The organism is Pseudomonas sp. TS_SC_3, from assembly GCF_056156225.1.
This window is the reverse complement of the sequence record NZ_CM149586.1, coordinates 3,726,065-3,781,475: the sequence shown is the minus strand read 5'-3', so window position 1 is coordinate 3,781,475 and position 55,411 is coordinate 3,726,065. Positions and strand designations below refer to the sequence as shown.

General features: G+C 60.5%; 58 protein-coding genes (2 of these 58 cut by a window edge). 24 read left to right on the top strand and 34 right to left on the bottom strand.

Annotated elements, in window-relative coordinates; genetic code table 11:
- Positions 1-217 carry the beginning of an ATP-binding cassette domain-containing protein gene (locus AC0J6G_RS17785; protein WP_475250020.1) on the bottom strand. 1,694 nt of this gene lie to the left of the window's left edge, so 217 of the gene's 1,911 nt are visible here — the first part of the coding sequence; its start codon is at positions 215-217; its stop codon lies beyond the left edge, outside the window.
- 50 nt (positions 218-267) lie between these two features.
- Between AC0J6G_RS17785 and AC0J6G_RS17780 the strand changes: the two genes are divergently transcribed.
- Complete coding sequence (locus AC0J6G_RS17780; protein WP_475250018.1) at positions 268-732, top strand: TIGR02444 family protein; 465 nt, start codon at positions 268-270, stop codon at positions 730-732.
- Here AC0J6G_RS17780 and AC0J6G_RS17775 read toward each other — a convergent pair.
- Complete coding sequence (locus AC0J6G_RS17775; RefSeq protein WP_475250016.1) at positions 729-1,553, bottom strand: AlgP family protein; 825 nt, start codon at positions 1,551-1,553, stop codon at positions 729-731. The genes AC0J6G_RS17780 and AC0J6G_RS17775 overlap by 4 nt on opposite strands.
- A gap of 125 nt (positions 1,554-1,678) precedes the next feature.
- Here AC0J6G_RS17775 and AC0J6G_RS17770 point away from each other — a divergent pair, with 125 nt between their 5' ends.
- Positions 1,679-2,323 (top strand): FKBP-type peptidyl-prolyl cis-trans isomerase, encoded by a 645-nt coding sequence (locus AC0J6G_RS17770; protein ID WP_475250014.1) that lies wholly within the window; start codon positions 1,679-1,681, stop codon positions 2,321-2,323.
- A 3-nt stretch (positions 2,324-2,326) separates the two neighbouring features.
- Here AC0J6G_RS17770 and rsd read toward each other — a convergent pair whose 3' ends face one another.
- From rsd to AC0J6G_RS17730, 8 genes are all read right to left on the bottom strand, one after another.
- Positions 2,327-2,794, bottom strand: coding sequence for a sigma D regulator (rsd, locus tag AC0J6G_RS17765; RefSeq protein ID WP_475250012.1), 468 nt, complete (start codon positions 2,792-2,794; stop codon positions 2,327-2,329).
- Between the two features lie 195 nt (positions 2,795-2,989).
- Complete coding sequence (locus AC0J6G_RS17760; protein WP_475250011.1) at positions 2,990-3,532, bottom strand: DUF3833 domain-containing protein; 543 nt, start codon at positions 3,530-3,532, stop codon at positions 2,990-2,992.
- Positions 3,533-3,555: 23 nt separating this feature from the next.
- Positions 3,556-4,806 carry a heme biosynthesis HemY N-terminal domain-containing protein gene (locus AC0J6G_RS17755; protein WP_475250009.1) on the bottom strand — a complete coding sequence of 417 codons (1,251 nt, stop codon included), beginning with the start codon at positions 4,804-4,806 and terminating at the stop codon, positions 3,556-3,558.
- Complete coding sequence (locus tag AC0J6G_RS17750) at positions 4,803-5,981, bottom strand: uroporphyrinogen-III C-methyltransferase (protein WP_475250007.1); 1,179 nt, start codon at positions 5,979-5,981, stop codon at positions 4,803-4,805. The genes AC0J6G_RS17755 and AC0J6G_RS17750 overlap by 4 nt, the downstream gene beginning before the upstream one ends.
- 16 nt (positions 5,982-5,997) lie before the next feature.
- Positions 5,998-6,771: a uroporphyrinogen-III synthase gene (locus AC0J6G_RS17745; protein WP_475250005.1), complete on the bottom strand. Its 774-nt coding sequence runs from the start codon at positions 6,769-6,771 to the stop codon at positions 5,998-6,000.
- Positions 6,768-7,706, bottom strand: coding sequence for a hydroxymethylbilane synthase (gene hemC, locus AC0J6G_RS17740; protein WP_475250003.1), 939 nt, complete (start codon positions 7,704-7,706; stop codon positions 6,768-6,770). Before hemC ends, AC0J6G_RS17745 begins: the two co-directional genes overlap by 4 nt.
- Before the next feature lie 167 nt (positions 7,707-7,873).
- Complete coding sequence (locus AC0J6G_RS17735; protein WP_475250001.1) at positions 7,874-8,620, bottom strand: LytR/AlgR family response regulator transcription factor; 747 nt, start codon at positions 8,618-8,620, stop codon at positions 7,874-7,876.
- The gene (locus AC0J6G_RS17730; RefSeq protein WP_475249999.1) at positions 8,617-9,699 is read right to left on the bottom strand and encodes a sensor histidine kinase; all 1,083 of its coding nucleotides are present in this window, start codon (positions 9,697-9,699) and stop codon (positions 8,617-8,619) included. The genes AC0J6G_RS17735 and AC0J6G_RS17730 overlap by 4 nt, the downstream gene beginning before the upstream one ends.
- A 251-nt stretch (positions 9,700-9,950) precedes the next feature.
- On the opposite strand from AC0J6G_RS17730, the gene argH reads away from it, so the two are divergent.
- The 6 genes from argH to AC0J6G_RS17700 all read left to right on the top strand — a co-directional run bounded on the left by argH (position 9,951) and on the right by AC0J6G_RS17700 (position 16,498).
- A complete protein-coding gene (gene argH, locus AC0J6G_RS17725) occupies positions 9,951-11,345 on the top strand; it encodes an argininosuccinate lyase (RefSeq protein WP_475249997.1) in 1,395 nt (464 codons plus the stop codon).
- 165 nt (positions 11,346-11,510) lie between these two features.
- Positions 11,511-11,990: an N-acetyltransferase family protein gene (locus AC0J6G_RS17720; RefSeq protein WP_475253815.1), complete on the top strand. Its 480-nt coding sequence runs from the start codon at positions 11,511-11,513 to the stop codon at positions 11,988-11,990.
- A gap of 24 nt (positions 11,991-12,014) precedes the next feature.
- The gene (locus tag AC0J6G_RS17715) at positions 12,015-12,281 is read left to right on the top strand and encodes a hypothetical protein (protein ID WP_475249995.1); all 267 of its coding nucleotides are present in this window, start codon (positions 12,015-12,017) and stop codon (positions 12,279-12,281) included.
- Positions 12,282-12,364: 83 nt separating this feature from the next.
- On the top strand, positions 12,365-13,183 hold the full coding sequence (locus AC0J6G_RS17710; RefSeq protein WP_475249994.1) for a substrate-binding periplasmic protein: 819 nt from the start codon (positions 12,365-12,367) through the stop codon (positions 13,181-13,183).
- Entirely contained in the window at positions 13,180-13,434 is a 255-nt protein-coding gene (locus AC0J6G_RS17705) for a TIGR02647 family protein (protein ID WP_475249992.1), read from the top strand. The genes AC0J6G_RS17710 and AC0J6G_RS17705 overlap by 4 nt, the downstream gene beginning before the upstream one ends.
- A gap of 208 nt (positions 13,435-13,642) precedes the next feature.
- Positions 13,643-16,498, top strand: a complete 2,856-nt coding sequence (locus tag AC0J6G_RS17700; RefSeq protein WP_475249990.1) for a class I adenylate cyclase — start codon at positions 13,643-13,645, stop codon at positions 16,496-16,498.
- Positions 16,499-16,507: 9 nt separating this feature from the next.
- Here the strand turns inward: AC0J6G_RS17700 and rnk are convergent, their stop codons facing one another.
- The 3 genes from rnk to cyaY form a co-directional block, all read right to left on the bottom strand.
- Positions 16,508-16,918 (bottom strand): nucleoside diphosphate kinase regulator, encoded by a 411-nt coding sequence (gene rnk, locus AC0J6G_RS17695; RefSeq protein ID WP_475249988.1) that lies wholly within the window; start codon positions 16,916-16,918, stop codon positions 16,508-16,510.
- Between the two features lie 117 nt (positions 16,919-17,035).
- Entirely contained in the window at positions 17,036-17,242 is a 207-nt protein-coding gene (locus AC0J6G_RS17690) for a DUF1289 domain-containing protein (RefSeq protein ID WP_475249986.1), read from the bottom strand.
- Positions 17,223-17,555, bottom strand: a complete 333-nt coding sequence (cyaY, locus tag AC0J6G_RS17685) for an iron donor protein CyaY (RefSeq protein ID WP_475249984.1) — start codon at positions 17,553-17,555, stop codon at positions 17,223-17,225. The genes AC0J6G_RS17690 and cyaY overlap by 20 nt, the downstream gene beginning before the upstream one ends.
- Positions 17,556-17,946: 391 nt before the next feature.
- Between cyaY and lptM the strand changes: the two genes are divergently transcribed.
- Genes lptM through AC0J6G_RS17655 form a run of 6 tightly spaced genes read left to right on the top strand, consistent with a single transcriptional unit; the run spans position 17,947 to position 22,568 of the window.
- The gene (lptM, locus tag AC0J6G_RS17680) at positions 17,947-18,123 is read left to right on the top strand and encodes an LPS translocon maturation chaperone LptM (protein ID WP_475249982.1); all 177 of its coding nucleotides are present in this window, start codon (positions 17,947-17,949) and stop codon (positions 18,121-18,123) included.
- A gap of 9 nt (positions 18,124-18,132) precedes the next feature.
- The gene (gene lysA / locus AC0J6G_RS17675) at positions 18,133-19,386 is read left to right on the top strand and encodes a diaminopimelate decarboxylase (RefSeq protein WP_475249980.1); all 1,254 of its coding nucleotides are present in this window, start codon (positions 18,133-18,135) and stop codon (positions 19,384-19,386) included.
- A 12-nt stretch (positions 19,387-19,398) separates the two neighbouring features.
- A complete protein-coding gene (dapF, locus tag AC0J6G_RS17670) occupies positions 19,399-20,229 on the top strand; it encodes a diaminopimelate epimerase (RefSeq protein WP_475249978.1) in 831 nt (276 codons plus the stop codon).
- A gap of 13 nt (positions 20,230-20,242) precedes the next feature.
- Complete coding sequence (locus tag AC0J6G_RS17665) at positions 20,243-20,941, top strand: DUF484 family protein (protein ID WP_475249976.1); 699 nt, start codon at positions 20,243-20,245, stop codon at positions 20,939-20,941.
- A 38-nt stretch (positions 20,942-20,979) separates the two neighbouring features.
- Positions 20,980-21,876: a tyrosine recombinase XerC gene (gene xerC, locus AC0J6G_RS17660; protein ID WP_475249974.1), complete on the top strand. Its 897-nt coding sequence runs from the start codon at positions 20,980-20,982 to the stop codon at positions 21,874-21,876.
- A complete protein-coding gene (locus AC0J6G_RS17655) occupies positions 21,873-22,568 on the top strand; it encodes an HAD family hydrolase (RefSeq protein ID WP_475249972.1) in 696 nt (231 codons plus the stop codon). Before xerC ends, AC0J6G_RS17655 begins: the two co-directional genes overlap by 4 nt.
- Positions 22,569-22,652: 84 nt before the next feature.
- On the opposite strand, the gene sutA is transcribed toward AC0J6G_RS17655, so the two are convergent.
- From sutA to glnK, 4 genes are all read right to left on the bottom strand, one after another.
- Positions 22,653-22,982, bottom strand: coding sequence for a transcriptional regulator SutA (sutA, locus tag AC0J6G_RS17650; protein ID WP_475249970.1), 330 nt, complete (start codon positions 22,980-22,982; stop codon positions 22,653-22,655).
- Between the two features lie 308 nt (positions 22,983-23,290).
- Positions 23,291-24,541, bottom strand: coding sequence for an ammonium transporter (locus AC0J6G_RS17645; RefSeq protein ID WP_475249968.1), 1,251 nt, complete (start codon positions 24,539-24,541; stop codon positions 23,291-23,293).
- A gap of 78 nt (positions 24,542-24,619) precedes the next feature.
- On the bottom strand, positions 24,620-25,933 hold the full coding sequence (locus AC0J6G_RS17640; RefSeq protein WP_475249966.1) for an ammonium transporter: 1,314 nt from the start codon (positions 25,931-25,933) through the stop codon (positions 24,620-24,622).
- Positions 25,934-25,970: 37 nt separating this feature from the next.
- Positions 25,971-26,309 (bottom strand): P-II family nitrogen regulator, encoded by a 339-nt coding sequence (gene glnK / locus AC0J6G_RS17635; RefSeq protein WP_021700071.1) that lies wholly within the window; start codon positions 26,307-26,309, stop codon positions 25,971-25,973.
- A gap of 425 nt (positions 26,310-26,734) precedes the next feature.
- Here glnK and AC0J6G_RS17630 point away from each other — a divergent pair, with 425 nt between their 5' ends.
- Positions 26,735-27,004: an accessory factor UbiK family protein gene (locus AC0J6G_RS17630; RefSeq protein WP_475249963.1), complete on the top strand. Its 270-nt coding sequence runs from the start codon at positions 26,735-26,737 to the stop codon at positions 27,002-27,004.
- 39 nt (positions 27,005-27,043) lie between these two features.
- Positions 27,044-28,543, top strand: coding sequence for a YifB family Mg chelatase-like AAA ATPase (locus tag AC0J6G_RS17625; RefSeq protein WP_475249961.1), 1,500 nt, complete (start codon positions 27,044-27,046; stop codon positions 28,541-28,543).
- Between the two features lie 66 nt (positions 28,544-28,609).
- Here AC0J6G_RS17625 and AC0J6G_RS17620 read toward each other — a convergent pair whose 3' ends face one another.
- Both AC0J6G_RS17620 and AC0J6G_RS17615 read right to left on the bottom strand, forming a co-directional pair.
- Positions 28,610-29,398: a gamma-glutamyl-gamma-aminobutyrate hydrolase family protein gene (locus AC0J6G_RS17620; protein ID WP_475249959.1), complete on the bottom strand. Its 789-nt coding sequence runs from the start codon at positions 29,396-29,398 to the stop codon at positions 28,610-28,612.
- 340 nt (positions 29,399-29,738) lie between these two features.
- The gene (locus AC0J6G_RS17615; protein WP_475249957.1) at positions 29,739-30,668 is read right to left on the bottom strand and encodes a LysR substrate-binding domain-containing protein; all 930 of its coding nucleotides are present in this window, start codon (positions 30,666-30,668) and stop codon (positions 29,739-29,741) included.
- A gap of 137 nt (positions 30,669-30,805) precedes the next feature.
- Between AC0J6G_RS17615 and AC0J6G_RS17610 the strand changes: the two genes are divergently transcribed.
- Positions 30,806-32,188 carry a NorM family multidrug efflux MATE transporter gene (locus tag AC0J6G_RS17610; RefSeq protein ID WP_475249955.1) on the top strand — a complete coding sequence of 461 codons (1,383 nt, stop codon included), beginning with the start codon at positions 30,806-30,808 and terminating at the stop codon, positions 32,186-32,188.
- Here the strand turns inward: AC0J6G_RS17610 and AC0J6G_RS17605 are convergent.
- The 5 genes from AC0J6G_RS17605 to AC0J6G_RS17585 form a co-directional block, all read right to left on the bottom strand.
- Positions 32,166-33,089 (bottom strand): SdiA-regulated domain-containing protein, encoded by a 924-nt coding sequence (locus tag AC0J6G_RS17605; RefSeq protein WP_475249953.1) that lies wholly within the window; start codon positions 33,087-33,089, stop codon positions 32,166-32,168. The two genes, AC0J6G_RS17610 and AC0J6G_RS17605, sit on opposite strands and share 23 nt — an antisense overlap.
- An 89-nt stretch (positions 33,090-33,178) precedes the next feature.
- Positions 33,179-33,523, bottom strand: a complete 345-nt coding sequence (locus AC0J6G_RS17600; RefSeq protein WP_475249952.1) for a NirD/YgiW/YdeI family stress tolerance protein — start codon at positions 33,521-33,523, stop codon at positions 33,179-33,181.
- 83 nt (positions 33,524-33,606) lie between these two features.
- On the bottom strand, positions 33,607-34,536 hold the full coding sequence (locus tag AC0J6G_RS17595; protein WP_475249950.1) for an SdiA-regulated domain-containing protein: 930 nt from the start codon (positions 34,534-34,536) through the stop codon (positions 33,607-33,609).
- Positions 34,537-34,658: 122 nt separating this feature from the next.
- Entirely contained in the window at positions 34,659-35,324 is a 666-nt protein-coding gene (locus AC0J6G_RS17590; RefSeq protein WP_475249949.1) for a fumarylacetoacetate hydrolase family protein, read from the bottom strand.
- 252 nt (positions 35,325-35,576) lie between these two features.
- On the bottom strand, positions 35,577-36,971 hold the full coding sequence (locus AC0J6G_RS17585; protein ID WP_475249947.1) for an FAD-binding oxidoreductase: 1,395 nt from the start codon (positions 36,969-36,971) through the stop codon (positions 35,577-35,579).
- Positions 36,972-37,156: 185 nt separating this feature from the next.
- On the opposite strand from AC0J6G_RS17585, the gene serA reads away from it, so the two are divergent.
- Positions 37,157-38,386, top strand: a complete 1,230-nt coding sequence (gene serA, locus AC0J6G_RS17580; RefSeq protein ID WP_475249945.1) for a phosphoglycerate dehydrogenase — start codon at positions 37,157-37,159, stop codon at positions 38,384-38,386.
- Positions 38,387-38,561: 175 nt separating this feature from the next.
- Here serA and AC0J6G_RS17575 read toward each other — a convergent pair whose 3' ends face one another.
- Positions 38,562-39,050 (bottom strand): 2-thiouracil desulfurase family protein, encoded by a 489-nt coding sequence (locus tag AC0J6G_RS17575; protein WP_475249933.1) that lies wholly within the window; start codon positions 39,048-39,050, stop codon positions 38,562-38,564.
- A gap of 19 nt (positions 39,051-39,069) precedes the next feature.
- The gene (locus tag AC0J6G_RS17570) at positions 39,070-39,666 is read right to left on the bottom strand and encodes a 2OG-Fe(II) oxygenase (protein ID WP_475253813.1); all 597 of its coding nucleotides are present in this window, start codon (positions 39,664-39,666) and stop codon (positions 39,070-39,072) included.
- Positions 39,667-39,824: 158 nt separating this feature from the next.
- On the opposite strand from AC0J6G_RS17570, the gene AC0J6G_RS17565 reads away from it, so the two are divergent.
- Positions 39,825-40,592 carry a hypothetical protein gene (locus AC0J6G_RS17565; protein WP_475249931.1) on the top strand — a complete coding sequence of 256 codons (768 nt, stop codon included), beginning with the start codon at positions 39,825-39,827 and terminating at the stop codon, positions 40,590-40,592.
- On the opposite strand, the gene bipL is transcribed toward AC0J6G_RS17565, so the two are convergent.
- Complete coding sequence (gene bipL / locus AC0J6G_RS17560) at positions 40,589-41,521, bottom strand: phospholipase BipL (RefSeq protein ID WP_475249929.1); 933 nt, start codon at positions 41,519-41,521, stop codon at positions 40,589-40,591. The genes AC0J6G_RS17565 and bipL overlap by 4 nt on opposite strands.
- Positions 41,522-41,605: 84 nt before the next feature.
- Between bipL and AC0J6G_RS17555 the strand changes: the two genes are divergently transcribed.
- Both AC0J6G_RS17555 and AC0J6G_RS17550 read left to right on the top strand, forming a co-directional pair.
- Complete coding sequence (locus AC0J6G_RS17555) at positions 41,606-42,214, top strand: DUF6436 domain-containing protein (RefSeq protein ID WP_475249927.1); 609 nt, start codon at positions 41,606-41,608, stop codon at positions 42,212-42,214.
- A 274-nt stretch (positions 42,215-42,488) separates the two neighbouring features.
- On the top strand, positions 42,489-43,988 hold the full coding sequence (locus AC0J6G_RS17550; RefSeq protein ID WP_475249925.1) for a methyl-accepting chemotaxis protein: 1,500 nt from the start codon (positions 42,489-42,491) through the stop codon (positions 43,986-43,988).
- On the opposite strand, the gene AC0J6G_RS17545 is transcribed toward AC0J6G_RS17550, so the two are convergent.
- Entirely contained in the window at positions 43,978-45,009 is a 1,032-nt protein-coding gene (locus AC0J6G_RS17545) for an AraC family transcriptional regulator (protein ID WP_475249923.1), read from the bottom strand. The two genes, AC0J6G_RS17550 and AC0J6G_RS17545, sit on opposite strands and share 11 nt — an antisense overlap.
- Positions 45,010-45,117: 108 nt before the next feature.
- On the opposite strand from AC0J6G_RS17545, the gene AC0J6G_RS17540 reads away from it, so the two are divergent.
- The 3 genes from AC0J6G_RS17540 to AC0J6G_RS17530 all read left to right on the top strand — a co-directional run bounded on the left by AC0J6G_RS17540 (position 45,118) and on the right by AC0J6G_RS17530 (position 49,217).
- Entirely contained in the window at positions 45,118-47,493 is a 2,376-nt protein-coding gene (locus tag AC0J6G_RS17540; protein ID WP_475249921.1) for a penicillin acylase family protein, read from the top strand.
- Between the two features lie 286 nt (positions 47,494-47,779).
- Positions 47,780-48,556 (top strand): Crp/Fnr family transcriptional regulator, encoded by a 777-nt coding sequence (locus AC0J6G_RS17535; protein WP_475249919.1) that lies wholly within the window; start codon positions 47,780-47,782, stop codon positions 48,554-48,556.
- 409 nt (positions 48,557-48,965) lie between these two features.
- Positions 48,966-49,217: a TIGR03643 family protein gene (locus tag AC0J6G_RS17530; RefSeq protein WP_475249917.1), complete on the top strand. Its 252-nt coding sequence runs from the start codon at positions 48,966-48,968 to the stop codon at positions 49,215-49,217.
- 127 nt (positions 49,218-49,344) lie between these two features.
- Here AC0J6G_RS17530 and AC0J6G_RS17525 read toward each other — a convergent pair whose 3' ends face one another.
- The 6 genes from AC0J6G_RS17525 to AC0J6G_RS17500 all read right to left on the bottom strand — a co-directional run.
- A complete protein-coding gene (locus AC0J6G_RS17525) occupies positions 49,345-50,238 on the bottom strand; it encodes an ABC transporter permease subunit (protein ID WP_475249915.1) in 894 nt (297 codons plus the stop codon).
- Entirely contained in the window at positions 50,235-51,116 is an 882-nt protein-coding gene (locus tag AC0J6G_RS17520) for an ABC transporter permease subunit (RefSeq protein ID WP_475253811.1), read from the bottom strand. Before AC0J6G_RS17520 ends, AC0J6G_RS17525 begins: the two co-directional genes overlap by 4 nt.
- Before the next feature lie 26 nt (positions 51,117-51,142).
- Positions 51,143-52,285 carry a polyamine ABC transporter ATP-binding protein gene (gene potA / locus AC0J6G_RS17515; protein ID WP_475249913.1) on the bottom strand — a complete coding sequence of 381 codons (1,143 nt, stop codon included), beginning with the start codon at positions 52,283-52,285 and terminating at the stop codon, positions 51,143-51,145.
- 54 nt (positions 52,286-52,339) lie between these two features.
- Complete coding sequence (locus AC0J6G_RS17510; RefSeq protein ID WP_475249911.1) at positions 52,340-53,431, bottom strand: polyamine ABC transporter substrate-binding protein; 1,092 nt, start codon at positions 53,429-53,431, stop codon at positions 52,340-52,342.
- A gap of 66 nt (positions 53,432-53,497) precedes the next feature.
- Positions 53,498-54,595 (bottom strand): extracellular solute-binding protein, encoded by a 1,098-nt coding sequence (locus AC0J6G_RS17505; protein ID WP_475249909.1) that lies wholly within the window; start codon positions 54,593-54,595, stop codon positions 53,498-53,500.
- 157 nt (positions 54,596-54,752) lie between these two features.
- A protein-coding gene (locus tag AC0J6G_RS17500; protein ID WP_475249907.1) for an aspartate aminotransferase family protein crosses the window boundary here: on the bottom strand, positions 54,753-55,411 show its final stretch. It continues 715 nt past the right edge of the window; only the last 659 of its 1,374 coding nucleotides appear in the window; its start codon lies beyond the right edge, outside the window; its stop codon occupies positions 54,753-54,755.

Here is a 55,411-nt window from a genome sequence, read left to right as displayed (position 1 = left end):
TCTCCTGACGCATGTGCGCCACGCGCCAGTCGGCAGGTATCAGGCAGTCGCCTGCGTCCGCAGTCAGCTCACCCCGAAACAGGGCAAACAGGCTGGATTTGCCGGCGCCGTTAGCGCCGATCAGGCCGGCTTTGTGGCCGGGGTGCAGGGTCATCTCGGCGTCTTCTAGCAGACGCTGAGGGCCACGCTGTAAAGTCAGGTTCTGGAGTCGGATCATAATGGCGGCGGAGTCTACCAGAGTCCCTTTAGAGAAACCCGGAAAGCACCATGCCTACTGACCTGTGGCGATTCGCCCAAGACCTGTACCAACAACCCGGCGTTGAGGCCGCTTGCCTGCGCCTGCAAGATGACGGCGCTGACGTATGCCTGCTGCTGTGCGCCGCCTGGCTGGAAACCAGGCAAGTCACGTGCAGCAATGACCGCGCACTAACCTTGCTCAACCTGGCGCACCCCTGGCAACAACAGGTGGTCGTACCGCTGCGCAATCTACGGCAGAGCTGGCGTCAGGCAGCGCAAAGCGATCAAGCCCTGGCAGCCTTACGTGAACAGGTTAAAAAGCTCGAGCTGGGCGCAGAACGCGAGCAGCTGCAACGCCTGGCGGCCTGTACTCAAGAATGGGTGAGCAGCGAGGCAAGCGCCCCTCTGAACTGGCTGGAACGCCTAGCGCCTGAAGCCGCCAACCGCGATGCCCTGCAAACACTGCGCATCGCGGCGGCACAGCTCAGGGTTTAAACAGCGCTGGTTGGCGCGCCAGTGCTGGCGGCCGGTGCAGCTAGGGTTTCTGCGGCAGCGGCCTTGGTAGCAGCTGGCTTGGTAACTGCTTTAGCGGCGGGCTTAGTAGCCGCTTTCTTCACTGCAGGCTTGGCGGCAGGTTGGGCAACCGGCTTGGCCGCTGGCTTGCTAGCGGGTTTAGCCGCCGGCGCCTTTTTCACTGCAGGTTTTGCAGCAGCCTTGGCAGGCGTTGTAACCGGCTTGCTCGCGGCAGGCTTGACCGGGCTGGCCGCTGCGGGCTTCTTTGCGACCGGTTTGGCGGGCGCCTTGGCCGCAGGCTTTGCCGCAGCGGGCGCTTTGCTCGCAGCTTTGGCAGCTGGTTTAGCTGGGGCTTTAGTCGCAGCAGGCTTGACCAGCGCGGCCTTGGCGGTGCGGCTATCCAGGGCCTTGTTGACGGCTTCCTTAACCTTGCCAACGCCTTGCGCTAATTTCAGGCTCTCCTGCGCGTCACGCTTGAGCCCGGCAATGTAGCTGCGGGTCTCGCTTTGACGGTCCTTCAAGGTGTCGAGCAGTTGCTCCAGCTCTGCCACGGCTTCTTTAGCCTTAGCCTGGGCCTTCACTTTGCCGGCCACTGCGGCATCCTGCATTTTGCTGCGGGCGTTGTGCAGTTTCTCCTGGGCCTTGCCGCGCTGTTTTTCCAGCTTGGCGAGCAGCTTTTCGGCATCAATCAAGGCGCGCGAGCAGGCGTCTTCAAGGTGCTCAAGCAAGCTGCTGGAAAGCTGCTGCAACAGATGCAGGGGTGTACTCACGGATTTCTTCTTTGCGTTTTTTTTAGCCGACATGACGCGCCTCCTGGCGGGTGAACATGACGCCATACTAGACCTCCTCCAGCACGCCTTGCCACCTCGCACATTGAGCTTGTGCGCTCGGCTGGCATAATCGGCGCAACTTCGGCCGGAGAACAGCCATGTCACGCCTTACTTTGCTCATGATCTGCCTGCTCACGCCATTGGCTCAGGCAGACCATCACTCACACGATCTTGCCTACAGCCTGGGAGTAAAGCTCGGCGAACGCCTGCGCGACGAGGTGCCTGACTTGCAGCTGCAAGCCCTGCTCGATGGCCTGCGTCAGGCCTACCGCAACGAGCCACTGGCGCTGGACGGTAAGCGCATCGAAAGCCTGCTGGCTGAACATGAAGCGCAACTGGCGAGCGCACCGCAGCGCAGCGAGAAAGCCAAGACGGCGGAGCAACGTTTCCTCGCAACGGAGAAAGCCAAAGCGGGAGTGCGCGTGCTGCAAGACGGCGTACTGATGCAGGAACTGCGCGCCGGCAGCGGCCGCACGCCGGGCCCAAATGCCAGCGTACAGGTGCGTTATGTAGGATTTCTGGCTGATGCTAGCCCGTTCGACGAAAGTCAGACGGCGCAGTGGTTTCGTTTAGACAGCGTAATCACCGGATGGCGTAGCGCGTTACAGCAGATGCCGGTGGGTGCGCAGTGGCGCTTGGTGATTCCATCGGCTCAGGCGTATGGCGAAGAAGGTGCGGGGGATTTAATTCCACCCTACTCGCCCCTGGTGTTCGAGCTTGAGCTGCTCGACACCAAAGAGTAGCCATCAGAGGGCAGCGGCTGCCTGTTCCTGATGAGCGTTGTGCAGAACTTCAATCAAGCAATCCTCCAACTCGAAGCGCTCGTGAAGCAATTGCCCCAGGTGTTTGAGCTCATCAAGCAGCGAAGGGGAATTATGGCAATCGCCTTTATCGCAGCGATCATTAAACGCCAGCACCACCTCGGTAATCGCCTCAATACGAGGGTAAATCTGTGTGGCCAGACCGAGGCCGCGCTGATCGCCAAATGCCTTCGCTTCGCTGGTCAACTGTTCGTAGACCTCGAAGTGGCCCGCCGACACATAGTCGACCAATATTTCGCAAAAGTGCTGCAGGGTCTCGGCGCTCGGCGCATGTGCTGGGCCGTTGAGGCCGGCATAGGCCTCAACCAGTTCCTTGCGCTCTTGCAACCAGCGATCAATCAGCAGGTGAACCCCTCCCCAGCGTTCTTGGGCGTTCTGACAACTCTCGAGCATGATGACCTCTACTTCCCTATTGCTATTAGTGTTGTTCGCCCGCAGTAGGCCAGTTTTTTGTCAGTCCGTGCACGGTTTGCGAAAACAACGGTGAAATGGCAACTTTTCGGCGGTTCTCGAGGTCACATTATGCCCGCCGGTCTAAGCCTTCAAGGCAGCGCTGGAGATAATTTCATACAAGCGTTTAACCGGTAATTACTCAGCCTCTGGCGTGACAACAGGCTTGTAGAAGCTCAGGGTCACCTGACCGAGATCGATGCCCCACTTGGACATACGCGCACGGTTGAGCATGACCTGGCCGTCCATCAAGAACATCCAGTCATCAAAATCAACCACATAGGTTGAATCATCAACCTTCAGGCGCAGCTTGTAACGCCAATGCAGCGCGTTACCGGCGACATGCCCGACCGCCACACCCTCGACATCATCGGCAGTCCCGCGCCAGCTACCATCCGCTTGTTTGGTCAGGGTCCAGACGCGGCGCTCGGTGGTAGCGTCGCTGTAGGTAAAGCGCTCATCAAGGACACCCACATCGCCTTCCCAGGTACCTGTCATGGCCACGTGAAAGCGTTTGACCACCTCCCCGGAGCGGTTCTGAAACATGCCCCAGGCCTGCATCTCACCGTTGAAGTAATCACTCAATTCCAAACGCGGCTGTTCACTGGCGTAATCATTCACCTGCGGACCCGCGCAGCCGGCCAGCATCGTCATCAAGCAAAGCAGTAGCAACGCCCGCATACACACCTCAATAACCGCTTAGGTCAGATCGTCGCCGGCAAGGCCGGCAGGCACAAACGTGAGTCAAGCAAGCGCAGGCCTTCCTGATACAGGCTGTTGCTGCGCTCTAAATCGCCTAACTGCGCCATCAGGCGGGCCAGTTCAGCGCAGGTTTCCGGATGACGCTCAAAGGCCAGGCTACTTTCCAGGTAATCCTGAGCCTTGCCCCACAGCTGGCCATGCACACACAGCCGCCCCAGCGTCAGCAGCAGCCCGGCATCCTGCGGATGTTGTTTTAACCAGCCTTCGGCTGTGTTTAATTGTTTGCCCAGATCACGCCCACGCAGCAAGCCATAAAGACGGATCAGGGCGGTGTCGTAATGCTGTTGCAGGAAATGCCGCAGCAGCTCTTCAGCCTCCGCATCGGCACCCAGCTGGCGCAGTTGTTCGGCATACACCGTGACTAACTCGGGCTGTTGGTGCTGCGCGGCCGGCATCGCCTGCCACGCCTGTTGCAACACAAGCAAAGCAGCCTGCGCATCACCATCGACTGGCTGCCCAGCCTGCAGCAAACGTCCACGCCAGGCCTGACGCTCAAGCTCACTCAGCTCAGCATTACCCAGGGCTTTTTCCTTGCGCAAGTCGGGGAGCAGGCCAAGCAGGGCTGACCAGTCACCGGACTGTAGATAGAGCTGCTGCAACTGACGCAACACCAGATGATGGTGTGGATGACGCGCGCGCATGACCTGCAGCGTCTCCAGCGCATCAACCGTCTGACCCCGCGCCAATTGCAACTCGGCGTGCTGCAAGGCAATCGCCAGCTCCGCTTGCGGCTGACGGTTGAGGGCCTGCTCAAGCAAGCCGTCGCTGTCTTCGTACTGCCCCAACTCGTTCGCTGCACGCGCCGCGCCCAGGTAATAACTCAAGGGCTGCGCTGAGTTATTAGCCGCCTGTTTGAGGTTACGCAGTGCCCGCGCCCAGCGACCTTCAGCCAAGTCAAGAAAACCCTGCTCAGACGCCAGACGCGCCCGACGACGGCTGTGCAGGCGTGACCAAGGGTTGATCAGACCGCCGGACGTTATCAGCAGCCGGATGCTCAGCCGAACCCCGTAAATCAGCAGCCAAATAACCAGCACCAGCGCGACAAAAGCCCACAGGCTGGACTCATAACGAAAGCCCTGGAAAGCAATCAGCACATAACCCTTGTGCTCAGCCAACGGCATACCGAACCAGACAAGACCGGCAACGCCAGCAGCCAGGCCCAGGATCAGCAGCAACCCGTAGATGCGCTTCATTGCAGCGCCTCCTGCAGTGCGGCCTCAGCATCATCCTGTACCGCCGCAGCTGGCCCAGCTTCGGCCTCCTGCTGGCTACGCGCCGCCTGTTTGGCCTGCAGATAGGCTTGCACTGCATTCAGCGCCGGGGTGAGGTCCGGCGGCGTCACCGCAATCGGCTGCTCGGCCAGCTCATCAATGCGCGCACGCAGGGCGCGGCTGTTGGGGTGATCCACATCGAAGTGCGCATCCAGCACGTCACGCGCCTGCTGCAAGGCTTGGCGATACACAGCGCGCTGCCCATGCAACGCGCCCCACTGCGCCTGCTCTAGCGCCAAGCTAAGGGCCAGGCGCACCTGCGTCAGACTTTGGCCGGCGAGCATCGGCCGAATATTACGGTCAGCATTGAAGTCGATGCGGAAATATTCCGACAACGCCTGGAGCGCGCGCTGCCACCATTGCGGCTCAGCCGCGCCCTTGTGGGCCAGTTCACGGAGCACGCCGCCCTCGCCGCTGAACGTCGGCGCTTGAGCATTGAGTTGCGCCACCTGCTCACGCAAGGCGCCGAGTTGCAAAAACAGCCCGGTGCGATCCGGGTTAGCGGTCGAACGCAACGCTTGCAGGCTCTTGGCCAATTGCTCGCGCGCTGCAAACGCCGCGGGATCATCTTGTTCATGAAGAATTTCATCGGCCGCCTGCACCAGCGCGGTGGCGCTGTTGATGTCCTGCAAGGCAGACAGTCGCAGGCTCGCCAGGCGCAGCAGATGCTCGGCCTCGGCCAGGCGCCAGTCCTGACGGCTGGCACCCAGCACGGTTTCCAACCGTTGGTTGAGCAATTGCTGGTCGCCCTGCAGCTGCGTCAGTAGACGGCGACGGGTGTCCAATTCTTCCACGCTTGGCAGCTGATCCAAACGCTGCTCTAGCTTGTCGCCCGCCTGCGCCAAGCGCAGCGCATCATTGCGCGCCTCCTGCAACTGGCTCAGCTGCTGTTGTTCACGGGCCTCAAGCTTCTGCAACTGCCACAGCCCCCAGCCACCAGCACCGGCGCCCGCCGCCGCGACGAGCAATGCCAGTAGCGCCAGGCCATTACCGCGCGCGGCCGGCTTGGCTGCAGACGGTGCCGGTGTACTCGGCAAATCCGCGGCGGCCTCTACTGGCGGCTGTTCGTGCTCTTTCGGAGTAGTTGCTTCGCTCACGTATCCATCCTTTGCGTCAGAGATCGGGGGCAGGTTGCTCATGCAACGCTGCTAGCAATGCCGCAGCACTCGCGCCACGGCAATCCACCACAGCTTGCGCACCCGCCGCACGAGCCATTTCGGCCACTCGTGGGCTGGGTACAAATAAGGGTAGCAGGGCCAATTCTGCCCACGCGTCAGCGGCCAGCTCGCGCAAATGCACAAAGCCCTGCCCACTGCTGACCACCAGCGCGTTCAGGCGTTCAGCATGAACGCGCTCAACCAGCGCCGCAGGCGGATAATCCGGCAGTACGCGGCGATACAGAGGCAGATAGTCCACTTGCGCCCCGTGTGCGCGCAAACGCTCAGCCAGTAATTCTCGGCCACCCTCGCCGCGCAGAATCAGCACCTGTGGGTCAACAGCCGCAGCCAGCGCGTGCTGAAATTGCGGCAAGGCAAGCAGCGCTTCACTGTCATCGCCCTGCTCGGGGTAATGCACTTGCAAGCCATGCTCGCGAAGAATCTGCGCCGTTGCCGCACCGACGCTGAACCAGGGTTGCTCGGCAGGCACGCATTGCTGAGTGTGCTCTAACAGAGCAAGACCCAGGCGTGCTGCCGGCTTGCTCACTACGATCACGGCGCAATAGCGCTGCACGCCGGCAAGCATGGCACGCTGCTCTGCACACACATTCAAGGGTTGAATCGCCAACAACGGCAAGCTGCTGCTGTAGATACCCTGCTGGGCCAACGTGGCGGCCAGTGCAGCCGACTCTTCGGCCGGTCGCGTCAGCAGCAAACGCCAGCTTTTCACTCGGCGGCGGCCTCACCGTATACCGCCTGCAGAATGGCGGCCGCGCCTTGGGCCAGCAGCGCTTCGGCCACTGCGATCCCCAGCAGCTCGGCATCTGCGCTGCTGCCACGCTGTTCAGCACGCAGCAGTTGCGAACCGTCAGGCTGCCCGACCAGGCCACGCAACCACAGCTGCTCGCCCTCCAACAGGGCATAGCAGGCAATCGGCACTTGGCAGCCACCATTGAGGTGTTTGTTCAGGGCGCGCTCGGCGGTTACCCGCAAGGCGGTATCGCGGTGATGCAGGGGCGCCAGCAGGGCATGGATTTCGCTATCAGCCGTGCGGCACTCAATGCCCACCGCGCCCTGACCACCCGCTGGCAGGCTGTCTTCGGCGCTGATCGAGGAGCGGATGCGCTCCTCGAAACCCAGGCGAATCAGGCCGGCTGCGGCAAGGATAATGGCGTCGTAGTCACCGGCATCCAACTTGGCCAGGCGAGTGTTGACGTTGCCGCGCAGGAATTGGATTTTCAGATCCGGCCGGCGCGCCAGCAGTTGCGCCTGACGGCGCAGGCTAGAGGTGCCGACCACACTGCCTGCGGGCAATGCATCGAGGCTGGCATAGGTGTTGGAAACGAAGGCATCGCGCGGGTCTTCACGCTCGCAGATGCAATACAGGCCCAGCCCCTCAGGGAAGTCCATCGGCACATCCTTCATCGAATGCACGGCGATATCGGCCTGATTCTCCAGCAGCGCGGTTTCCAGCTCTTTAACAAAAAGGCCTTTACCGCCGATCTTCGCCAGCGGCGCATCGAGCAGCTTGTCGCCACGGCTGACCATGGGTACCAAGCTGACTTTAAGGCCAGGGTGCGCCTGCTCTAAACGGGCTTTTACGTGTTCGGCCTGCCACAGGGCCAGGGCACTTTTACGGGTGGCAATGCGGATTTCGCGAGACATGGGCAATTCCAGAAAACGAACTGCCGGGGATAATAACAGGCTGGCCCAGATCAAGCCTGCAACCCTAGCAGCTAAAGCCGCTTAGCAACCCGTATCGGATCTTGCGGGCCAGAGTGAGCCTGTTTTCAAGGCAGGACCGCCGACGCGCATCAGATCCAGCCGGAACGTTAAAGGTTGTGCATCAGCTTGCGCACACCGGCCACGTGCCGGCGGCTAACAATCAGCGCCTCGTCGTCCATGCCCTTGAGAAATAGCTGGAAATGCCCAAGTGGCGTGCGCTGCAGGCGCTCGATACGGTCACGCGCAACCAGTGCATTACGATGGATACGCACAAAGCGATCACCAAACTCGTCTTCAAGTGCCTTCAGCGGCTCATCTAAAAGCACCTCACCGCCGGCGTGACGCAGGGTGACGTATTTGTGGTCGGCGATGAAGTAGATCACCTGATCCAGCGGAATTAGCTCGATACCTTTACGAGTACGCGCACTGATATGACTACGCGGGCCACCGCCACTGTCCGCGGCTGGCCGAGTCAGGGCTGCCAGTTGTACCCGATTGGGCCGTTCGGCTTTCTTCAGCGCCGCGCTGAGGTTTTCCAAACGAACCGGCTTGACCAGATAACCGACCGCGCTGACCTGGAAGGCTTCCAGAGCAAATTCATCATGCGCCGTACAGAAAATCACCGCCGGTGGCGCTTCGCGCTCACAGAGTTTGGCCGCCACCTGCAGCCCGTCCAAACCAGGCATGCGGATATCCAGCAGCACCACATCTGGCTTCAAGCTGTCGATCAGGCTCAGGGCCTCTTCGCCGTTGCTGGCAGCCGGTTCAAGCACGCGATAACCATCGAGTTCGCCGACCATACGGCTCAGGCGCTCACGGGCCAGGGGTTCATCATCGACAATCAGGACATTCATAATGCACGGGCTTCCTGCTTGGGTCTCGCACAAGGATAGCGTAGACGCGTGAAATGGCGGCCGTCACGGCGCTCTACGCTCAGACTGGCGCGCGGCCCGAAAAGTGCCACCAGCCGCGCATCGATATTGCTCAGTGCCTGATGGGTACCGTTCGATGGCGGTTGTTCGCTCACCTGCTCGTATGGATTACTCACGCACAACAGAAACACCCCCTCGTGATAACTCGCCTCGACCCGCACCAGACCGCCTTCGATGCGCGGCGCAATACCGTAGATCAAGGCGTTTTCCAGCAGGGGCTGCAGCGTCAGTTGTGGAATCGGCAAGTCATCCGGCACCCCGGCAACCTCCCACTGCAACTGTAGACGCTCGCCGAGCCGATAGCGCTCAATCGACAAATATCGTTGCGCCAGCTCCAGCTCCTCACGCCAGGGCACCAGGCTGCCGGGCTTGGCCAGGCTGGCGCGGAACAGATCGGAGAGGTCCAACACCGCCTGCTCGGCCTTGTACGGGTCGATCACCACCAGGCTGGCAATGCTGTTCAAGCTATTGAAGAGAAAGTGCGGACGAATCCGCGCCTGCAGCGATTCGATGCGCGCACGCAACTCGGCCTGCTCCTGCTTGCGCCACTGGCTCTGCAGGTAGAAATAGCGCAGCAGCAACGCCGACATAATCAGACTAATCAGGGCATGACGCAGGTAAAGATTGACCTCACCTGTACGCGGCAACGGCCCACCCAGCTCGTAGTAATCGGCCACAGCGGTGCAGATCAGACTCAGGGCAACCACAATTGCGCAGCACAAGGCGCCTGCTGTGGCGGCCGGCATACGCGCCATCAGCGGGCGCAAGCGACACAACACAGCGGCCGAGAGCAGCACAATCCACTGTACAAACAGCGACGTCAGTGCCAGGCGCACCCAGTCAAAACCCGGCAGCATCGGCTCGGAGAGCACCAACACCAATACCAGCAACTCGGCCAGCAAGACCATGCTCAGCAGGGCTTCTGGCTCGCACAGTTCAGGCACGAAGAAGTCATCAGCTGGAGGAGGTTGTTTTTCTGACAACAGGCTTTTTATGTTCATCACCGCAGTTTCCGCGTGACCCGCTCCAGCAGCAAGATAGACAGCTGCGACCGGGCAAAATAAAGCACCGAAATGCGCCCATCACCCTAAAACTGTGAACGGCGCGACATTGCTCACGCGCAACCAAGCGGCGCGCCTAACAATCCGACGCGGCGAATTTGCCGGCCAGCCTGTTATTATCGGCGCACTTTTCCGTCTTGCCGGCCGCCCTGCGCGGCCAGCCCGTTTTAGCGCACCAGCGAGCGAAGCCCATGAGCACTGAAAAAACCAACCAATCCTGGGGCGGCCGCTTCAGCGAACCCGTCGATGCCTTTGTTGCCCGCTTTACCGCCTCCGTCGAATTCGACAAGCGCCTGTATCGCCACGACATCATGGGCTCCATCGCCCACGCCACCATGCTGGCCAAGGTCGGCGTACTGACGGACGCTGAACGCGACAGCATCATCGACGGCCTGCAGACCATTCAGGGTGAAATTGAGGCCGGACAGTTCGACTGGCGCGTCGACCTGGAAGACGTGCACATGAACATCGAAGCGCGCCTGACCGACCGCATCGGCGTTACTGGTAAAAAGCTGCACACCGGCCGTAGCCGCAACGACCAGGTGGCCACCGATATCCGCCTGTGGCTGCGCGACGAAATCGACCTGATCCTCGCCGAGATCACCCGCCTGCAACAGGGTTTGCTGGAACAAGCCGAGCGTGAGGCGGAAACCATCATGCCCGGCTTTACCCACCTACAAACCGCCCAGCCAGTGACCTTCGGCCATCATCTGCTCGCTTGGTTCGAAATGCTCAGTCGCGACTACGAGCGTCTGGTCGATTGCCGCAAGCGCGCCAACCGCATGCCGCTGGGCAGCGCCGCACTGGCCGGCACCACCTACCCGATTCAGCGCGAGATCACCGCACAACTGCTGGGTTTTGACGCCGTGGGCGGCAACTCGCTGGACGGCGTATCGGATCGCGACTTCGCCATCGAATTCTGCGCCGCTGCCTCGATTGCGATGATGCACCTGTCGCGCTTTTCCGAAGAGCTGGTGCTGTGGACCAGCGCGCAGTTCCAGTTCATCGACCTGCCGGATCGTTTCTGCACCGGCAGCTCGATCATGCCGCAAAAGAAAAACCCAGACGTCCCCGAGCTGGTTCGCGGCAAAACCGGCCGTGTATTCGGCGCCCTGATGGGCCTGCTGACCCTGATGAAAGGCCAGCCACTGGCCTACAACAAGGACAACCAGGAAGACAAAGAACCGCTGTTCGACGCCGCCGACACCCTGCGCGACTCGCTGCGCGCTTTTGCCGACATGATCCCGGCGATCAAACCCAAGCACGCGATCATGCGTGAAGCGGCGCTGCGCGGCTTCTCCACCGCCACTGACCTGGCCGACTACCTGGTGCGCAAAGGCCTGCCGTTCCGCGACTGCCACGAGATCGTTGGCCATGCGGTGAAGTACGGCGTCGAGTCCGGTAAAGATCTGGCCGAGATGAGCCTGGAAGAACTGCGCCAGTTCAGCGAACAAATTGAGCAGGACGTGTTCGCCGTGCTAACTCTGGAAGGCTCGGTCAATGCCCGTGACCATATTGGCGGCACCGCACCGAACCAGGTGCGCGCAGCTGTGGTGCGTGGCAAAGCACTGTTGGCCGGACGGTAAAAACACCTTATGAGCGATACCAAGCGCCCACGCTTTCGCTTCTCCGCTGATCGAAACTCAGCAAGCCGGCGCGTGCGCTACATCGAAGGCACTCAAGAGGCCGAGGGGCTCTGCACCCTTTGCCTCGTGGATGAGCACAACCCGTTGCCGACTGAGAACACCACAATGCCACTGCAAATCCGTCCCGCCACTGTCGAAGATGCCGCCTTAATCCTGCGCTTTATCACCGACCTGGCGATCTACGAGAAAGCCGAGCATGAAGTGCAAACTGATGTCACCGGTATCGAAACCAGCCTGTTCGGTCCGCAGAGCAGTGCGCAGGCACTGATCTGTGAGCATGAGGGTGCGCCGGTGGGTTATGCCGTGTACTTCTTCAACTACTCAACCTGGCTGGGCAAAAACGGGCTGTACCTGGAAGACCTGTACGTCACCCCGGAAAAACGCGGCGTCGGTGCCGGCAAAGCCCTGCTCAGGCATCTGGCGCAAATAGCCGTAAACCAAGGCTGCGGGCGTTTCGAGTGGGCCGTGCTGGACTGGAACCAACCGGCCATCGACTTCTACCAATCCTTCGGTGCCAAACCGCAGGATGAATGGACCACTTACCGCCTGACCGGCCAGGCTCTATTGGATTTCGCCCAGGGCTGAACCAACACCTTTTCGGAGCACTGCATGAGCGAACAAGACGACGAGGCATTTGCCGAGGACACCCTGAAACAGGCCATTGAAAACCAGCTCGCAGCCGGCGAACCGGCCTTCATCCAGGCCGTGCTGAACAAACTGACCCTGGTCGGCTACGAGCGGGAGGCGATTATCGAGCTGATGGCACTGGTGTTGGCCGATGAAATTGAGGTGATGCTGCGTGATGACCGCGGCTTTGACGTTGCTCGCTACGAGCAAGGCCTGCGCGCCCTGCCCGAACTGCCGGAACAAAACTGAAGCGCACTTGACCTAGGGCACTGTTCAACCTGGCTAGCAGGTTGTTACTGTCAGACAATCTGACCCCACAAGGCGCAGCACCGATGATGCGTTGGCTTGAGCGAATCGGTACTTTGCTCACCTTGCTCTGCTCACTGACCCACTCCGCGATCGTGGCTGCAGAACCCGTGCGCATCGGGGCCGAAGACGATTGGTACCCCTACACTGCTTGGCGTGGCGGGCAGATAGTGGGGATGTCAGCTGACATCGTGCGCGCCGCCTTCGCCACCAGCGACACGCCGATCGAACTGGCTGCCTACCCCTATCCGCGCTGCATGGAACTGGCCCGCACCGGCAGCCTGGTGGCGTGTTTCAACACCACCCCAAATCCCCACATCGAAGCGCAATTTCTGTTGCCGCAGGAAATGCTGTTCAGCGATGACATTCTGCTCTGGGCGCGTAACGGCGCCGCGCCGCTGGATAATCTCGATGCGCTGGCCGGCAAACGTGTGGCCGTGACCATCGGTTACACCTACGGTGAGCATTTTGACGCGCGCCAAGACATTCAGCGCATCGCCGTACGCCGTGATCTCAATGGGTTTCTCATGCTGCAACGTAGCCGGGTGGACTATATGGTGGCCTTTCGCGGCACGACCCAGGCGCTGATTCAGCAGAGACCGGAGCTGGCCGGCCAATTTGTAGCTCTGGCCACAGTCCATCAGCCACAGCTGTACCTAACCTTCTCCCGCCACCATCCACAGGCACCCGCCCTGTTGCAGCGCTTTGATCAAGGCATGCGGCAGATCCGTCGCGATGGCACGTACCAACAGATTCTTGAACGCTGGCAACTAACCGCTCGGCAAGCGACGGCGCACACCACTACACTGCAACACAGCCATGACAACCAGACGGAGTCACCATGAACGCGTTTACCTCAGACCTGATCGACGAAATGGAAATCCTCGCCCTGTTTAACCTGAGCAACCACTTGGAAGGGCTTAAAGTTAATCACCAGGCTTCGGTAAAGGCTCAGGGGGCCATTACTCGTCTGTACGAGAAAGGCTTGATCAGCGAGCCGGATGGCGGCTACCTCACTAGCCTGGGCATTGATGCCGCCGAACACGCCCAAGGCTTGCTGATCATCCTGACCACACAAAATGCCTTGTGCACCTAAAGCAGCCGAGCAAAGGGCGGACGACCCAGCAGTAACCACTGCCTGATAGCAACCCGCTCCAGCCCTTCGTCTCACCCGTGCAGCGGCCCCGGCCGCTGCATTTTTTTGCCGGCCTAAACGCTGCGCCAGTGGGCTGCACACCCGCTCAGCAGGTTCCAATCGCGGGGGCAGCTGATAGGCTTAGGGCATCGACACAACGAGCATCCGCATGAGCCGCACCCAGGAAATTCGCCCGGACATTGAAGACGGTATCGATCGCAAGGTACTGACGCAGCTGCGCGCGCGCTTCCTCCTGGTGAACCAAGGCCGTCTGCAGCGCGCCATGCAGGCGTTATCAACACGGCAACAACTGGTGCTGAAACTGCTGCCGCTGCTGCTGCACGTCAATCATCCACTGCTACCTGGCTACGTGTCCGCGCAAACCCCAGCCGGCCTGAGCGGCTTCGAACCAGACGATGAATTGCTGGCCGAAGTGCAACGCCTGACCCGCTCATTCGCCTACAAACCGTACCGAGACAAACAAGCTCTGCCGATTCACGGCCTGTTTTTGATGGGCAGCTTGGGCACCGTGGCCCAGGCCGAGCAAAGCGATATGGACCTGTGGGTGTGCCACGCCAGTGACCTCAGCGCGCAACACGTGCTTGAGCTGGGGAAGAAATGCGCACTACTGGAAAGCTGGGCGGCCACCTTTGGGGCCGAGGCACACTTCTTTCTAATCGACCCCGCGCGTTTCACTCAGGGCGAGCGCGAAGCACAACTGACCTCGGATGACTGCGGCACCACCCAACATTACCTGCTGCTCGATGAGTTCTACCGCACCGCCATCTGGCTCGGCGGGCGTACACCGCTGTGGTGGCTGGTGCCGGTGTACGAAGAACACCGCTATCAGCATTACACCAGTACCCTGCTGGCCAAGCGCTTTGTGCGCGCCGAAGATGTCATCGACCTCGGTCACCTGGCCCGCATACCGCCTGAAGAGTTTATCGGGGCCGGTATGTGGCAGCTGTTCAAGGGCATCGAGTCCCCCTACAAGTCAGTGCTTAAGCTGCTGCTGACTGAGGTCTACGCCAGCGAACACCCCAAGGTTGAATGCCTGTCGCTGCGCTTCAAGCAGGCTGTATTCGCCAATCGCCTGGACGTCGATGAGCTCGACCCCTATATCGTGGTCTACCGCCGGCTGGAGGAATACCTTAAGACGCGTGGTGAGCACGAGCGCCTGGAGCTGATCCGCCGTTGCCTGTACCTCAAGGTCGACAAAAAACTCAGCCGCCCGCCGCGTAACAGCCGTAAAAGCTGGCAACGCCTGTTGCTCGAACGCCTGACCCGCGACTGGAACTGGGACAGCCGCCAGCTGGCCATGCTCGACAGCCGCAGCCAATGGAAGGTGCGCCAGGTCAGCGTGGAGCGGCGCATGCTGGTCAATGAGCTGACTTACAGCTACCGCTTTTTATCTGAATTCGCCCGCAACGCCGAGGTGGGTAGCTCGCTCAACAGCCGCGACCTCGGCATTCTCGGCCGACGCCTGTACGCCGCCTTTGAACGCAAGGCCGGCAAGATTGAGTTCATCAACCCCGGCGTTGCCCCGGATCTGGCCGAAGACACCCTGACCTTGGCGCAAAGCCCGAGCCCGGATGAACCCAATGAAACGCTGTGGGCGCTCTACAGCGGCAGCGTTAACGCACAGGACCTGACCGACTTCTCGCCGCTCAAGCGCTCGCGTGAGCTGATTGAGCTGCTCGCCTGGTGCCAGCGCAATGGTGTGATCGATAACAGCACACGCCTGTCGCTGCATGCTGGCAGTAGCGATTTAACCGAGTTCGAACTGTCCAACCTGCTCAGCAGCCTGCAGCAAACGATACCGCTGCCACTGCCGGCGATCGATGAAGCCGCCTTGCTCAGCGCCAGCGTGCCCAGTGAGGTGCTGCTGTTGGTCAACGTCGGTCTTGATCCGTTGAAGCAGTTCAGCCAGATGAACATGCACATGACCACCGAGCGCACCGATGCGCTGGGGTATTCCGGGGTGCGCGAGAACCTGATACTGACGGTCGATCAAGTCACCCTGAACAGCTGGAACGAGTTGCTGGTGACCCGCTATGACGGCCCGTATGCGCTGCTCGATTGCCTGCGCGACTTCCTCAACAGCCTGCCCGCCAAGGGCAAGCAGCCCAACCTGCGCGTGGCGTGTTTCTGCCGCAACCGCGCCACGGCCATCGCCGAACGGGTCGAAGAACTGTTCCGCGAAACTTTAAGCAGCTTCAGCAGCGAATACGCCAACCGCTACCTGCTACAGATCAAGCAGCAGTACCACGTGCTCGAACTGAAGCCCGGCCACGTTAGCCACACCAGCCTGAAAGACCTGCCGGCCCTGGTGCAACATTTAGGTGAGGAATTGCCCGGCTACAGCGAGCTGCACGTGGACCGCAGCGCCCTGGAGGGTGAAGACCTGGCGCTGATTCTGCCGCTCGGCCGGCCGCAGTGCATTCAGGTGTTTTACCGCCTCAATGAAGCCAACGCTACGGCGGAACTGAGCGTGCTCGATGAGCACAACGCACTGTGGCGCCAACAGATGCCCTATCGGGATGAGCAGAGCTTGCTAACGCCGCTGCAACGCTTTTTGCAGTCGGTGCTGTACCGGCGCAATGCCCTGCTGCCACTGGATAACCTGCCGGCGCATCAGCCGCTGGATATTCTTTATTACCAAGTGCTGCCGGATGCGCCACTGCGTGCGCAGCGCCTGGAGCGACGCCCGCCGCCACTGTCACCGATCAGTCACCCGTTCTATGACGTGCAGGCCATCGTTGAGCCAGGTGACGGCAAGCGCTCGCACGTCACCCTGTATTGCAACCATCGCGAGTTTTCTGAGCTGGAATATGCCGGCGACCTGTTCGCCGCCGTGGCTCAGCATATCTTGGCGCAACGCCGCGATAGCGCACGTTACCCCTGCTATATCACTGACCTGGATTTGTCCGCGGTACTTGGTGAGGGGCACATGCAGAGCGTGCATTACTTGCGCTATAAGAGCCGCCTGGAAGCGGCGCTCAATCAGGCCCTGCAAAAAGCCTAGGCACGCGACTCAGTCGCGGCTGTATTCGCCCGCGGCTTCCGGCTGGTATTCCACCGCCAGCAGGGTCAGCTTGAGCACTTTGCCGCTGGGCGTGACCCAGTCGATGTGCTGCCCGACAGACAGCCCCAACAGGGCCGTACCGACCGGCGCCAGCACCGACACGCAACCTTCACCGCCGGCATCCTGCGGATAAACCAGGGTCAGGTGATAGTCCTTGCCGCTGCTTTCTTCCCGGCAATGTACCCGCGAATTCATGGTCACCACCCCGGCTGGCACCTCGTCGTGGCCCACCACATCGGCGCGGTCAAGCTCGGCTTGCAACGCAGTGGCATTGGGACCGAAGTCCTCCAGGCTGTCGAGCAGGTGCTCCAGGCGCTGCAGGTCAAGACGGGTAATGATGAGCGAAGATGTGCTGGTCATGGTGCGGGTATGTCCCCTTTACTGATCGTGAAAAAAGCAAAACCCCATCACGAAGATGGGGTTTTGCAAGATTTGTCTGACCGTATCACAGCCACTCAAATAAACAAGACCGCCGGGTCAAGGGTTGTTGCTGCAGCGTCGCAACCGCGCTTCGGCAGCCACGCAGATCGCACGCTGGCGCGGCCGGTCGGCTTTGCTCCAGTCGAGAATATCCTGCAGCGTACGCCCGCACCCCAAGCAAATGTCTTGCTCATCCAGGCAGCACTGCCGGCGGCAGGGCGAGGCCACCGGCTCATCGACAGGCTCAGAGTTCTTCAAACTCAAGGTCTACACCCGCTTGCTCCAAGGTGATACGCGCCAGCATTTCGCCCAGTTGCTCATCACTGCTGTCGCAGATCCACCGCTCGCTGGCCTGGTCATAATCGTAATGGAAACCACCGGAACGCGCCGCCAACCAAAGTTGGCGCAGCGGCTCCTGACGGCTGAAAATCAACTGGGTGCCGTTCTCAAACCGAACGGTCAGCACCCCGGCGGAGTTTTCCAGGTCAATGTCCAGGTCGCAGTCATCAAAAATATCTTCCACCGCCTGCTGGGTGGCATCAACCAGGTCGTGAAAGCGGGCTTCGGTCAAACTCATTACGACACACCTCAAAAAATGCAGCAGCCACATAACAACCCAGGCTGCAGTGGTTAACGCTCGCTCACGTGGCGGCGACATCGCCTGCCGTGCCCAGTGCAGCAGCACATCAAGCGGACCATCCAGCCGCAATGGCCGGTGGGTTTCATCCAACAACGGGTGAAGGATAACCCGGCTTCGGGCAAACGCGGCTGCAGGGTACGCGGACTAAGCAGTAAACGCCCGGCGATTTACTGCACATCAGCCCGCATGGCTGCACAGGTGCTGGGCGCGGGAATGCCCATTCGGACAGCTGATTCTGGCTGGCGCCGAAGAGACAGGCAGGCCCCGCCGGACGGGAAACCCAGCGCATAGGCAAGGCGTCGGGGGCTCGGTATACTCCGGCGCAATCATGCTTTATTACAGGGATTCCATCATGAAGCGGTTGTTTACTGCCCTCTTCACCGTAATTGCTCTCAGCACACTGCTCGCTGGCTGCGGCCAGAAAGGCCCCTTGTTCCTGCCGGAAGAAAGCGCGCCTGTGCCCGCACAAGCTGAACCTGCAGCTGAACCTGCACAAACCGAATAAGGACAGCGCATGAACGCCTTCAACTACCGCGACGGTGCGCTGTTCGCGGAAGGGGTGGCGTTGTCCGCCATCGCCCAACGCTTCGGCACGCCGACCTACGTCTACTCGCGTGCGCACATCGAAGCGCAGTACCGCGCCTATGCCGATGCCCTGCAGGGCATGGCGCATTTGGTGTGCTTTGCCGTCAAAGCCAACTCCAATATCGGTGTACTGAACGTCTTGGCGCGCCTCGGCGCGGGTTTTGACATTGTCTCGCGTGGCGAGTTGGAACGTGTGCTGGCTGCCGGCGGCGAGGCGAGCAAGATCGTCTTCTCCGGTGTTGGCAAAAGCCGTGATGACATGCGCCGCGCGCTGGAAGTGGGCGTGCACTGCTTTAACGTTGAATCCACTGACGAGCTAGAACGCCTGCAAGGGGTGGCGGCGGAGCTGGGCAAGACAGCGGCGATCTCGCTGCGGGTAAACCCAGACGTTGACGCCGGCACACACCCGTACATTTCCACCGGGCTTAAAGAGAACAAATTCGGCATCGCCATCGCCGATGCGCCCGCCGTGTATGCGCGCGCTGCCACGTTGCCGAACCTGCAGGTAGTGGGCGTCGATTGCCATATCGGCTCGCAGCTGACCACCTTGCCGCCATTTCTCGACGCCCTCGACCGCTTGCTCGCACTGATTGATAACCTTGCCGAGCACGGCATCCAGATCAAGCACCTGGACCTCGGCGGCGGCCTTGGCGTGCAATACCGCGACGAGCAACCGCCGCTGGCGGGCGATTACATCAAGGCTGTGCGTGAGCGCATTGCGGGTCGCGATCTGGCCCTGGTGTTTGAGCCGGGCCGTTCGATTGTCGCCAACGCTGGCGTATTGCTGACCCAGGTCGAATACCTCAAGCACACCGAGCACAAGGACTTCGCCATTGTTGATGCGGCGATGAACGACCTGATCCGCCCAGCGCTGTACCAAGCCTGGATGGATGTGGTCGCCGTTGAGCCGCGCGCTGGTGCAACACGCACTTACGACATCGTCGGCCCCATTTGCGAAACCGGCGACTTCCTCGCCAAAGACCGTAACCTGGCCCTGGCTGAAGGTGACCTGTTGGCCGTGTGTTCAGCCGGTGCGTATGGCTTTGTCATGAGTTCCAACTACAACACCCGCGGCCGCGCCGCCGAGGTGATGGTGGATGGCGATCAGGCTTTCGAAGTGCGTCGTCGGGAGACGCTCAGCGAGCTCTTTGCAGGCGAACACTGCCTGCCGCCCGCGAGCTAAAAGGACCCGCTCATGTTATTGCGCTTTACCAAAATGCACGGCCTCGGCAACGATTTCATGGTCCTCGACCTGGTCAGCCAGCACGCGCATATTCAGCCCAAAAACGCCAAAGCCTGGGGCGACCGCCACACCGGCGTGGGCTTCGATCAGTTGCTGATTGTCGAGCCGCCGAGCAACCCGGACGTCGACTTCCGCTACCGCATCTTCAATGCCGATGGCTCGGAAGTGGAGCAGTGCGGCAACGGCGCGCGCTGCTTCGCCCGCTTCGTGTTGGATAAGCGCCTGACGGTGAAGAAGCAGATGCGCGTGGAAACCAAGGGCGGCATCATCGAGCTGGATGTACGCAGCGACGGGCAGATCAGCGTCAACATGGGTGCGCCGCGCCTGGTGCCTGCCGACATCCCATTCCAAGCCGAACAGCAAGCGCTGAGCTACCGCGTGGCCGTCGACGGTCAGACTGTTGAGCTGGCTGCCGTGTCCATGGGCAACCCGCATGCCGTGCTGCGCGTCGACAGTGTCGACAGCGCGCCGGTGCACAGCCTGGGGCCGAAGCTTGAACACCACCCACGCTTCCCGCAGCGGGTGAATGTCGGTTTTCTGCAAGTGCTCGACCGCAAACAGGCCAAACTGCGCGTCTGGGAACGCGGCGCGGGCGAAACCCAAGCCTGCGGTACCGGCGCCTGCGCGGCGGCTGTGGCCGCGATCAGCCAGGGCTGGATGGACTCCCCGCTGCAGATTGAGTTGCCCGGCGGTAAACTGAGCATCGAGTGGGCGGGCCCAGGCCAGCCCGTTATGATGACCGGCCCCGCCGTCCGGGTGTACGAAGGACAGGTTCGTTTATGACCGAGCAGCGCCCATGACCGACAAACAGGACTCACCGAAAGTACTGGATTCAGAAACCGTTGCTGCTTATCTGCGCCTGCATCCAGAGTTCTTTGTCGACCACGACGAGCTGATTCCCGAGCTGCGTATTCCGCATCAGCGCGGCGACACCGTGTCGCTGGTCGAGCGCCAGGTGAAACTGCTGCGCGAGCGCAATATCGAGATGCGCCAGCGCCTCTCGCAGCTCATGGATGTGGCCCGCGATAACGATCGGTTGTTCGACAAGACCCGCCGCCTGGTACTCGACCTGCTCGACGCCAATAGCCTGGAAGAGGTGGTTAGCTGTGTCGAAGACAGCCTGCGCCGCGAGTTTCAGGTGCCCTTTGTCAGCCTGATCCTATTCAGCGACGCGCAACTGCCTGTCGGCCGCTCGGTCAGCAGCGCCGAAGCGCACCAGGCTATCGGCGGCCTGCTGGCCGGCGGCAAAACCATCTGCGGCGTGTTGCGTGAACACGAGCTGAGCTTTTTATTCGGCAGCAAAGACAGCCCACAGGTTGGCTCAGCAGCCGTGGTGAGCATTGCTCATCAAGGCCTGCACGGCGTGTTGGCGATTGGCAGTAGCGATCCGCAGCACTATAAAAGCTCACTGGGTACGCTGTTTCTCGGCTACATCGCCGAAGTATTGGCCCGCGTCGTGCCCGGCTTCGCCACACCATTACGCTCGGTGCGTTAGCACTTAACACCGCAGCAACCGCACCGCAGGGAGCTTCCATGCAAGACCTCTTGGACGCCTACCTCGAACACCTGCGCAGCGAGCGCCAGCTTTCTTCCCATACCCTGACTGGCTACCGCCACGACTTGAGCAAGTTGCTGGTGCTATGCACCCACGAAGAAATCGACAGCTGGAGCGCACTCGATACCTCGCGCCTAAGGCGTATGGTCGGCCGCCTGAATATGCAGGGCCAATCCAGCCGCAGCCTGGCGCGCCTGCTCTCGGCCACCCGCGGGCTCTATCGTTATTTGATTCGTGAAGGGCACTGCCAGAGTGATCCAGCCAGCGGCTTGACACCACCGAAGGGCGAACGCCGCCTACCGAAAACCCTTGATGCCGACCGTACCGCGCAACTGCTCGACGGCGCCCTGGAGGACGATTTTATCGCCCGCCGTGATCAGGCCATGCTTGAGCTGTTTTACTCCTCGGGCCTGCGTTTATCTGAACTGGTGGGCCTCAACTTGGATGGCCTTGACCTCGCTGCAGGCTTGGTGCGCGTGGTCGGTAAAGGCAACAAGACCCGCGAACTGCCCATTGGCCGTATGGCGCGCAATGCCATGGAGCAATGGCTGCCGCTACGGGCCCTGGCTAGACCTGCCGATGGCGCCGTATTTATCAGCCAGCAGGGCCGACGCATCGGCCCGCGCGCTGTGCAGTTAAGGGTGCGCCAGGCTGGCGTGCGTGAGCTGGGGCAACACTTGCACCCGCATATGCTGCGCCACAGCTTTGCCAGCCATATGCTGGAGTCGTCCCAAGACCTGCGCGCCGTACAAGAACTGCTCGGCCACGCCGACATTGCCACCACCCAGGTCTACACCCACCTGGATTTTCAGCACTTGGCCACGGTCTATGACCAGGCTCACCCCAGAGCCAAACGTAAAGGCGGCACAGAATGAGCATTCAGCTGATTACTTTCGATCTCGACGACACGTTGTGGGATGTCACCCCGGTGATGCAGGACGCCGAAGCGGCACTGCGCAACTGGCTGGCGATGCACGCGCCGCGCTTGGGTGCAGTGCCGGTGGAGCACCTGTGGTCGATCCGCACCAACCTGCTGCAGGCTGAACCGATGCTTAAGCATCGCCTGAGTGAACTGCGCCGACGCATTCTTTTTCACGCACTTGAAAACGCCGGCTATCCGCACAGTGATGCACAGATGCTGGCCGAAGCCGGCTTTCAGGTATTTCTCGCCGCGCGCCATCAGGTTGAGCTGTTCGCCGAGGTACACCCAACACTTGAGGCATTAGCCAACCGCTTCCAACTTGGGGTGATTACCAACGGTAATGCTGATGTGCGCCGCCTGGGCCTGGCTGACTACTTCCAGTTCGCCCTCTGCGCAGAAGACCTCGGCGTCGGTAAGCCAGACCCTAAACCCTTTACCGAAGCGCTAAAGCGCGCGGGTGTGGCCGCTGAACACGCCGTGCATATCGGTGATCACCCCAGTGATGACATTGCCGGGGCGCAAGCTGCAGGCCTGCGCGCCATTTGGTTCAACCCCCAGGGCAAGGACTGGGGGGCCGACAGCAACCCGGATGGACAGATCTGCAGCCTTGCCGAGCTGCCAGCACTGCTGCACAGCTGGGCATAAACAGCGCTGACCGCCAGGAATGTCAGGCCACAAAAAAGCCCGCGAGCTTATGCATGCGGGCTTTTTTGGTTGCAGCGCAAGCGCTTAGATAGGGCGGCTGCCGTATTTGCCTTCTGGCTTTTTGGGTGGGTCGGAGACCACATTGGGCTCGACCTCCTGCACCTTACCGCCACGGGAGAGGAACTCCTCCATGGCGCGGGCCAGGGCATCACGCTCTTTCTGCTTGGCTTCTACGCTTGGCAGGTCGTCTATCGAGACCGCTGCTTTAGCTTTTTTAGCTTTGCTAACGGGTACGATTTCATCATCACCGTCGCCATCATCACTGCTGTCGCCATCATCGGCAGCAGCCAGCTCTTCGCCTTCGTCTTCGTCAGCGCCTTCTAATTCGTCGTGTTCCAGATCTTCGTCGCTCATGTTCCAACCTCATGACTTGCGAAAAGCAGAGTAGTTATAGCCCAGCTGCACCAGCTTTCTAACGCAGCTGATAAAAATTCCAAGGGTGTTTGCTTGGCTGAGACCCGCGCATCGGCGATCGGCGCTCAACGGCGCGCATTCTAGGGTCTGTTGCCATTTCATCACAACTGCGCCGACACCTGTTTTGTCACGCAGCAGCGCAGAAGACGCCGAGTTTAGCCGCCAATTCAAGCTTAAGCAGCCGCGCAGCCCCGGCGGTGGAAAAAACAAAGGGCGCCCGAGGGCGCCCTTGCTGAAACCAGAGGGAATTAACGCTTGGTGAATTCCGGATATGCTTCCATGCCGCATTCGGCGATGTCCACACCTTCGTACTCTTCCTCCTCGCTGACGCGCAGGCCGATCACCAGCTTGATGAGCGACCAGACGATCAGGCTGCAGACGAAGACCCAGGCGAAGATCGAACCGATACCCAGCAGCTGCGCGCCCAAAGTAGCGTCGCTGTTAGTCAGGCAGACCGCCAGCAGGCCCCAGATACCGACCACACCGTGTACGGAGATGGCGCCGACTGGATCGTCGAGCTTGAGCTTGTCCAAACCGAGGATCGAGAAGACCACCAGCACGCCACCCACGCCACCGATCAGGGTGGCTTGCAGGGCAGTCGGGGTCAGCGGTTCAGCCGTGATGGCCACCAGGCCAGCCAGGGCACCGTTGAGGGCCATGGTCAGGTCAGCCTTGCCGAACAGGATGCGTGCCACGATCAGCGCGGCGATCAGGCCACCGGCAGCCGACATGTTGGTGTTCACAAACACGTTAGCCACAGCGTTGGCGTCTTCGATGGTGCTCATCTTCAGCTGCGAACCGCCGTTGAAGCCGAACCAGCCCATCCACAGGATGAAGGTACCCAGCGCAGCCATCGGCAGGTTGGCACCCGGAATGGCGTTAACCTGGCCATTGGGGCCGTACTTGCCTTTACGGGCGCCGAGCAGCAGTACGCCAGCCAGAGCAGCCGTAGCGCCAGCCATGTGCACCACACCGGAACCTGCGAAGTCGAGGAAGCCCGCTTCGTTGAGGAAGCCCGAACCCCATTTCCAGAAGCCCTGCACCGGGTAGATGAAACCGGTCATGACCACAGCGAACGCCAGGAAGGCAAACAGCTTCATACGCTCAGCCACGGCACCGGAGACGATCGACATGCAGGTCGCGGCGAACACCACCTGGAAAAAGAAGTCCGAACGCGCCGAGTAGTAAGGGGCATCGTCACCGCCGGCGAGTACCGACTCAACGCTGTTCTCTTCACCCAGCAGGAAACCCAGGCTTGGTAGGATGCCGCCTTCCGGGCTGGAGTACATAATGTGGTAGCCGATCACCAGGTACATGATGCTCGCCACTGCGTACAGGGCGATGTTCTTGGTAAGAATTTCAGTGGTGTTCTTGGCTCGCACCAGACCGGATTCGAGCATGGCAAAACCCGCTGCCATCCACATGACCAAGGCGCCGCAAACCAGAAAGTAGAAGGTATCAAAACCGTACTGCAGTGCAGTCAATGCTGTGTTGTCCATGGTTCACCTCTTGCCGTTACGCTTTTTAGCGCTATTCGGTTAAGACGTCCGGGTTGGCTCCGGACGCGCTCCGTGTGCTTATAGGTTGTAGCCGCGCTCGTTATGCAGGGCGAGATCGAGACCGATGGTCTCTTCCTCTTCGCTGACACGCAGGCCCATTACTCGGTAGATCACTTTCAGAATCACGAAGGTCACCACCGCGGTGTACACCACTGTGAAGGCCACCCCCTCGAACTGGATCCACAACTGCGCCGGAATGTCTTCCACCGTGCCGAAGCCACCCAAGGCCGGTGCGGCGAACGCTCCGGTGAGAATGGCGCCGACAATGCCGCCCACGGCGTGTACGCCGAACACGTCGAGGGAATCGTCATAACCCAGCTTGCGTTTCAGGCTGGTGGCGCAGAAGAAGCAGATCACCCCACTTGCCAGACCAATCGCCAAAGCGCCCATCGGCCCCGCGGTACCGGATGCCGGCGTGATCGCCACCAGCCCCGCCACGGCACCCGAGGCAATGCCCAAAACGCTGGGTTTGCGGTGCGTGATCCACTCGGCGAACATCCAGCTCAGCGCCGCAGTAGCGGTGGCAATCTGGGTGACCAGCATGGCCATACCGGCGCTGCCGTTGGCGGCCAGCGCAGAACCTGCGTTGAAGCCGAACCAGCCAACCCAGAGCATGCTTGCGCCGATCAGGGTATAACCGAGGTTGTGCGGCGGCATGGCCGTTGTTGGAAAACCTTTACGCTTGCCCAGCACCAAGCAGGCCACCAGACCGGCGATACCGGCGTTGATGTGCACCACGGTGCCGCCCGCAAAGTCGAGCACGCCCCAGTCCCACATCAGTGCCCCGTCGCCGCCCCAGACCATGTGCGCGATAGGCGCATACACCAGGGTGAACCACACCGCCATGAAGATCAGCATGGCCGAGAACTTCATGCGCTCGGCAAAGGCACCAACGATCAGCGCCGGAGTGATGATGGCGAAGGTCATCTGGAAGGTGATGAAGACACTCTCCGGAATCCCAGCCACCAAGCTGTCCAGGGTCAAACCAGAAAGGAAGGCTTTGGAAAAACCGCCGACGAAGGAGTTGAAGTTGACGACCCCCTGCTCCATGCCGGTGCTGTCAAAGGCCAGGCTGTAGCCGTAAACGACCCACAGAATGCTGATCAACCCGGTGACTGCAAAACACTGCATCAACACCGACAGCACGTTCTTCGAACGCACCATGCCGGCGTAGAACAGCGCCAGACCGGGGATGGTCATAAACAGCACCAGTACAGTGGCGACCAACATCCAAGCGGTGTCGCCGCTGTTCAGGCTTGCCTCTTCGGCCATGGCAACGCCAGGAACGAGAGACAAAAGGGCTCCTAGCCCTGCGAATTGACGCAGAGTCATGGTTTAACTCCTGGGGCGTGGGGGTTCGTGCGGAGGCTTAAACTGCGTCGGTGCCGGTTTCGCCGGTACGGATGCGGATCGCCTGTTCCAGGTTTACAACGAAAATTTTGCCGTCACCGATCTTGCCGGTGTTGGCAGCCTTGGTGATGGCCTCGATCACGCGATCGAGTTGATCGTCAGCGATGGCCACGTCGATTTTCACTTTTGGCAAAAAATCGACCACGTACTCAGCGCCGCGGTACAGTTCGGTATGGCCCTTCTGGCGACCAAAGCCTTTCACTTCAGTAACAGTGATGCCCTGCACGCCGATCTCCGACAGTGACTCACGGACGTCGTCCAGCTTGAACGGCTTGATGATGGCAGTGACTAGCTTCATGTAACTCTCTCCCGTGTATGGTGGACTTGCCCCAGGAATTACGAACCCGGTTTAAGTCTAAGCGCTGTGCCTGGCTTTTGTAATGCATCGCATGCTCAACCCAGCGGCACCGATGCTCAGCAACCGCTCTAGGCGAAGCATTTCCCACCTCGCCTGACGCACCGCAACTGCATCGGCGCGTGTGTCACAAGAGACTTAGCAGAAAGCTTGCCAGGTACGCTAAAAGCTATTCATTTCATGCAGTTACCCGGCAAACAGCGCATTTAGTCAGGTAACGAGCAACAACCACCGCACAACAACAGTGCAGCAGCCAACCTATCAACGCGCGAAAACCGTGCGGGCTTGCCAATACGGCGCCAGCAGCAGCCGGTAAGCCCGCCAAAGCTGCGTGCTACACTGCCACCACTCGGAAATGGAACCTCATTATGTTGCCACCTAAAGCCCTACTAGACGCCCTGACCACTCACGCTTCGCGCCTGTTCAACGGTGATGCGCCCCTGCCGCACGGCGAGTTCGAAGCACAGTTCAAGGTGCTGCTGCAGAGCGCCTTCAGCAAACTCGACCTGGTCAGCCGCGACGAGTTCGACAGCCAGATGGTTGTGCTGGCCCGCACCCGCGCCCGCCTGGAAGCACTCGAAGCCAAAGTAGCCGAGATGGAAGCACGCAGCGCAGACGCCCCCGCTACCCGCGAATAACGCCCACTGCGGATGCATCAGCCGATCAAGGAGTGATCGATGTCCCTGGCCATAGTCCACAGCCGCGCCCAAGTGGGTGTTGAAGCGCCTGCCGTCACCGTCGAAGCGCACCTGGCCAACGGCCTGCCTTCACTGGCACTGGTTGGCCTGCCGGAAACTGCTGTCAAGGAAAGTAAGGACCGGGTGCGCAGCGCCATCCTTAACTGCGCCTTCGACTTCCCACCCAGACGCATCACCCTCAATCTGGCGCCTGCGGATTTACCCAAGGACGGCGGCCGTTTCGACCTGGCAATCGCCCTCGGCATTCTCGCCGCCAGCGGCCAGGTGCCGGCCAGCGCCCTAGAGCACCTCGAATGCCTGGGCGAACTGGCGCTCTCCGGGGAAATTCGCCCAGTACAGGGCGTCTTACCTGCGGCATTGGCTGCCCGCGCGGCTGGACGCACCTTAGTGGTGCCCAAAGCCAATGCCGAGGAAGCCAGCCTGGCCTCGGGGTTGACGGTGATTGCCGTCGGACACCTGCTGGAGATTGCCGCGCACCTTAACGGCCACACGCCGCTCGCGCCTTACCAGGCCCAAGGGCTGCTGCGGCAGATACTGCCCTACCCGGACCTGGCCGAAGTGCAGGGCCAAATTGCCGCTAAACGCGCGCTGCTGGTAGCCGCCGCAGGTTCGCACAATTTATTGTTCACGGGCCCGCCCGGCACCGGTAAAACCCTGCTGGCCAGCCGCCTACCCGGTTTGCTGCCACCGCTGAATGAGGCGGAAGCGCTGGAGGTGGCGGCGATTTATTCCGTGGCCAGCCACACGCCGCTCAGCGCCTGGCCACAACGCCCCTTTCGCACGCCCCATCACAGTGCATCCGGGCCAGCGCTGGTTGGCGGCGGCAGTCGCCCGCAGCCGGGTGAGATTACCCTGGCCCATCACGGTGTTCTGTTCCTTGATGAGCTTCCGGAGTTTGACCGTAAGGTCTTGGAAGTTTTACGCGAGCCTCTAGAAAGCGGGCAAATTGTCATCGCCCGCGCCCGCGACAAGGTGCGTTTTCCCGCGCGTTTTCAGCTGGTGGCGGCGATGAACCCTTGCCCTTGCGGGCATTTGGGTGACCCTTCCGGGCGTTGTCGTTGCAGCAGCGAGCAGGTTCAGCGCTACCGCAGCAAGCTCTCCGGCCCGCTGCTCGACCGTATCGACCTGCACCTCACGGTGCCGCGCGAAACGACGCGCCTCGACGCCTGCGTAGAACCGGGCCCTAGCAGCGCCGAGCTGGCCGCCCAAGTCATTCAAGCTCGCCAGCACCAGTTGGATAGGCAAGGTTGCGCCAATGCGCACCTGGATCTTAACGGCGTACAGCAGCATTGCCGCCTGCCTGACGAAGACCGCCAATGGCTGGAGAACGCCTGCGAGCGCCTGGGCCTGAGCTTACGCGCAGCTCATCGGGTATTAAAAGTGGCGCGCACCCTGGCGGATTTAGATGGTGCGGCGAGCATCCAACGCCAGCACCTGGGCGAAGCGCTGCAATACCGCCCCAGCAGCAGCGACACCTGAATAACCGACACAAAAAAGCCCCATTCCGGGGCTTTTTTGTACACATCCGATGCAGGCTATGGCCTTTTACTGCGTGCGCTGCACCGCGTACTCACGGCAAGCGTTACCAAACGCCTGGAAGATTTTCACCGAGTGCGGGTTCTGCGCCGCTTGCCACTCGGGGTGCCATTGCACCGCCAACGTGAACTGCTCAGCGCGGGGCAGGTGAATCGCCTCAACCAAACCATCTTCGGCATGAGCCAGGGCCTCGACCCCCTCACCCAACTGATCGAGCGCCTGGCCATGCAGCGAATTGACCGGGAACGTCGCCTCGCCCATCAGCTCAGCAAACCAGCTGCCGGGCAGCGCTTGCACGGTATGGCTGTCGGCATACTGCACCGCCACAGGGTCGTTAGGGTCTTCGCGGTGGTCATTCATGCCCGGCACTTCATAGGCTTTCTGGTGAATGGTGCCGCCCAGTGCCACGTTGATTTCCTGCATGCCCCGACAAATCGCAAACAGCGGGATGCCACGCTCAAGCGCCGCGCGAATCAGGGCGATATCAAACAGATCACGCTCTTTATCCTGACCTTTGCTCGGGGTTTTATTTTTCTGGCCGTACAGCGCCGGATCAATATTGCTACCGGCACCGGTTAGGTACACGCCATCGACCATCGACAGGTACTGATCGATGTCATCAATACCGCAGCAGCTCGGCGCCAGCAGCGGCACACAACCGGACAACTCGGCCAATGGCGTGATGTATTTGTGGGTCATGACCTGATAAGCGTGGCCTTTGCGCTCCTGGGTGCCCATGGACATCAGGACCACCGGTTTACGCGCCGCAGAGCGCTGTTTCATATTGTTATTGGACATACGTCACCTTGAAGCAGGCAAGGGGCCTGCCGTTGCTGTGCAGGAAGGCTGACGATCGTCACGCGGCCTCCTGTTTTATCGCCAGTTACGCCTGCGCCAAGCCATGCTGGAGAGCCTAGGGAGCGGCTCGTTGCATCGACTCGGCAGTCGAAACTGCTGGGGCCAGTCTGCCAAAGCCGTAAAATATGTCAAACAAATAAGCGCGCTTTGTTAGTAAATCAGATCGTGAGCAGTACACAACCACACCAACTTGTAGCGTAACTATCTGTTTTAAAACCAGTTATCGAGTAAAGCCAATAACGAGTAGTCCAATATTTTTTACGCCTTACGCGCAACCACACTAACGCTCGCCACCCATTACTCGCGCCACCACCGGCAGCTGCATCGCCGCTACATCGGCGATTAGATAATCACGTAAATGGCGAAAGCGCTCCTGCCCGCGACGGGCCTTGGGCCATACCAAGTAGTAGCTGCAACCACTGGGCACCGCGCTGGGCCAGGGCAAACCGAGCCGGCCCTGAGCGACATCCTCGGCGACCATCACCAGATCGCCGATCGATACACCATAACCGCGCGCCGCCGCCACCATGCCTAGCTCCAGGGTGTCGAACACCTGGCCACCCTTGAGCGCCACTTGATCGGCCAGGCCCATGGCCTGCAGCCACTGCCGCCAGTCGCGTCTGTCTGGCGTCGGGTGCAGCAGTTCGGCGGCCTGCAAGCGCGGCACATCCCAGTGTTGCTCACTCAAGGCCTCCGGCGCGCAAACCGGAATCAGCCATTCGGCGAACAGTTCGGTGCTTTCCCACTCCTCAGGGAAATCGCCTTGGCTGAGCAGCACGGCGCAGTCGAAGGGTTCGTGCAGAAAGTCCACCTTGTCCACGTCCATCCAGGCGCTGGTCAGTTGCACCTCACGGGCGCTGCTCAGGCGATAGCGTGACAGCCGCGCCAGCAGCCAGCGCATAGTCAGGGTCGACGGGGCCTTGAGGCGCAGTACCGTGTCGTCAACACGCAGGGTGCTGCAGGCCCGCTCCAGCGCCTCGAAACCCTCACGCAGGCCCGGCAGCAACATGCGTGCGGTCTCGGTGAGTTGCAGGCTGCGGCCACTGCGCTCGAACAGGCGGCAAGCGAAGTGTTCCTCCAGGGTACGCACATGGCGGCTGACGGCGCTCTGGGTAATCGCCAGCTCTTCGCCGGCGCGGGTAAAGGAACAATGCCGCGCCGCCGCTTCAAAGGCGCGCAGGGCGTAGAGCGGTGGCAGGCGCTGGCTCACGCACAGACTTCATGAGTAATAGTCATGTCTGTCATCGCTATTATCCTTTTGTGTTGCTGCAGCGGGCTTATGAGAATGGCGCATTCTCTGCTTGCGTGGATCACCCGAGCAAGCCCTCTAGCTGAGTAGAACTCATCATGCTGCATCCGCTTCGTGACGAATTGCGCGCCCTGCTAACGCTCGCCGGGCCGCTGATTGCTGCGCAACTGGCGCATGTACTGATGGTGTTTACCGATACCGTGATGATGGGCCTACTCGGCCCCGCGACCTTGGCGGCCGGTGGGCTGGGGGCGGCCAGCTATTCCTTTGTGTCGATCTTCTGTGTCGGGGTGATTGCCTCGGTCGGCAACCTAGTAGCCATCCGTCACGGCGCGCAGGACGCCGCCGGGGTAACCCGGCTGACGCAAAACGGCCTGTGGCTGGGTTTGGGCCTGGCGTTGTTGGCCGGCTTGGCACTGTGGAACCTGGGCCCGGCGCTGCTGTACTTCGGCCAACAGCCGGATAACGTCAGCGGCGGCATGCAGTTTCTCTCAACCCTGGTGTTTGCCCTGCCCGGCTATATGAGTTTTATGGCGCTGCGCGGCTTTACCAGCGCCATCGGCCGCCCCGGCCCGGTGATGACCATTAGCATCGGCGGGGCGCTGGCCAACTTCGTCCTCAACTATGCCTTGATCAAGGGCTGGTTCGGCCTGCCGCCACTGGGCCTGGCCGGCATCGGCCTGGTCACTGCCGTGGTGATGAATGTCATGGCGCTGCTGCTGGCCTGGCATGTGTTGCGCCACAGCGCCTACAGCCCTTATCCACTGTGGCACGGTCTGTTGCGGCCGGTCTGGGCCGAGCTTAAAGAGTTGCTGCGTCTGGGCCTGCCGATTGGCGGCACCTACGCGGTGGAGTCCGGCCTGTTTGCCTTTGCTGCGCTGTGCATGGGCGCGCTGGACAGCACCCAGCTGGCGGCGCACCAGATCGCGATCATGTCGGTGTACGTGGCCTTTATGGTGCCGGTGGGGATTTCCTACGCGGTGACCTTCCGTATCGGCCAGCACTTCGGCGCCGGCCGCCTGCTGCAAGCGCGTCAAGCCGGCCGGCTGGGCCTGGGTCTGGGCGCGCTGTGCATGCTGGGTTTCGCCGCGTTGTTTTGGCTGGCGCCGCACTGGGTGGTCGGGTTGTTTCTCGACGCTGCCGACCCCAGCTACAGCGAGGTGGTGGCCTTGGCCGTGGCGCTGCTGGCAATTGCCGCCTGGTTTGAATTTTTCGACGGCATTCAGACCATCGCCATGGGTGCGATTCGCGGCCTAAAAGATGCCAAAACCACCTTCTGGGTCGGCCTTGGCTGCTATTGGGCAGTGGGCGCGCCGCTAGCCTGGATACTGGCGTTTCCGCTGGGCTGGGGGGCGCAGGGCGTGTGGTGGGGGTTGGCCGGCGGCCTGGCTTGCGCCGCTATTGGCCTGACCGTGGGCTTTGAGTGGAAGACCGCACGCCTGCGGCAACCGGCAGCGCTCAAGGCGGCGCGGGCTTGCTAAAGCGGTAAAACAAATTGGGCTCGCTGACCAGGTAAAGCACGCCCTGATTGTCCATCGCGATGCCCTCAGCCTGGGGCACGCTACGCTTGAGACCGTTACGGCCGCGCAGCAGCGACAGGCTGCTGATCGGCTTGCCGTTCACGTCCAACTCCAGCACCAACCGCGACTCATCAGACAGCGCCAGCAGATGCCCGCTGCGCTCATCGAACTGCAAGCTGGAGAGATCACGCACAAACAGGCCGGCATCACGCTGTTGATTGTCGACAACATGCACGGCAAACGGCTGCTGCGGATCATGCTGCGGGAAGCCATGGATCTCATAAATACGCAGCGGGTCGCGCTCCTTGGCGACAAACAGGCGCTGGCCAACCGAGTCGTAGGCCAGCCCTTCAAAGCCCTTGTTGCCATTCAGGCCGATACCCAGCGAGAACTGCTGCGCCTGATCGGCATGCAGTTCGGTGGTGGCAGCGTCCACCCGCACCTTGATCAGGCGCTGCTTGCGCTCATCACTGATCACATACAACCCCTCGCTGATGTACTCGACCGCCTCGGCATCGCCAAACCCATGCAGGTCGATAAGCCGCAACAGCTCGCCCTCCAACGACAGCTCAATCAACTGGGCTTTCTGGTTGGTCACGGTAAACAGGCTGTTACGGTCCGGGTCGAAGGTCAGCGCCGAGACGTCATCAGCCAACCCGGCAATGACCTTGGCTTCAATCTCCACCTGATAGTCCGACAGCAGCATGGGCACGTGCTGCTCTTTGCTCGCCTGTTGCCACTGCTGCAGGTTGAACCAGGCGCGCTCAAACAGGCGGTACTCCTGAGCGAGCAGTACAAGCAGCAGCAACGGCAGCGCGGCCAGGCCCAACAACAGACGTTTCAGGGTGAAATACTCGCGCATAACCACTCACTCATAACCGCTAACGAACGACACAACGACGTTAGCCCGAAGCAGGGCTTCGGGCTAACGTGGGCGAGAAATGGCGTGGCTTACTTGACCAACTCCAGGTACTCCACATCGATTTCACGGCTCATCAGGTCACGATCGACTTCGCCGCTGATCTTCACCGTCGCGGTTTCGGAAACAGCCTGAGCCGGCCAATGCTCATCGTCGATTTCAACATTGATGGTGCCGCTGGCGTCCTTGAACTCATACAGCTCGTCCTGCAAGCGCTTAACGATCTGCCCTTGCAGCACCACTGGGGTGTCGTCGGCGGCATCCAATGCCGCAGCCACCGTGGTGACCTGAGTAACCGCGCCAGGGCCGGTGTAACCGGTGGCCAAGGCCGCAGTGGAGATCAGTGGCAACAGCAGCGCTAAGGTAAAACGCTTCATGGGATAACCCTCTAGTCAGTTGGTGATGGCGCCAATCTAGAGGGCTTAGCTGAAACCAGGCTTAAACGGGGCTTAAGCCAAGCTTAATTCGCCTGAGCAGGCGGTGCGGCAGCCGGCTCTTTGCGCAACACGTAGAACAAGTTGGGCTCGCTGACGATGTAGATATTGCCGGCGCTGTCCATGGTCACCCCTTCGGCTTGGCCGATGCCACGCTGCAGGCCGTTCATGCCGCCGGCCAAACTGATAAAGCTGACTGGCTCACCCTGCTCGTCGACCTCCAGCAGCAGGCGCGACTCATCCGATAACACCAGCGCATGGCCGGTGCGGTCGTCGTAGCTCAACGAGGAGATATCACGCAGAAGCAGGTGCTCGGACGCCAGCGGCTGTAAAACACCTGCCGCACCGTCTTCACCAGGAAAGGGCAAGCTGAACAAGCCGAGCGGGCCGCGTTCCTTGCCGAGCAGGACGCGCTCATTACGTGAGTCCCAGGCGATGCCCTCGAAGCCTTTGTTACCGGCATCGGCAAAACCCAGGTCGAACGACGCCCAATCAGCAAATTCCAGGCTACGGGTCAGCGTGCTCAACTTGACGGTGGTCAGGGTCCGTTTGCGCTCATCGATAATCGCCAAGCGACCGCCAGAGAGCATTTCCACCCCTTCGGGGTTGGCAAAGCCATGCAGGTCAATGCGCCGTATCACTTCACCGTTGAGGGTCAACTCAATCAGCTGCGGGTACTTACCCGTGACGGTGAACAGGGTGTCGGTCTCGGCGCTGTAGGTCAGCCCAGACACCTCGTCATCCTCAAGCCCCTGCAAGCGTTTGCCTTGTAGCACCGCCCGATACCCCGGCAACCAGATGCTTTGCGCCTGATCAGCCGCACTCACCTGCTGCTCTTGCGTCCAGACAAGCAGCCGATCATCCCAGTGCAGGTACTTCACCGCCCACACGCCCGCTGCGCACAACAGCAGCACCATCAGCCAGCGCACACGCCGCCAGGAAATCCAGATAGACATCGCCCATACCCCATTAAAACGATGGCCATCAGACTAGAAAGCAACGCTAAAGTTTGTGTTAACCCACCCGCCCACGGACACCTCCAAGTGCCCGCCTCTAATAGCGGTGGGTGGCGCCTGAGTTACAGCGCGCGGCTGGCGAAGCGGCTGTGGCCGACCAACTCCAGCACCAGCTCATCGCCCTTGTGCAGCGGGCCCACGCCGACCGGCGTACCAGTGAGGATCACATCCCCGGGCTGCAGGCTGAAGTGCCCGCAGATGTGCTGGATCATCGGCAGAATCGGGTTGAGCATGTCGCGGCTGTTACCGTCTTGGCGTACTTCGCCGTTGATCACCAGACGAATGCCAATATCGGCAAGGTCTTCCAACGCATCACCCGGCACAAACGGCGCCAGCACGCAGGCACCGTCGAAGGATTTAGCGGTTTCCCACGGGTAGCCCTTGGCCTTGAGCGCGCTTTGTAAGTCACGCAGGGTCAGGTCTAGCGCGGGGGCAAAACCAGAAATGGCGTCGCGCACTTCTTCAGCATTCGGTGTGCGTGACAGCGGCTTACCGATCAGCACGGCGATTTCCGCCTCGTAATGCACATCGCCACGGCCCTCGACCAAGGTAAAACCGTTATCCAGCGGCACCACACAACTGCCCGGTTTGATAAACAGCAACGGCTCGCTTGGTACGGGGTTGTTCAGCTCTTTGGCATGCTCGGCGTAGTTGCGGCCGATGCACACCACCTTACCCATGGGAAAGTGGATATGGGTGCCATCGACATACTGGTGCTGATAACTCATGGGCAACTCCTAAGGGATGCGGGCGCAGCTGCTGATCGAAGCATGCCGCGCAGGGCAGGTGCAACCCGCCGCTGCCTGCTGGCCGGTTGCATACGGCCTAGGATCATGTGCGCTGCAGGGCCAGCCGTCGGTGCGACCAAAGGGGAATAAGGCACGCTGCGGCCGCGTGGATAAGCGCAGCGCAATCCGGGACGGTCGGCGCTGACCCGGATTGCACAAAGGCTTATCCGGGCTGCATCGGCTCAGCATCAATCAGAGCGGGAAAATCTTGCCTGGGTTCATGATGCCGTTGGGGTCAAACACCGCCTTGATCGCCTTCATATAGCCAATCTCGGCTTCAGAGCGGCTATAGGTCAGGTAATCGCGCTTGGTCATGCCCACGCCGTGCTCGGCGCTGATCGAGCCGTTGTACTTCTGCACGGTCTCGAATACCCACTTGTTGACGGTGGCGCACTTGGCGAAGAACTCGTCCTTGGACAGGTTCTCCGGCTTCAAGATATTCAAGTGCAGGTTGCCGTCGCCAATGTGGCCGAACCACACCACTTCGAAGTCCGGGTAGTTTTCGCCGACAATGCGGTCGATGTCATGCAGGAAAGCCGGCACCTTGGAGACGGTGACCGAGATGTCGTTCTTGTACGGCGTCCAGTGGCTGATGGTTTCCGAGATGTACTCGCGCAGCTTCCACAGGTTCTGCAATTGCTGCTCGCTCTGGCTCATCACGCCATCGAGTACCCAGCCCTGCTCGACGCAATGCTCAAAGGTGGCCAGCGCCGCGTCGGCAACTTCCTCGGTGGTCGCTTCGAATTCCAGCAGGGCGTAGAACGGGCACTCGGTTTCAAAGGCCGGCGGCACGTCGCCACGGGCCATGATCTTGGCCAGGGCCTTGTCCGAGAAGAACTCGAAGGCGGTCAGGTCCAGCTTGTTCTGGAAGGCATGCAGCACCGGCATGATCGAGTCGAAGTCCGGGGTGCCGAGCACCATTGCAGTGAGGTTCTTCGGCGCACGGTCCAGGCGCATAGTGGCCTCGACGACGAAACCGAGGGTGCCTTCGGCGCCGATAAAGAGCTGGCGCATGTCGTAACCGGTGGCGTTCTTGATCAAGTCTTTGTTCAGCTCCAGCAGTTCGCCGGTGCCGGTGACAACCTTCAGGCCAGCCACCCAGTTGCGGGTCATGCCGTAGCGAATCACCTTGATCCCGCCGGCATTGGTGCCGATGTTGCCGCCAATCTGGCTGGAACCCGCCGAGGCGAAGTCCACCGGGTAGTACAGGCCCTTGTCTTCGGCAAACATCTGCAGCTGCTTGGTCACCACGCCCGGCTGACACACGGCGGTGCGGTCGAATTCGTTGAAGTCGAGAATCTGGTTCATGTAGTCGAAGGCCACCACCACTTCGCCATTGGCGGCTACGGCGCCGGCGGACAAGCCGGTACGGCCACCGGACGGCACCAACGCCACCTTGTGCTGATTGGCCCAACGCACAATGGCCTGCACCTGCTCGATGCTCTTGGGAAAGGCAATCGCCAGTGGCGCTGGAGCGAAATGCTTGGTCCAGTCTTTGCCGTAGGTGTTGAGGGAATCGGCGTCGGTCAGCACCTTGCCGGGCTCAACCAGGGTCTTCAGCTCTTCGATCAGCGCAGGGTTGGTCATCTACGGAACTCTCATACGATTCATGGTCAGCCTGAGCACGCTTCATCTGCCAGGATAGGTGTTTCGCGGGGCTCGTATGCTAGCATACGCCCCCCGTGAATCATGCCTCTGCGCCGATCTGCGGGCGCAGTCAGCCCAGCCGCTGACCCTTCCCTGACACTATTTGTGGGACAACAGGTACTCCGATGAGCAAGACCTCTCTCGACAAGAGCAAGATCAAGTTCCTTCTTCTTGAAGGCGTCCACCAGAATGCAGTGGACACCCTGAAGGCCGCTGGTTACACCAACATCGAGTACCTCAAGGGCGCACTCTCCGACGACGAGCTGAAAGAAAAGATCGCCGACGCGCACTTTATCGGTATCCGCTCGCGCACCCAGCTGACTGAAGAAGTTTTCGACTGCGCCAAGCGCCTGGTGGCCGTGGGTTGCTTCTGCATCGGCACCAATCAGGTCAACCTCAATGCTGCCCGCGAGCGGGGTATTGCGGTATTCAACGCACCGTACTCGAACACCCGTTCGGTGGCTGAACTGGTGCTGGCTCAAGCCATCTTGTTGCTGCGCGGCATCCCCGAGAAGAACGCCTCCTGCCACCGTGGTGGCTGGATCAAATCGGCGGCCAATTCCTTTGAAATCCGCGGTAAAAAGCTGGGCATCGTCGGCTACGGCTCGATCGGCACCCAACTCTCGGTACTCGCCGAAGCCCTGGGCATGCAGGTGTTTTTCTACGACCCGCTGACCAAACTGCCACTGGGTAACGCCACTCAAATCGGCAGCCTGAACGAACTGCTGGGTATGAGCGACATTGTCTCGCTGCACGTGCCGGAGATCGACAGCACCAAGTGGATGATTGGCGAGAAAGAAATTCGCGCCATGAAAAAAGGCAGCATCCTGATCAACGCCGCCCGCGGCACCGTCGTGGTGCTGGAAGCACTGGCCGAGGCGATCAAAGACGAGCACCTGATTGGTGCCGCCATCGACGTGTTCCCGATCGAGCCGAAATCCAACGACGAAGAATTCGAAAGCCCGCTGCGTGGCCTGGATCGCGTGATCCTGACTCCGCACATCGGCGGTTCGACTGCCGAAGCTCAGGCCAATATCGGCCTGGAAGTGGCCGAGAAGCTGGTCAAGTACAGCGACAACGGCACCTCAGTGTCCTCGGTCAACTTCCCGGAAGTTGCTCTGCCGGCGCACCCAGGCAAGCACCGTCTGCTGCACATTCACCAGAACGTGCCGGGCGTCATGAGTGAGATCAACAGCGTGTTCGCCGAAAATGGCATCAACATCTCCGGTCAGTTCCTGCAAACCAACGACAAAGTCGGTTATGTGGTGATCGACGTTGACGCCGAGTACTCCGACCTGGCGCTGGAAAAACTGCAGCATGTGCGCGGCACCATCCGCAGCCGCGTACTGTTCTAAGCCGCGTTCTGCACGACAAAAGGGAAGCTTCGGCTTCCCTTTTTTATGGCGATGCCGAAACGCTGCAGGGGGCGTTTGGGCGGCGATTACTTACAACGGTTGTCGCAGCGACAACTGCATGGGGCAGGAGGCAGTCAGAAGCAGGGTGCCAAAGCCGAAAACCCCCACAAGCGATTCAGCCTTCTAGCTCTTGCAGCGCCGCTTGCGCAGCTGGCAGTTCTTCTTCGCTAAACACCTGCACCCCAGCACGGCGTAAGGCCGCCGCGGTCACCCCCTCCCCGGCAACCTGAGTGCCGCTGAAGCTGCCGTCGTAGTTTTCGCGGTTGCCGCACGATGGACTACGCGCCTTAAGCAGCGCCATGCGGATGCCATATTTCGCCACCAACGCAAGCGCCTGTTCGGCCCCGGCCACAAAGGCAGCGCTGACATCCTCGCCATCCACCGTCAGCACCGGTATGCGCCCATCCAGTACCTGTGTGCCCTGGCCACCGGCAATTTCCGCTGGTGCGCGTGGCGTCGGCAGGCCTCCAGCGACTTCCGGGCACAACGGCACCACGCGCCCGTCCTGCTGCCAGCGCTCCAGCACGGCAAACGGGCCATGGGCACCGCCGTCATAGCGGACGCGCTGGCCCAACAGGCAACGGCTCACCAGAATTTTCTGCATCACGCCCTCTCTGCGCAGGTTAAAGCGCCGCCGTACCCCGACGCCGCAGCCAGCCCGTTAATGACAGACGCTCGCGGTGGGTCGGCAACACCTCGTGGGGCATTTGCGCCGACAGAAAAACCAGCAGGCTGCCTGCCTCGGGTAACACGTCATGGTGGCGACCGTCGGCCAGGTGCAAGCGCAGCGCACCGCCCTGCTCGGCCTGCCAGTCATCATTGAGATAAAACACCACAGACACCGCACGGCGGTCATCGTCACGAAAGCGATCGAGGTGTTTCTTGTAAAACGCCCCCGGCGGATACAGGGCGAAGTGGCTTTCGAAATCCTCCAGCCCCATAAACAGCTCGCGATTGAGCGCCTGACGCAGCGCATCCATAACCGCCAGGTATTGATCGCACGCGGCACTTTGCCCCGCGTCCAGCCACTGGATGTGGTCGCCGCGCACCCCCTCACTGATCACGGCCAAGGCGCTGCGGCCGATGCCGGCCTGCACCAATAAACCGGCGGCCGCCCGATTGCGGCACTCTTCGGCCAGTTCGAGGGTCAGAGTGGGGTCAAGGAAGTGTGTTTGCAGCGACCAGCCGTGCTCGGCCAAGTCATCGATAACGCACGCCATGCGGGCGCTGAGGTCGTTAAATGAGCAGGTGTTCAATGATCGCCCCGAAGGAATGAGAACCTGCATAGGTACAGGTTCGCGATTTTAGCAGGCCACTCCCTGACCTCGACAAGCGCTTACTGCACACTGAAAATAGCCGCCCCATGAATGGAGTCCCTATGCGCGCCCTTTCCGTTTTACTGACCCTGCTGCTAAGCCTGCCGGCCCTGGCCGATGATTACCTGCAGCTGTATCAGGCAGCCGGCTGGCCGCAGCAGCGCATGCACTTCAGCGATGCCCTGCAAGCCGCCCAAGAGCGCTACCGCAGCAGCTTGCCGCCCGCAGTGCACCAGGCGTTAGTTAACAACAGTAACCAGCGTTTTGCCGCTACGGCGGTGGACCAGCGCGCGCAACAGGGCCTGCGCAACAGCCTTAGCGAGCCCGCCAGCGCACTGCAGTTTTTTCAATCGCCACTGGGGCGCAAAATTGTTGATGCCGAACTGCTGGCGACTCGCAGCGACCAACTGGCGCGCTTTACCAACGGCCTGCCGCGCAGCGACGCCAGCGCCACCCGTCGCCTGCTGATTCGTCACCTGGCGCAGGCCCTGCCGGCCGAGGAAGCTGGCGCAGAAGTCAGCCTCGCGCTGGCTGGCGTTGCCGCCGACAGCCTTAGCCAAATGCTCCCCGGCCTGCTCGGTGGCGACAGCGCACAACTTATGCTCAACAGCCAACGCCAGCGTTTGATGGAACAGATTGCTGCAGACCTCGACAACACCCTGCTGCACGTCTACCGCGAGCTGAGTGATGCAGAGTTAGAGGAATTTGTCAGTTTTGCCCAGTCCGATGCCGGCAAGGCTTACTACCAGGCAGCCCTGGCCGCCATCCGCAGCGGCCTGGCGGTGGGCCAGAGCACGGCCAACCTGGCCCCAACCACCAACGGCATTTAGCGCAAGCGCTGACTGAGAAAATCAAAATAGCGCTGGCGCAAGGCCGGCGCTTCATTGGCAAGATGATGCCGCGCCTCGGGCAGACGCAGAATCTGCGGCGCAGCAAACAGGTTCCGCAGCACCTTGAGGTTGTAACGCCAAGCCACAGTCATATCGGTCTCGCCCTGAATGATCAGCGGGCTGCGAGGGCTGCGCGGCGCCGCTTCAATGTGCGGCACCCACCGGCTTAACGCACCGACCCAGGCGGTCGGTAAGTTACGCGGCTGCAACGGGTCGTGGTGGTGAACAAAGTCAATAAACGCGGCGTCGCTGGAGTTAGCGCTAAAGCGCCGGGGAATTTCGCTGACGAAATTGCGCATCACCCGATAACTGAGCTGCGACCAGCCCCAGGCACGCGGCCGGACCAGCGGCGCCAGGAGAATGGTTTCCCCCACCTGCGCCAGCGGCTCACCGGTCAGCAGGTAGTCAAGCAGAATCGCCCCGCCGGTGCTCTGCCCGCACAGGTGCCAGGGTTGCGGCAACGCCAACGTGGCAGCTTCGGCGAGCAGTGCCCGTAATACCGTTTGGTACTCCGCAAAATCGCCGATGCTGGCCCGCGCACCACTGGACAAGCCGTGCCCTGGTAGATCGCAGGCCAACACCGCAAACCCCTCGGCCAACGCCCATTCGATCACATGCCGATACAAACCAACGTGGTCGTAATAACCGTGCAGCAACACCAGGGTGGCGCGCGGCTGCTGGGGCCACCATGCCTGCGCTGCAATTTGATAACCGCCAGCTTGCAGCCAGCCCATCCGGCTGTTTACGGCCAGCGCATCGCTAAATCCGTAAAACTGTCGGTACGCCTGCTCGGGTGGCGACAGCACAACGGCTGCGGCCAAGGGTCGCAGACTAGCAATCAGGCTTTGCGGCTGAAACGGCTCTGGCATAGGGTTTCCATCAATCAGACGGGGAGTTCACAGCACCGCCGGGCGGGCTTTTCAGGTTGCCGATATTCTGCTGTCGCATCAGCCATGGCAAGCTGCGCACCTGTTTGCCGAAGACTGACCATGACCTTACCCACACGCAAAACCCTTCTCGCCAGCCTGCTGATCCTTGTCTGGGCCGCTGCCATGCTCGTCGCCTACTGGTGGTATGAAGCGCGCTACCTGCGCAGTTTCAGTGAGCAAACCGCACTGTTTTACGGTGAACAACTGCGCCTGCCTGACGAACTGGCCGGGCCTGGGCCGATCCGCCTGGTGCATTTCTGGGACCCCGCCTGCCCGTGCAACATTGGCAACCAGCAGCACCTGGCCGACTTGACCGAACGCTTCGGCTCACAAAACGTACGCTTTTATGCCGTGCAAAAAGCCGGCAGCCAAGGCCAACTGCCAAGCACCCTCAGCGCCCTGCAACCGCTCAGTTCACTGCCCGGCAGCGATCAAATTCCGGCCAGCCCGGCGGTCGCCGTCTGGGACAGCGCAGGCCAACTGGCCTACTTCGGCCCCTACAGTGAAGGCGCCACCTGCACCTCCAGCAACAGCTTTATCGAACCCATCCTCGACGCCCTGATTGCGGGCCGCCCGGTGAATGCCAGCAACACCCTGGCGATGGGCTGCTTTTGCGACTGGCAAGACAACTAACAGCGCACCCCTCAGGGCCACACAGCCGGTGCTGCCGGCCGATAACGCCGTCGGAGTCGGCCTCACTGCGCGCATGCCCACGTTCATGCCTAGACTGAACCTGTCGATACAGAGGGTATCCAGGCCTTACTTGCTTAAGGTAAACCTGCAAATCCTCAACAAAAGCTATACAAAGTAGTTAACATGTACAACTTAGCGCACTCAAAAGCGCCGCTCACCATGGATGGCTGCCACACCCACTGTGATAACAACGCCACTTTTCGAGTCTCTCGCCATGCCGACTAGCCTTTCCCCGCTGCAACAGCATTACCGTAAAGCGGATCGCATCATGCTGGGTGTGCTCTGGCTGATGGCCCTCTTCTCGCTGGGTCTCGCGGCCTGGCATGGGACTTGGGGCCAAGCGTTGCTGGTCGGCGGCGGCACAGCCGTGGTGGTGAGCGTGCTCAACCAGCTGATCAGCGGCCATCGCCTGCTGCGCTGCGTGATGGGTGCAGCGTTTATGGTGATGTCGGCGCTGCACATCAACCAGGCCGGCGGCATGCTGGAAATGCACTTTGGCATCTTCGTGCTGCTGGCCGTGCTGGTGTACTACCGCGACTGGCTGCCGATTGCGGTCGCGGCAGCCGTGATTGCTGTGCATCACCTGAGTTTCTTTGCCCTGCAAGCGCAAGGTGTGGATGTGGTGGTGCTGCCGAGTGGCAGCTGGCCGGTCATCTTCCTGCACGCCCTGTACGTGGTGGTCGAGAGCGCAATCCTGATCTACCTGGCGCTGCAAACCTACGCGGAAGCCGTGGAAGGTGCGGCGCTGACTCAGGCCGCCGCGAAGCTCACCGAGAATGAGGATGAAATTGACCTGAGCTACCGCAGCAGTGCCCAGGGCGAGGTCAGTAAAGGCTTCAACCGCTTCCTCGGCACCCTCGACGAGCTGGTCGGTGAAGTGATCAAAGACACCCGAAGCCTGCAACAAATGGGCACTCACCTGGTGCAAGCCACCGGGCAACTGCGCACCGGCGCCGACCAGCAGCAAGGTGAAATCAGCCACATGGGTTCGTCCATGCTGCAGATGAGCAGCGCCATTGATGAAGTCGCCCGCCATGCTGACAGTGCGGCAACGGCCGCACAAACGGCCAACCAGCTGGCCGCCGAAGGCAGCCGTTCGGTCAACCATGTGCGCAGCGAAATTGGCAAACTGGCCACACAAATCGACGCCACCGAAAGCGAAGTGCAGGCGCTGGCCAATCAGTCCGAACAAATCGGCAAAGTGCTGGAGGTTATCCGCTCGATTGCCGAGCAGACCAACCTGCTGGCCCTGAACGCGGCCATTGAAGCCGCCCGTGCCGGCGATCAAGGCCGGGGCTTTGCTGTGGTCGCGGACGAGGTGCGCAACCTGGCACAGAAAACCGCACTGTCCACCGCCGAAATTCAGCAAATCATCAGCCGCCTGCAACAGAGCAGTCGTCAAGCCGCAACGGCCATGCAGGACAGCCGCGACAGCGTGCGCAGCTGTGTGCAGGACAGCCAGGCCACCGCCGAATTGCTCGGCGCCGTGGCACAAGACATCAGCGCCATCACCCAAATGAACGAGCTAATCGCCGCTGCCACCCACCAACAAGCTGCCACCAGCGCTGAGGTCAGCCAGTATTTGAACAGCGTGCAGCAAGTGGCAGAGCAAACCCTTGGCGATGCCCAAAAGCTGAACCTGGATGGCCAGCAACTCAGTCAGTTAGCTGAACGCTTGAGCCGCTTGAGCGGGCGTTTCCGGGTTAGCCGCTAGTGCGATAGCCCTGCGGCGTGTCGCCCTGCCAGCGGCGAAAGGCGCGGTAGAACGGCGACAACTCGGCAAAGCCGCAGGCACGGGCCACTTCACGGATCGCCAAGCCTTGCGCCAGTAGGTTTTGCGCGCGTAGGCGGCGTACCTCGTCATGCAGCTGGCGAAAGCTCTGCTGCTGCTCAGCCAGCGCCCGCTGCATAGCACCCACGCTAAAACCCAAGGCCTTGGCGCAGCGCGGTAGATCACACAGCTGCACCCCTAGGTTGACCTCCAGCCAGTAGCGCACGCGGTTGAGCAGCTGGTTTTCCTGCAATTCCGCCAGCTCCACTTCGGCCTGCGCCCAGAGCACCGCAAACAGCCGTGGGTTAGCGCTGCGTGACGGCCGGGCAAGCCAGGCGCGCGGGAAGAGTAGCGCGTCATGCGCCTGGGCAAAGCGCGGCTGCAGGCCAAACAAACGTCGATGTTCACTCTGCCGACGCGGTGCGGGATGACGAAAATCCAACCCGGACAAGCGGAAATTGCCGTCGTTATTGATACTGGCCAGCATCTTTTGCAGCAGCAGCGCCAGGCATTCCATTTGCTGACGCAGCGAGCCAACACCACGGTAATTCAGGTCAAAAATCAGCCGCGCCTGCTCGCCCTCCAATTCCAGACGCGCGGCAAAGCCACCGGACAAAATGTGCTGAAAGCGCAGAAAACTCTCCAGCGCTTGGCCCAAATCACGACTGGCCAATAACAGGTAGCCCACCACATCCATCGGCCGCGGCTGCATGGCTTCCGCCAGGTGCAGGCCGATGTCCCCATCCGCACTGATGCCAGCCAACGCTTGCCAAAAGCGCGGTGCGTTGTCGTGGTCTTCACGCGCATTGAGCAGCGGCGGCGCCAGCGCCACACCCTGATAAGCCTGCCGGTAGGTATCAGTGGGGTCAAAGCCCAGCGCAGCCAACGCCTCATAAAGCAGACGCCGCATGGTCGAAGAATGGGTCAGCAGGCTGGCCATGCTGTTGTACGGGTCGTGACTCATAAACCTTCCTTTTATTGACCAAAGACTTTCACTCCAGCAGCATTTGGTCAATGCCATGCGCCGTGACCAGCCCGCACAATGCGGGTAAACCTATAACAAGGAACACCGATGAAACGCACCCTGACTGCCCTGGCCATAATCGTTGCTGCCACCGCTGGCGGCGCTTACTGGTACATCGACAGCAAGCAGCCGCAACGTGCCGGTGAGCTGCACCTCAGCGCGCTGCAGGCGCCAGTCACGGTGGATTACGACTCGCGCGGCGTACCGCACATTCAGGCGCAACACGAGGCCGACTTGTATCGCGCATTGGGTTATGTGCACGCCCAAGACCGCCTGTTCCAAATGGAAATTCTGCGGCGCCTGGCCCGTGGGGAATTGGCGGAGATTCTTGGCAGCACGCTGGTCGACACAGACCGGTTGTTCCGCACCCTGGGCATTCGTGAACACGCCGACCGCTATGCGGCAAAAATGGACATGGACGCCGCGTCGAGCAAAGCGCTGGTGGCCTACCTGGACGGCATCAACCAATACCAGGCCAATAACCCCGCGCCGATTGAGTTTGATGTGCTGGGTATTGAAAAACGCCCCTTTACCACCGCCGATACCCTCAGCGTCGCCGGCTACATGGCCTACAGCTTCGCCGCCGCCTTCCGTACGGAGCCGGTGCTGACGCATATCCGCGACCAGCTGGGCGCCGATTACCTTAACGTCTTCGACCTCGACTGGCACCCGCAGGGCGTGGTCACGCAACAACTGGCCGCAGGCGACTGGCAAGACCTGAATGCCATCGCCGATCTGAGCCTGGCAGCTTTGCAGGAGGCCGGCCTGCCGCAATTTGAAGGCAGTAACGCCTGGGCGGTGTCCGGTAGCCGCACGGCCAGCGGTAAACCGCTGCTGGCCGGCGACCCGCATATCCGCTTCGCGGTGCCATCGGTGTGGTACGAGGCCAACCTCAGCTACCCCGGTTTCAGCCTGTACGGCCACCACCAAGCGCTCAACCCGGTGGCTTCGCTGGGGCATAACCAGGCGTTCGCCTGGAGCCTGACCATGTTCCAGAACGACGACCTCGACCTGATTGCTGAGACCACCAACCCAGACAAGCCCAACCAAGTTTGGTATCGCGGCCAGTGGGTCGAGCTGCAAAGCCGTAAAGAGCAGATCAACGTTAAAGATGCTGACCCCGTCAGCCTGACCATCCGCCGCTCACCACACGGCCCGATCATCAACAGCGCCTTGGGCGAAACCGCCGGCAGCACACCGATTGCCATGTGGTGGGCGTTTCTCGAAACCGAGAACCCTATTCTTGACGGCTTCTATCAACTCAACCGCGCCGACAGCCTGGCCAAAGCCCGCCGCGCGGTGGAGCACATTGAAGCCCCCGGCCTGAATATCGTCTGGGCCAATGCCAGCGGCGATATCGGCTGGTGGGCCGCGGCGAAACTGCCGCGCCGCCCGGCTGGGGTCAACCCGAGCTTTATCCTCGATGGCGCCAGCGGCGAAGCGGAGAAAGACGGCTACTTCCCTTTCAGCGCCAACCCGCAGGAAGAGAACCCCGCGCGCGGTTATATCGTCTCGGCCAACTACCAGCCCGTATCGCCTACCGGCATGGCGATTCCCGGCTACTACAACCTGCCTGATCGCGGCCAACGTCTGAATGACCGCCTCAGCGACAACAGCGTGAAATGGGACTTGAACAACAGCCAGGCCCTGCAACTGGAACCCGGCACGGGTTATCCACAACGCCTGCTCGCCCCGCTGGCCGCCGATCTGCGCGCCGCAGCGGCTGATGCCGAGGAGCACGCCCTGGTTGAGCAACTGTTGAGCTGGGACGGCCAACACACACTCGACACAACAGCCGCGACACTGTTCAACCAGCTGGTTTACCAACTGACGGTTGAGGCCATGGCCGATGAACTGAGCGAGGCCTTTTTCAGCAACCTGCTGCAAACCCGTGTACTCGACAGCGCCCTGCCGCGCCTGGCGGCCGATGCGGCCTCGCCGTGGTGGGACAAGCGCGGCAGTGACGCCGTAGAAAGCCGCGCCGACACTGTCAAAGCCGCTTGGCAAGCCAGCCTGGCGCACCTGCGCAGCACACTGGGTCGTGATGCCACTCAATGGCCTTGGGGCAACGTGCATACCCTCACCCATAGTCATCCGCTGGGCCAGCAACAGCCACTGGATAAACTGTTCAACGTCGGCCCGTTCGCTGCGCCGGGCGGCCATGAAACGCCGAACAACCTCTCACAACCCATCGGCCCTGCACCCTGGTCTGTGGTGTATGGCCCCTCAACCCGCCGCTTGATCGACCTGGCCGACGCCGGCAGCGCACTGGGTATCAACCCCGTAGGCCAAAGCGGCACGTTGTTCGACAAGCACTACAAAGACCAGGCCGAAGCCTATATACGCGGTGAATACGTGCTCATGCACCTGGGTGCCGAAGCGATTAAAGCCAACAGCCGCAGCCAACTGATACTGCGCCCCTAAGCAGGGCACTCGGGTGCTGCAGATTGCCCTGGACAAGCAGCGCCCGGGTCGCTGTAGCGCCTAGCGTAAATGCCACGATTATTATCCTGCGCAGGCATACGTTTGCAGGCATTACAGAGCACGATGGCACTGCGCCACAGTAGGCCGCCAGGCCAGGCGTGGATTGCCCTGACGGCGTTCATACCAGGTCTTATGTGGGGTTCTGCACTGAGTTCGCAGCGGACAAGGAGTATGCTGTTGGTGCTCAAGCCCACACCTTTAATGATTCAGTGCCAAGAGCACCTAAATGTCCGCTAAACCTCAGCCCGAACCACAGCAAAACCATCTGCTGGCAGCCTTGTCGCCCGAGGTGCAAACCCGTTTATTCCCTCACCTGGAACTGGTGAAGTTGCCGCTGCGCGCGGTGTTGTATGAGTCACGACGGCCGATGCGCCATGTTTACTTCCCGACTGACGCCATCGTTTCGCTGCAATACGTGATGGAAAACGGCGCCTCGACCGCGATCCTTGTGGTGGGCAACGAAGGCTTGCTTGGCATCAGCTTGCTGATGGGCGGGGAAAGCACGCCGAGCCGCTCGCTGGTACAAAGTGCTGGTTACGCCTATCGGCTGCCCAGGCTGCGGGTAAAAGAAGAGTTCAACCGCCACGGCCAGCTGTTGATGTTAATGCTGCGCTATACCCAGGCGCTGATTACGCAGGTCTCGCAGACCGCCGTCTGCAACCGTCACCACTCGATCGACCAACAGCTCTGCCGCTGGCTGCTGCTGTCCATGGATCGTCTGTCGCACAACCACCTGACCATGACCCAGGAATTTATTGGCAACATGCTGGGCGTGCGCCGCGAGGGCGTGACCCAGGCCGCGCTGAAGTTGCAACAGCTCGGCGTCATTTCCTATGCACGCGGATTGATCAAAGTGCTTGATCGGCCAAAACTTGAGACGCTGAGTTGCGAGTGCTACTCGGTGGTCAAAAAGGAAACCGACCTGCTGCTTGATTACATACCGCAACGCCAGGTGATTCGCGACGTCGAGTCGATCCCTGTTGCGACGCTACCGAGTGCCTAAAGGGCTACCCGAACGGGTGCCCTCGGCCTTGTGAGCCCTGCTCCCTGCAACGCAGACGGCGCACTGATCAACCGGATAAAGGCGGCCATTGGTTCGGCCCGGATTTCGCTACCCGCGCATGCAAATCAAGGCTAGGGTTCTCGGCAGCCTCTGCTCTGAATCCACGGCTAATGGCGTTACGGCGCGGGCTGGCCACCCCATTCGCGACACGGTTGATGATTTGGGCCAGGGCCGCTGGGCTACTTCCTCGGCTCGCCAGCAAGGTGTGCGGCGCACTTAGTGAAGCGGTATGCTGGCGCCCACCTGCATGCCGCTTGAAGGCCCCGAGCGCTGGGCCGCATGTGGCGCGAGCCAAGGCCGCAAAACCGATCAAACCAAGAGCAAAGGTCATACGGTCAAGAGGTGCACGATGGTACTGACAGAACATGAATGGTCGCGGGTTATCGAGATGGCCTGGGAAGATCGAACGCCTTTTGAGGCGATTGAGTCGCAGTTTGGCCTGGGTGAAAGTGACGTGATCGCACTGATGCGGCGCAGCCTCAAGCCGGGCAGCTTCCGGTTGTGGCGCGCGCGGGTCAGCGGGCGACAGACCAAACACCTGCAACTGCGCGACCCCAATGTCAGTCGCGGCTATTGCCCAACGCAGTACAAACAACGCTAGACGCCGCTCAGCCTAGGTCGCTAAGACTTGCCACGAGCAAGCCGGCCTTCGCGGCACGCAACAACGGCTGAATTGCCAACGAAAAAGGGCCACGAATGTGGCCCTTTTGCTTTACCGCGCGGCGCGATCAGGCATGCACTTGCGACGGGTCACGGCGGCTGTCCGGGCCACTTTGCAGGTGGGCGCCAGTGGTTTCATCCATGGCTTGCTGCAAGGCCTTCTTGCGCTTCTCTTCAGAGCGGTGAGCGAAGAACCAGACCAGGAAGGTGGCAAACGACACCGCCAACAGGATCAAACTGGCTACCGCGTTGATTTCTGGCTTCACGCCCAAACGCACGGCAGAGAAGACTTCCATCGGCAGGGTGGTTGAACCAGGCCCGGAGACGAAGCTGGCGAGTACCAAGTCGTCCAGCGACAGGGCGAAGGACATCATGCCGCCGGCTGCCAGGGACGGCGCGATCATCGGGATGGTGATCAGGAAGAACACCTTCCAGGGTTTGGCACCCAGGTCCATGGCTGCTTCTTCGATGGACAGGTCCAGCTCACGCAGGCGCGACGACACCACCACGGCCACGTAGGCCGAACAGAAGGTGGTGTGGGCGATCCAGATGGTCAGCACGCCGCGCTCGGCAGGCCAGCCAATAAGCTGGGCCATGGCCACGAACAGCAGCAACAGCGACAGACCGGTGATCACCTCGGGCATTACCAGCGGCGCGGTGACCAGGCCACCGAACAGCGTGCGGCCCTTGAAGCGGGTCACGCGGGTCAGCACAAAGGCGGCCATGGTGCCCAACGCTACGGCGGCAATCGCGGTGTAGCAGGCAATTTCCAGCGAGCGCATCACCGCACTCATCAGCTGACTGTTATCGAGCAAGCCGACGTACCACTTCACCGACCAGCCGCCCCACACCGTGACCAGGCGCGATTCGTTGAACGAATAGATCACCAGGATCAGCATCGGCAGGTAGATAAAGATCAGACCGGCCCACAACATAAAGTTGGAGAAACTAAAACGCTTCATGGCCGGCCCTCCATCTCTTTCGCTTGGTTACGGTTAAACAGGATGATGGGCACGATCAGGATCGCCAGCATGACCACCGCCAGGGCGGAAGCTACCGGCCAGTCACGGTTATTGAAGAACTCCTGCCACAGCACTTTGCCGATCATCAGGGTTTCCGGGCCACCGAGCAGCTCAGGAATCACGAACTCACCCACCACCGGGATAAACACCAGCATGCAGCCGGCGATAATGCCGTTTTTGGCCAGCGGCACGGTGATTTTCCAGAAGCTGTTGAAGGTGCTCGAACCCAGGTCCGAGGCGGCTTCCAGCAGGCTCTGATCGTGTTTTACCAGGTTGGCGAACAGCGGCAGAATCATGAAGGGTAGGTACGAATAGACGATACCGATGTACACCGCCAAGTTGGTGTTGAGGATCTGTAGCGGCTCGTTAATCACCCCCAGCCACATCAGGAAGCCATTGAGCAGGCCGTTGTTGCTGAGGATGCCCATCCAGGCATACACGCGGATCAGGATCGCCGTCCAGGTAGGCATCATGATCAACAGCAGCAACACCATCTGCTTGGCCTTGTCGGCCCGTGCGATGGAGTAAGCCATCGGGAAACCGATCAGCAGGCAGAGCACCGTGCTGATGGCGGCGATCTTCAGCGAGCCTATGTAGGCCGCCAAATACAGCGCGTCTTCACTGAGGAAGATGTAGTTGCCCAGGTTGATGATCAGCGTGAAGGTGTTTTCCGCCCAGCTGAACACCTCGGTGTACGGCGGGATGGCCACATCGGCTTCGGCAAAGCTGATTTTCATCACAATGATGAAAGGCAGCAGGAAGAACAGGAACAGCCAGAGGAAGGGCACCCCGATTACCAGGTGCCGGCCCGTTGGCATACGGCGGCTGATGCTTCGGATGATGTTCATGTGCGTAAGGTTACCCCGCTGTCATCCTCCCACCAGACGTACACTTCGTCGTCCCAGGTGGGTCGTGCGCCGCGCCGCTCGGCGTTGGCCACAAATGACTGAACAATCTTGCCGCTCGGCAGTTGTACGTAAAACACCGAGTGGCCGCCCAGGTAGGCGATGTCATGCACAGTGCCGCGCGACCAGTTGTATTGGTAGCTGGGCTGCTCGGTGCTGAACAGCATTTTTTCCGGGCGGATGGCGTAGGTGATGCTCTTGTCTTGCACCGAGGTGTTAACCCCGTGGCCGACGTAGATGTTGTGCTCCAGGTCAGGGCTGTCGATAAGGGCATGATCTTCCATGTCCTCAACCACCGTGCCTTCGAACAGGTTGACGTTGCCGATGAATTCGCACACCAGGCGGCTGGTCGGCGTTTCGTAAATGTCCACCGGGCTGCCGATCTGAGCAATCCAGCCCAGGTGCATGATGGCGATGCGCTGGGCCATGGTCATGGCCTCTTCCTGGTCGTGTGTAACCATGACGCAGGTTACGCCGACGCGCTCGATGATCTCGACAAGCTCAAGCTGCATCTGTGAGCGCAGCTTCTTGTCCAGAGCACCCATTGGCTCGTCGAGCAGCAGCAGCTTCGGCCGTTTGGCCAGGGAACGAGCCAGGGCCACACGCTGACGCTGGCCACCGGACAACTGGTGAGGTTTGCGCTTGGCGTACTGGCTCATGTGCACCAGCTTGAGCATTTCATCGACGCGGGCACTGATTTCCGCCTTGGCCATTTTGTCCTGCTTGAGGCCAAAGGCGATGTTCTCAGCCACGGTCATGTGCGGAAACAAGGCGTAGGACTGGAACATCATGTTGATCGGACGCTCGTAAGGCGGCAGGTCGGTGATGTCTTCACCGTCGAGCAGAATGCGCCCTTCGGTCGGACGTTCGAAGCCCGCGAGCATGCGCAGCAGCGTCGATTTACCCGAGCCCGAGCCACCGAGCAGGGCGAAAATCTCACCCTTGTTGATGGTCAGCGAAACGTCATCTACGGCAATCGTTTCATCAAACTTCTTGGTAACGCGCTCGATTTTGACCAACACCTGTTTCGGTTGCTGATCGCCTTCAAGCACTTTTTTATAGGCACTGGAAGCAACTGCCATTCCCAACACTCCCGCAAAAGTAGCGCCCAGCCAAGGTGGCCGGGCGTTTTGAATTTATTTTCCTGATTTAACCTTGGTCCAGCTGCGCGTCATTAAACGCTGCACCTTGACCGGCAATTCCGCCGAGATATACAGCTTGTCCAATACGACTTGTGGCGGGTATACCGACACATCGTTAAACACCTCTGGGTCCATCAGCTCGCCGGCCTTGGTATTGGGGTTGGCATAGCCGACGTAATCACTGACGCCGGCAATGGCGGCTGGGTCGAGCAGGAAGTTGATAAACGCGTGGGCTTCTTTCGAGTTGCTGGCATCCACTGGGATGGCGAGCATGTCAAACCACAGGTTGGCGCCTTCTTTGGGGATGCTGTAGGCGATTTCGACGCCTTTGCCGGCTTCTTCAGCACGATCAGCCGCCTGCAGGATGTCGCCAGAGAAACCGACCGCCACGCAAATATCGCCATTGGCCAAGTCACCGATGTACTTGGAGCTGTGGAAGTAGGTCACGTAAGGACGTACGGCCAGCAGCTTGGCTTCAGCCTTGGCGTAGTCGGCCGCATTGCGGGTGTTGGCGTCGAGCCCCATGTAGTTGAGCGCAGCCGGAATCATTTCATCGGCTGAGTCGAGGAAGCTCACGCCACAGGTGGCGAGCTTCTGCATATTTTCCGGCTCGAACACCGTGGCCCAGGAGTCGATCGTGTCGACGCCGAGCACTTCTTTGATCTTGGCCACGTTGTAGCCAATGCCATTGGTCCCCCAGAGGTAGGGCACCGCATAGTGGTTACCGGGATCGTTGTTTTCCAGCTGTTTAAGCAGCTTCGGGTCGAGGTTATCCCAGTTCGGCAGCTGGCTGCGGTCGAGCTTCTGGAAAGCACCCGCCTTGATCTGCTTGCCGAGGAAATGGTTGGTCGGCACCACGATGTCGTAGCCGGAGCGGCCCGCCAGCAGTTTGCCTTCCAGGGTTTCATTGCTGTCAAAGACGTCGTACAGGGCCTTGATACCAGTCGCTTTCTGGAAGTCAGCCAGAGTGGTTTCACCGACATAGTCAGACCAGTTGTAGATCTTGACCACAGGCTCGGCGGCTTGCACGGCGCTGATGCTTACGGCGGTGGCCAACAGGCCGGCCAGAAGAGGAGTACGACGCATAGGAGCTTCCTTATTGTTGTAGGGCGCAAGGGCAGGCGAACCCGTCCCTGCGCTATGGCTATGGTATTAACGGCCTGACTTGATCTTGGTCCAGCTGCGAGTCATTGCGCGCTGCGCTTTGGCGGGCAGGTCCGGGAAGGTGTAGATCTTGGCCATGGTGGCGGCGTCTGGGTAGATGCCCGGGTCGTTACGCAGCACATCGTCAACCAGCGGGGTGGCCGCCGCGTTGCCGTTGGGGAACTGCACAACGTTGGTGATGTTGGCCATGACTTCTGGCTTCATCAGGTAGTTGAGGAACACGTGCGCGGCTTCAACGTTTTTCGCATCAGCCGGGATGGCCAACATGTCGAAGAAGCTGCCAGCACCTTCTTTCGGGATACTGTAGGAAATGTTCACACCGTTTTTGGCTTCTTCCGCGCGGGACTTGGACTGGTACAGGTCACCCGAGTAGCCGATCGCCACGCAGATATTGCCGTTGGCCAGGTCGCCAATGTACTTGGAGCTGTGGAAGTAGGCGGTTGAGGAGCGGATCGAGAGGAACAGTTCTTCCGCTTTCTTCAGCTCGCCGGCATCGGTGCTGTCCGGTTTAAAGCCCAGGTAGTTGAGCGCAGCCGGGAGGATTTCGGTCGGCGAATCCAAGAAAGACACGCCGCACTCTTTCAGCTTGGCCATGTTTTCTGGCTTGAACACCAGGTCCCAGGAGTTGATCGGCGCATCGGTGCCGAGCGCAGCTTTAACCTTGTCGACGTTGTAACCAATACCGATGGTGCCCCACATGTAGGGAATCGAATACAGGTTGCCTGGGTCGCTTGGGTCGAGGGCCTTGAGCAGGTTCTTGTCGAGGTTGTCCCAGTTAGGCAGCTTGGTTTTATCCAGCTTCTGGTAAACGCCGGCCTTGATCTGCTTGGCCAGGAATGGGTTGGACGGTACGACGATGTCGTAACCGGAGCTACCGGCCAGCAATTTGGCTTCCAGGGTTTCGTTGCTGTCAAAGACGTCATAGACGACCTTGATGCCGGTTTCCTTCTGGAAGTTATCGATGGTGTCTTCTGCGATGTAGTCGGACCAGTTGTAAACGTGCAGGACCTTGTTATCCGCGTGCGCGGCACTCATCACAGCCCCAGCAAGGGACAACGCGAGAAGGGTTTTGCCGAATGTTTTCATGCGTACAGCTCCTGTTGTTGTAGTCATTTCCGGAAGATGCGCAGCCATCTGCAGCACCTTCCGGTGAGCCTGACCAACGCATTGGCGCAGTCTGGCAAGGTCACCACCCGTTTACAACTTTCAGACGTAAGCGCCTGAAAACAAAGGCTAATAACCCTTAAACCAGCACCTCTGCAGCGGTCAGATCAAGGCATTTACGCGCCTTATCAACTAGTTCATCAATTTCCGCATGGCTAATTACCAGCGGCGGCGAAATGATCATGGTGTCGCCGACGGCACGCATGATCAGACCATTATTAAAGCAGTGACCGCGGCAGATCATGCCCACGCCCACGTCACCCGCGAAACGCTTACGGCTGGCTTTGTCCTGCACCAGCTCAATGGCGCCCAACATGCCAACGCCACGCACTTCACCCACCAGTGGGTGATCCGCCAACTCACGTAAACGCTTTTGCAAATACGGTGCCGTTTCGGCTTTAACCCGCTCAACAATCTTTTCTTCACGCAGAATTCGCAGGTTCTCCAGAGCCACCGCCGCCGCCACCGGATGCCCGGAGTAGGTGAAACCGTGATTGAAGTCGCCACCCTGGTTGAGCACGTCAACAATGTCGTCACGCACAATCAGGCCGCCCATCGGGATGTAGCCGCTGGTTAGGCCCTTGGCGATGGTCATCATGTGCGGGGTATTGCCGAAGTAATCGCTGCCGAACCATTCGCCGGTGCGGCCAAACCCGCAAATCACTTCATCGGCGACAAACAGAATGTCGTACTTGGCGAGAATTTCGCGGATGCGCGGCCAGTAGCTGTCTGGCGGAA

Coding starts and splice junctions, on each gene's coding strand:
- AC0J6G_RS17780 (WP_475250018.1), top strand. CDS start 268: ATGCCTACTGACCTGTGGCGATTCGCCCAAGACCTGTACCAACAACCC.
- AC0J6G_RS17775 (WP_475250016.1), bottom strand. CDS start 1,553: ATGTCGGCTAAAAAAAACGCAAAGAAGAAATCCGTGAGTACACCCCTG.
- AC0J6G_RS17770 (WP_475250014.1), top strand. CDS start 1,679: ATGTCACGCCTTACTTTGCTCATGATCTGCCTGCTCACGCCATTGGCT.
- rsd (WP_475250012.1), bottom strand. CDS start 2,794: ATGCTCGAGAGTTGTCAGAACGCCCAAGAACGCTGGGGAGGGGTTCAC.
- AC0J6G_RS17760 (WP_475250011.1), bottom strand. CDS start 3,532: ATGCGGGCGTTGCTACTGCTTTGCTTGATGACGATGCTGGCCGGCTGC.
- AC0J6G_RS17755 (WP_475250009.1), bottom strand. CDS start 4,806: ATGAAGCGCATCTACGGGTTGCTGCTGATCCTGGGCCTGGCTGCTGGC.
- hemC (WP_475250003.1), bottom strand. CDS start 7,706: ATGTCTCGCGAAATCCGCATTGCCACCCGTAAAAGTGCCCTGGCCCTG.
- AC0J6G_RS17735 (WP_475250001.1), bottom strand. CDS start 8,620: ATGAATGTCCTGATTGTCGATGATGAACCCCTGGCCCGTGAGCGCCTG.
- AC0J6G_RS17730 (WP_475249999.1), bottom strand. CDS start 9,699: ATGAACATAAAAAGCCTGTTGTCAGAAAAACAACCTCCTCCAGCTGAT.
- argH (WP_475249997.1), top strand. CDS start 9,951: ATGAGCACTGAAAAAACCAACCAATCCTGGGGCGGCCGCTTCAGCGAA.
- AC0J6G_RS17720 (WP_475253815.1), top strand. CDS start 11,511: ATGCCACTGCAAATCCGTCCCGCCACTGTCGAAGATGCCGCCTTAATC.
- AC0J6G_RS17715 (WP_475249995.1), top strand. CDS start 12,015: ATGAGCGAACAAGACGACGAGGCATTTGCCGAGGACACCCTGAAACAG.
- AC0J6G_RS17710 (WP_475249994.1), top strand. CDS start 12,365: ATGATGCGTTGGCTTGAGCGAATCGGTACTTTGCTCACCTTGCTCTGC.
- AC0J6G_RS17705 (WP_475249992.1), top strand. CDS start 13,180: ATGAACGCGTTTACCTCAGACCTGATCGACGAAATGGAAATCCTCGCC.
- AC0J6G_RS17700 (WP_475249990.1), top strand. CDS start 13,643: ATGAGCCGCACCCAGGAAATTCGCCCGGACATTGAAGACGGTATCGAT.
- rnk (WP_475249988.1), bottom strand. CDS start 16,918: ATGACCAGCACATCTTCGCTCATCATTACCCGTCTTGACCTGCAGCGC.
- cyaY (WP_475249984.1), bottom strand. CDS start 17,555: ATGAGTTTGACCGAAGCCCGCTTTCACGACCTGGTTGATGCCACCCAG.
- lptM (WP_475249982.1), top strand. CDS start 17,947: ATGCTTTATTACAGGGATTCCATCATGAAGCGGTTGTTTACTGCCCTC.
- lysA (WP_475249980.1), top strand. CDS start 18,133: ATGAACGCCTTCAACTACCGCGACGGTGCGCTGTTCGCGGAAGGGGTG.
- dapF (WP_475249978.1), top strand. CDS start 19,399: ATGTTATTGCGCTTTACCAAAATGCACGGCCTCGGCAACGATTTCATG.
- AC0J6G_RS17665 (WP_475249976.1), top strand. CDS start 20,243: ATGACCGACAAACAGGACTCACCGAAAGTACTGGATTCAGAAACCGTT.
- xerC (WP_475249974.1), top strand. CDS start 20,980: ATGCAAGACCTCTTGGACGCCTACCTCGAACACCTGCGCAGCGAGCGC.
- AC0J6G_RS17655 (WP_475249972.1), top strand. CDS start 21,873: ATGAGCATTCAGCTGATTACTTTCGATCTCGACGACACGTTGTGGGAT.
- sutA (WP_475249970.1), bottom strand. CDS start 22,982: ATGAGCGACGAAGATCTGGAACACGACGAATTAGAAGGCGCTGACGAA.
- AC0J6G_RS17645 (WP_475249968.1), bottom strand. CDS start 24,541: ATGGACAACACAGCATTGACTGCACTGCAGTACGGTTTTGATACCTTC.
- AC0J6G_RS17640 (WP_475249966.1), bottom strand. CDS start 25,933: ATGACTCTGCGTCAATTCGCAGGGCTAGGAGCCCTTTTGTCTCTCGTT.
- glnK (WP_021700071.1), bottom strand. CDS start 26,309: ATGAAGCTAGTCACTGCCATCATCAAGCCGTTCAAGCTGGACGACGTC.
- AC0J6G_RS17630 (WP_475249963.1), top strand. CDS start 26,735: ATGTTGCCACCTAAAGCCCTACTAGACGCCCTGACCACTCACGCTTCG.
- AC0J6G_RS17625 (WP_475249961.1), top strand. CDS start 27,044: ATGTCCCTGGCCATAGTCCACAGCCGCGCCCAAGTGGGTGTTGAAGCG.
- AC0J6G_RS17620 (WP_475249959.1), bottom strand. CDS start 29,398: ATGTCCAATAACAATATGAAACAGCGCTCTGCGGCGCGTAAACCGGTG.
- AC0J6G_RS17610 (WP_475249955.1), top strand. CDS start 30,806: ATGCTGCATCCGCTTCGTGACGAATTGCGCGCCCTGCTAACGCTCGCC.
- AC0J6G_RS17605 (WP_475249953.1), bottom strand. CDS start 33,089: ATGCGCGAGTATTTCACCCTGAAACGTCTGTTGTTGGGCCTGGCCGCG.
- AC0J6G_RS17600 (WP_475249952.1), bottom strand. CDS start 33,523: ATGAAGCGTTTTACCTTAGCGCTGCTGTTGCCACTGATCTCCACTGCG.
- AC0J6G_RS17595 (WP_475249950.1), bottom strand. CDS start 34,536: ATGTCTATCTGGATTTCCTGGCGGCGTGTGCGCTGGCTGATGGTGCTG.
- AC0J6G_RS17590 (WP_475249949.1), bottom strand. CDS start 35,324: ATGAGTTATCAGCACCAGTATGTCGATGGCACCCATATCCACTTTCCC.
- AC0J6G_RS17585 (WP_475249947.1), bottom strand. CDS start 36,971: ATGACCAACCCTGCGCTGATCGAAGAGCTGAAGACCCTGGTTGAGCCC.
- serA (WP_475249945.1), top strand. CDS start 37,157: ATGAGCAAGACCTCTCTCGACAAGAGCAAGATCAAGTTCCTTCTTCTT.
- AC0J6G_RS17575 (WP_475249933.1), bottom strand. CDS start 39,050: ATGCAGAAAATTCTGGTGAGCCGTTGCCTGTTGGGCCAGCGCGTCCGC.
- AC0J6G_RS17570 (WP_475253813.1), bottom strand. CDS start 39,666: ATGGCGTGCGTTATCGATGACTTGGCCGAGCACGGCTGGTCGCTGCAA.
- AC0J6G_RS17565 (WP_475249931.1), top strand. CDS start 39,825: ATGCGCGCCCTTTCCGTTTTACTGACCCTGCTGCTAAGCCTGCCGGCC.
- bipL (WP_475249929.1), bottom strand. CDS start 41,521: ATGCCAGAGCCGTTTCAGCCGCAAAGCCTGATTGCTAGTCTGCGACCC.
- AC0J6G_RS17555 (WP_475249927.1), top strand. CDS start 41,606: ATGGCAAGCTGCGCACCTGTTTGCCGAAGACTGACCATGACCTTACCC.
- AC0J6G_RS17550 (WP_475249925.1), top strand. CDS start 42,489: ATGCCGACTAGCCTTTCCCCGCTGCAACAGCATTACCGTAAAGCGGAT.
- AC0J6G_RS17545 (WP_475249923.1), bottom strand. CDS start 45,009: ATGAGTCACGACCCGTACAACAGCATGGCCAGCCTGCTGACCCATTCT.
- AC0J6G_RS17540 (WP_475249921.1), top strand. CDS start 45,118: ATGAAACGCACCCTGACTGCCCTGGCCATAATCGTTGCTGCCACCGCT.
- AC0J6G_RS17535 (WP_475249919.1), top strand. CDS start 47,780: ATGTCCGCTAAACCTCAGCCCGAACCACAGCAAAACCATCTGCTGGCA.
- AC0J6G_RS17530 (WP_475249917.1), top strand. CDS start 48,966: ATGGTACTGACAGAACATGAATGGTCGCGGGTTATCGAGATGGCCTGG.
- AC0J6G_RS17525 (WP_475249915.1), bottom strand. CDS start 50,238: ATGAAGCGTTTTAGTTTCTCCAACTTTATGTTGTGGGCCGGTCTGATC.
- AC0J6G_RS17520 (WP_475253811.1), bottom strand. CDS start 51,116: ATGCCAACGGGCCGGCACCTGGTAATCGGGGTGCCCTTCCTCTGGCTG.
- potA (WP_475249913.1), bottom strand. CDS start 52,285: ATGGCAGTTGCTTCCAGTGCCTATAAAAAAGTGCTTGAAGGCGATCAG.
- AC0J6G_RS17510 (WP_475249911.1), bottom strand. CDS start 53,431: ATGCGTCGTACTCCTCTTCTGGCCGGCCTGTTGGCCACCGCCGTAAGC.
- AC0J6G_RS17505 (WP_475249909.1), bottom strand. CDS start 54,595: ATGAAAACATTCGGCAAAACCCTTCTCGCGTTGTCCCTTGCTGGGGCT.